A 44,507-nucleotide genomic window follows, 5' to 3' on the forward strand; every position below is an offset into this window, starting at 1 on the left:
AGTTAATTCTGTTTGGTCTATCTGGCAGTGAAATCGTAAAAGCGGGCGAGAAGATTGGTTTGCGAACTGCTAACGAAGTGTTTTCCGATCGTACCTATCAAACAGATGGAACGCTGACGAGTCGAAAAGAAGATAATGCGTTGATTACTGATACTGATGCAGCAATTCAACAAGTCGTCCGAATGGTTAAAGAAAGTGTGGTTACGAGCACGCTTGGAACTGAAGTATCAATTCAGGCAGACACGGTGTGTATTCATGGTGATGGTATTCACGCACTTGATTTTGCGCGACGCATTTCGGAAACGTTGAAAATTTCTGGAATCGATGTAAGAAAAATTTCACAGTTCAAATAAGATTAAAGGAGAATACGATGAAAACTGCTAACAAAATGAAAAATACTAATCGTAGTGTCTTACTCGGCGCAGCATTCTTAATGGCAACTTCTGCTATTGGACCAGGTTTCTTAACACAAACGACCGTCTTTACAGAGCAACTTCTTGCGAGTTTTGGATTTGTAATTCTAATATCAATTATTATCGATATTGGTGCTCAACTGAACATTTGGCGAATTATTGCCGTTTCTGAAAAACGTGCACAAGATATTGCGAATGATTTATTGCCCGGTCTTGGTTATTTTCTCGCATTCTTAGTTGTTATGGGTGGTCTTGCCTTTAACATCGGAAATATCGCAGGGGCTGGACTCGGAACAAATGTATTATTTGGAATTTCGCCAGAATTAGGAGCGATTCTCAGTGGTATTCTCGCGATTGGTATTTTTATGGTACGTGAAGCAGGCAAAGCGATGGACAAATTCGCACAAGTATTAGGTTTCCTTATGATTGGATTAACGGTTTACGTAATGTTTACAGCAGCGCCTCCAGTTGGAGAAGCCGTTGTAAAAACCTTTGTGCCAGATAATATTAATATTTTGGCGATTGTAACGTTGGTAGGCGGAACCGTTGGTGGATATATTACATTTGCAGGTGGCCACCGATTAATTGATGCAGGAATAAAAGGAAAAGAAGCATTACCTGAAGTGACACGTGGTTCAATATTTGCAATAGGGATAGCTTCAATCATGCGTATTTTCCTGTTCCTAGCAGTATTGGGTGTCGTTTCTCAAGGTTTTAAGCTAGATCCTTCAAACCCACCAGCATCTGTTTTCCAATTAGCAGCTGGTAATATTGGTTATAAGATGTTCGGTATTGTCATGTGGGCTGCCGCGGTTACTTCAGTAGTTGGCGCAGCATACACATCTGTTTCCTTTATTCGTACATTCCATCCATGGTTAGAGAAACACCATAAAAAAATAATCATTGGATTTATTGCTATTTCAACAATCGTCTTTGTCATTGTGGGTCGTCCAGTCAGTATTCTTATATTCGTTGGATCGGTAAATGGTATGATTTTACCAATTGCATTAGGTGTTATGTTGATTGCGGCATACAAAACAAAAATTGTTGGAGACTATAAGCATCCATTGTGGATGACCATCTTCGGAGTACTAATTGTCATTGCTATGTCTTGGATGAGTGGTTACACATTAATCAATGAAATCCCTAAACTATTTGTATGAAGAGGAGGTTTGTAAATGACAACACCTTTTGAAATAAGAGGGAAAATGCGTAGTGGCGAGTTCACTTCGCCTACTTCCGGATTATGTGAAGACTTTATTCAAGCAAATTTAGTTATATTGCCTAAAGACTTAGCTTTTGATTTTCTGTTGTTTTGTCAAAGGAACCCCAAATCATGTCCTGTTATTGATGTCACTGATGTCGGTTCCTATGTTCCGAAATTGTCTGCGCCAAATGCTGACTTACGAACGGACTTGCCCAAATACCGTGTATATAAAAATGGCGAAGTCGTAGCTGAGCCGACAGATATTACAGATTACTGGACAGACGAAATGGTGGGTTTTCTCATTGGCTGTAGCTTTACGTTCGAGGATGCGTTAATCAAAAACGGTATCCCGATGAGACATAATGAAGAAGGCGTTAATGTGCCGATGTATAAAACGTCAATTGAAGCCGTTTCTGCAGGCAAGTTCGAGGGTCCAACTGTAGTCAGCATGCGCCCTATGAAAGAAAAGGACGTTATCCGAGCAGTTCAAGTAACGAGTCGTTTTCCATCTGTGCACGGTGCCCCGATTCATATAGGAAACCCAGAATCTATTGGTATTACAAATATCAATCAGCCTGATTTTGGAGATTCAGTAACGATAAAAGACGGAGAAGTACCCGTTTTTTGGGCTTGCGGTGTTACACCACAAGCAATTGCCATGCATATGAAACCTGCTTTGATGATTACCCATGCACCAGGTCATATGTTTATTACAGATTTGAAAAGTGAACATGTAAGTGTGATCTAATTCAGTTCATGTCGTGATAAGTTACAAAAATCTTATCAGACAGGAACAACTTAGTACCCTTCAGTCAAGTAGAATTCGACTGAGGGGTACTTTTCTATGTTAAAATGAGAAATAGAGGTATGGAGTGGAAATTTGCAGTAGTGCCTTTCTGAAAGTATTTTTTTCTTCTTTTAATGAGAGAATTTATACAATAAACCATAAAACTTGAACAGATAAAAATAGTATCTTAAAAAGGAGGTCTCTCATATGAAATTCGTCAAATCGAAAATGATGCAACTTGTAAAAGAAAATGAAGAGTTGAAAGTTCGCTTAAACTCAATCGTTAAAGAACATGATCTTGAAAAAACATTAGCATTAAAAGCGATGTATCACTCTGAAGTAGTTGAAGGAAAGTTCCAAGGGCTATACCAAGAGCTCTTTAAAAGGTAGTTTGCTTTAATTGTAAACAGGAATTATGTTAGACTTTTTGTAGGAATGATTTTGATAGGATTATGTCAATTCAGATTAAAAGGAGCTCGAGCATATGAAAGTATTCGTAGTAGGAGCAACTGGACAAATTGGGAAACACCTTATCGACCTCTTACAAAATAGTGAGCAACATACAGTTCGTGCCATGGTTCGTAAAAAAGAGCAGGCTGAAGAATTGAAGAGCCAAGGAATCGATGTGGCTGTTGCAAGTCTTGAAGGAAGTGTTACAGATATCGCTGAGGCTGCAAATGGTTGTGATGCGATTGTTTTTACTGCAGGATCTGGCGGACACACAGGTTTGGACAAGACGATGCTAATTGATTTAGACGGAGCGGCTAAAACAGTTGAGGCTGCTGAACAAGCAGGTATCAAACGCTTTGTAATTGTCAGTGCACTTCAAGCAAACCATCGTGAAAACTGGAACAAAGAAATGGTTCCATATTATGTAGCAAAACATTATGCAGATCGAATGGTTGAAACTAGCAATTTAGATTACACCATTATTCGACCAGGCGGATTATTAAATGAGGCAAGCACTGGAAAAGTTACAGCATCAACAAACCTTGAAACAGGTTCAATTCCTCGTGAAGACGTGGCTAAAACCATTTATGTTGCTTTAGGTGCACAACAAACATATAAGAAATCCTTTGACCTCATTAGTGGGGAAACGAAGATTGAAGAAGCATTGAAAAATATATAAGCGTTTGAAAAATCCAAGTCATGGTGTAACTCCATGACTTGGATTTTTTCTATTTAAAATACATGGCCAGTAGAGTCATGACAGATCACGACTGAATAACAAGCCATGACATCTTAACGGATTCAAAAGTTTCAGGAACTTTTTATGCCAATTTTATGAACAGTTGATGACAATCCCCTATTTATTCTCCCAAACATGACATCTGTCATACAAGTGTCATGATACATACCCCTAGGCAAAAATATGTATCCTCACCATACTTGTATTTCTGATAGAACTCACAACTTACTTATATAGCTTGATTGAGTAAATTTCATAATTGCCTTTTAATGGATGACATTAATACTTGAAGGAGATTCTTTTGAATTTGTTAAGAATTTCGGTCATTTGATTGGAGTGTAGGGTGGCGACCCAGACGGGGGAAGTGTGTCCAGGTGTGACCCACAGAAAGCGTCCGCCCGTAACGGAAATCGACAGAATCGCTGTTTTTAGAATTCTCGTGTTTTATGAATGATGAAATTGACTCGATAGACTAAATATCAATATAAATATTCAGGCATAAATAAAAGGAGCTACGACAATGATAAAGTCAAATATCGCTTGGGTGACAGACACAACTGCAACCTTGTCACCTGAATTTATTAAACAGCATAATATTTACGTGGTACCATTATTCGTTATATTTGGAGAAATCGCTTACAAAGAAAATATTGAAATTAGTTCCACGGCATTTTATCAAAAGCTAGCTTCAGCAAAAGAGTTGCCAAAAACATCGCAACCTTCTCCAGGAGAAATGCTGGAATTGTTTAAAGAAATTAAAGAAAAATACGATCACGTTATTGCAATCCATGTAACCGGCGCATTAACTGGTGCTTACAATGGTGCCATTTCAGCTGCAGCAGAAACGGGCGTAGATGCGTTTGTCCTCGATTCTCTAATTGGTTCTTTTCCTTTAGGGAAAATGGTGGAACGTGCGGTCGCTCTGGAACAACAAGGTAAAGCATTTGAGGAAATCGTTGCTGAAATTAAGTCACTACCAGCCAAAGGGCGTCTGTTTTTAACCCCAGGTAGCCTGGAACAACTGCATAAAGGTGGAAGAGTAACAGGTACGCAAACGGTGTTGGCTACGTTATTAAACATGAAAGTCATTCTGAAATTTCATGAAGGACGTGCTATTTTATGCGATAAAGTACGTAGCCATAAACGCGCCATCGCTAAAATGGTCGACTATTTAGAGGTAGAAAAGAATTACGTAAAAGAAGTAACGGTGATTCACGCGGACAATTTGAAAGAAGCTACACAGTGGAAAACTATACTTCAATCACAATTCCCACATATTTCGTTCTCCATTACTGAGTTAAGTCCAGTGCCTGGCACACATGCTGGTAGAGGTACAATCGGATTAGCTTGGTTGGGTGAGTAATAGTAATAATAGAAAAAGTCGCTAATCCTAGAAGGATGCGACTTTTTTCTTTGCCTATTTATACTACACTCATCAATTTTCTAAATTTCTATACAAAGTGGACTTACTAATACCAGTGGCTTCTTTAATTTCAGCTAAAGTATAATTTTTGCTATCATACATGACAATCGCTTTTTGCACATTTTCATCTGGTTTTCTTGGACGTCCTGCAATATTCCCCTTCTTTTGTGCTTCGTTTAAACCGCTTTTTGTTTTTTCACTAATAACATCACTTTGGAATTGTACGAGATGTCTTACTATTTCGTTGAAAGAATATCCTTCTTCTTTGCTCGTATCAATATTTTCATGTAGTGAAATAAGTGAAGCTCCTTTTTGTTCTACTTCACCCAATAAATCGATTAAATGTCGGCTAGAATCAGCCAAATGATATAATTTATAAACATAAATTCGATCGCCTATTTGAAGGTTTTCAATCATTTGGTCTAACGCAATTCTCTTCTTAGCAGAGTCATGCTTTTCTTCCACGATGTGGATATCTTCTATAGTAGATAATCTTTGGATTTGAGTGGATACATTTTGATCGTCGTGTGTAGGTCTCACATAGCCGAAGTACATAGTGTTTCTCTCCTTCTTATACAAGGTTCTTGCTTAGTTTACCATATAGTCATTGAAAATTCGCTTTAAAATGGTTCCTTTTTGGGAAAATAAATGCTACACTACATCTCGTGGATTTAAATCGTGATTATAATGAGAGTTTATAGTCGAAAAATAATATATGAGGTGATTTACCGATGATAGAAAAAATAAGAGTAGAGTGGTTTTCAAACATACGAGGAGATATATTGGCAGGGATTGTCGTAGCATTGGCACTTATTCCTGAAGCAATTGCTTTCTCAATTATTGCAGGAGTTAATCCAATGGTTGGGCTCTATGCATCTTTTAGTATCGCAGTCATCATCGCGTTTGTCGGAGGACGACCAGGTATGATTTCAGCTGCCACTGGGGCCATGGCGTTATTGATGGTACCACTTGTAAAAGAGTATGGAATTGAATATTTGCTTGCGGCAACAATTTTAACAGGGGTTATTCAGATTCTGTTTGGAGTTTTTAAAGTAGCTAAAGTCATGAAGTTTATTCCGCGTGCCGTAATGATTGGCTTCGTGAATGCACTCGCCATTTTAATATTCATGGCTCAAGTTCCTCACTTTTTGGGTATATCTACGATGACCTATGTGTTTGTAGCTGTAACGCTATTAATTGTTTATATTCTTCCTAGATTTTTGAAGTCTATTCCAGCACCTTTGATCGCCATCGTTGCCTTAACGGTATTGGCCATTTTTTCAAACTTTGAATTAAGAACTGTAGGTGATTTGGGAACACTTACCCAATCACTACCTTCATTCTTCATTCCAGATGTACCGTTTACCGTAGAAACATTGATGATAATATTCCCGTTCTCTCTGGCGTTAGCCATTGTTGGTTTACTCGAAACCCTTTTAACCGCAACCATTGTTGATGATATGACAGGGACAGATAGTAATAAAAATAAAGAGTCTCGTGGACAAGGAATTGCGAACTTTATTAATGGATTCTTTGGAGGGATGGCAGGTTGTGCGATGATCGGGCAATCCGTTATTAATGTGAAATCAGGTGGTAGAGGTCGCCTTTCTACGCTGATTGCTGGTTTATTCCTCATGTTCCTAATCATTGTTCTGGGAGATTTGGTTATTCAAATCCCAATGCCAGTACTAGTAGGTATTATGATCATGGTTTCTGTTGGCACGTTTGATTGGTCTTCGTTTACCTACTTGAAGAAAGCACCAATCACTGATTCAGTTGTTATGGTAGCTACTGTCGTCATCGTGGTATTTACGCACGATCTATCTAAAGGCGTTATTGCCGGAGTCATACTAAGTGCTATCTTCTTTGTCTCGAAAATTTCAAAAGTGTATGTGACGGAAAAAGTTATGAATGATATTTCTACTTTTACGGTAGAAGGACAATTGTTCTTTGCATCAGTAGAAAGTTTCTTGGAAGCTTTTGATTTTACTGTAGAAAACGAACAAATCGTCATCGATTTCTCTCAAACACATGTTTGGGATGACTCAGGTGTTGGTGCAATAGATAAAGTCGTTTTAAAATATTATGAAAATAATAATCAAGTAACGCTAATTGGATTGAATACAACGAGTCAACAACTTGTAGATAAGTTAGCGATTTTTAATAGTAAAGATGCAAAGCAATCTGTACATTAATCAAATAAAGGGGTGTTCAAAAGATATGTACCAAAAAATCTTATTGGCAGCAGATGGATCCAATCACTCAATTCGTGCAACAATTGAAGTGGTTAAAATCGCTTCATTGAATGGCAATGCGATCGTAACAATCGTATCTGTGGCAGATTATTCGCAAGCCAAAAGTGACGTTCTTCATAGTGGAAGTTCGATTGAGCTTGATATGAAACGCAGAAAAAAACTCTTTCCAGTTGAAGAGGTATTAAAGAAAGAAAATATTAATTATCTTATGGAGATTCTTCATGGTGTACCAGGACCTGCGATTGTTGAATATGCCAATAAGAATAAGTATGAACTCATTGTATTAGGTAGCCGAGGATTAAACACATTACAAGAAATGGTTCTTGGAAGTGTTAGTCATAAGGTAGTTAAACGCGCTAACTGTCCTGTGCTTATTGTGAAATAAAGAAACGAGTAAAAGAGTGATTCGCGCGTTTTGCGGATCACTCTTTTATTCAGCTGAAAGATAAATTATCATATCTAAAATGAGCAATGAGCAGCATTATTTGTTTAGCATATAAGTATATGATAATATGGTTTTACAAAAGTGCAGTCACGAATTTAAATTGTAATGAAGGGGCTAAGAGAAATGACAGTTACAACAGCATTGATTGATCTAGATAAAGCGAGTACTATTTTGAAATTAATGGGCGATAAAACCAGGTTATCGATGTTGAAATTATTACAAAAAAACGAATGTTGTGTATGTGAATTTGTGGCGATATTTAATATTAGCCAATCAGCAATTAGCCAACACTTACGAAAACTGAAAGATGTTGGTCTAGTGAAAGAAACTCGCAAGGGTCAGTGGATATTTTATTCACTAAATACACAACAGGAATCGTATGAATTTATTCGAAATGTGTTAAATTCTATCCCTGATCAAGAACAAAGAATTAAAGAGTTAGAACAACAAGGTCTGCGTATTACTTGTAATTAAATACGTAAGCAGTTGTTGTAAAATGATGGTTTTTCTAAGTAATAGTATGGTTGCCATTCAAAAAAAGCAATTGGGATTTTATTCACTACCTAAATCTAAACCAAAAGGAGTTTTTCATCATGACTAAAAAAACATTATATTTCTTATGTACAGGTAATTCTTGCCGAAGCCAAATGGCTGAAGGCTGGGGAAAAAAATACTTGGGTGATGAGTGGCAAGTTTTAAGTGCAGGAATTGAAGCACATGGATTGAATCCTAATGCAGTAAAAGCGATGAATGAGGTAGCAATTGATATTTCAAATCAAACTTCAGATATCATTGATCCACAAATTCTTAATAACGCTGATTTTGTTGTCACACTTTGTGGTGACGCTGCAGATAAATGTCCAATGACACCACCTCATGTGAAACGCGAGCACTGGGGCTTTAATGATCCAGCTAAAGCTGAAGGTACTGATGAAGAAAAATGGCTTGTATTCCAACAAGTTCGTGATGAAATCGGAGAAAGAATTAAACATTTTGCTGAAACAGGTAAATGAGTAGGAAGTAGTCTAGATGGGACTTACCCGCTAATGAATTTGAAAGGATGAGTACAATGAGTAAAGTTGAAATATTTGACCCTGCATTATGTTGCCCTACTGGTGTATGTGGACCAAGTGTTGATCCAAAATTAACACGATTGGCTGCAGCTGTTTTCACTTTAGAAAAAAAGGGATTTGAAATCAAGCGTTACAACTTAGGGATTGAACCTATCAAGTTTGTAGAAAATCAAAAGGTTAACCAAATTCTTCATGATAAAGGACCAGATGCGTTACCTGTGGTTGTTGTTAATGACGAAATAGTAAAGGTTGGGGACTATCCTTCTAATGAAGAGTTGGCTAATTGGTTTGATATTGAAGAAAGTGAATTAAGTATGAAAAAACCTAAAATTCGTTTAGATGTAAAGTTTGCAAAATAAAGGAGAGTATTCTCATGCAAAATTTTCACCCTCGATTATTAAAAGAAACCCCTTTTTTGTTCTTTACAGGAAAAGGCGGAGTAGGGAAGACATCAACAGCCTGTGCAACAGCTGTTAATCTTACAGATCAAGGGGAAAAAGTGTTGTTAGTCAGTACTGATCCTGCATCTAATTTACAAGATGTGTTTGGCATGGAGTTTAGCAATGAACCAACGGCGGTTGAAAATGTTGATGGACTGTATGCGTGTAATTTAGATCCTGAAAAAGCGGCGAAAGCATACAGAGATAAAGTTATAGATCCATTTCGTGGGAAATTACCGAATGCGGTAGTCGAGCAAATGGAGGAACAATTATCTGGCGCATGTACAATTGAAATTGCCGCATTTGATGAATTTACAAATCTGCTGACGAACGCAGATTTAATAAGTGGCTTTGATCATGTTATTTTTGATACAGCACCGACTGGCCATACATTAAGATTACTTCAACTACCTAACGCATGGAATGGGTTTTTAGAAGAAAGTACACATGGTGCTTCATGTTTAGGTCCATTGTCAGGATTAGGGGCCAAAAAAGAATTGTATGCAAATACAGTTAAGGTGCTTTCTGATCCAACACAAACAAAACTAGTGTTAGTGACAAGACCTGATGCGTCCACTTTCTTTGAAGCTGAGAGAGCATCAAGTGAATTAAAAAAACTAGGTATTCAAAATCAGTTACTCATCATCAATGGATTATTGAAAAAGCCTATGCATGAGGATGAAATCTCCTTTGCTTTTTATAATAGACAACAGAAGTCATTAAAGGAGCTACCGACTTCCTTAAAGCAGTTGGAAACCTACACATTACCTTTTGTATCTTATTCTCTTATTGGCAGTGAAAGTTTACGACATTTATTTAAAACATATCTGCTGCCAGGTCAGATGGAAGAAACAATTGAATTACAAAGTGGAAATTTGATGACGTTAAGCCAAACAATTGAGGATTTATACATCAAAAACTCTCGTGTCATTATGACAATGGGTAAGGGTGGCGTAGGCAAAACAACCATCGCAGCTTTAGTTGCTATCGGATTGGCTGAGAGAGGAAAAAAAGTTCTCTTAACGACTACTGATCCAGCTGCACATTTAGAGTTTATGTTTCGAGATGAACAAATTATGGAAAATCTGACCGTTAGTAGAATTGATCCTGCGGCAGAAGTTGAGAAATACAAAGCTCAAGTTCTTCATACAGCAAGCGTTGATTTGGAAGAAGATGCATTACGTTATTTAGAAGAAGATTTAAATTCACCTTGTACAGAAGAAATAGCTGTATTTAGAGCATTTGCAGATGTCGTAGAGAAGTCAAATGAAGAAATCGTGGTAATTGATACAGCTCCAACAGGTCATACTTTATTGTTGCTAGATGCTGCAAAATCGTATGAAAAAGAACTTTCGAGATCAACAGGTGAAATACCAGAATCGGTTAAAAATTTGTTACCACGTCTTCGAAACCCTGAGGAAACCAGTGTCTTAATTATTACATTGCCAGAAGCTACACCTGTTTTTGAAGCTATGCGACTACAACAAGATTTGATCAGAGCGGGTATTCATCCGAAGTCATGGGTTATAAATCAAAGCCTATTTGGAACAAATACAATTGATCCAGTATTAAATGCTAAAGCGAATAGCGAAAAAATCTGGATTAATAAAGTAAGTGAAGAACTCACAACACATACCGCCATTGTTAAGTGGCAACCTGAAGATAAGCTTGGAAAGATCGAAATGAAAGAATTAATAGCTGAATAATGAAAGGAAGATACAAATTATGATTATTACTGATGTAGCTAAAGAAATGTTAACGAATACAATGAAGGAAAATAATGCAGAGGGAATTCGTTTTTACTTTGTTGGTCAAGGGTGCTGTGGCCCACAACTAGGTTTGTCGTTGGATGTACCTGAAGAACATGATGTGATTAAAGAGGTTAACGGGGTTCAAGTAGCAATTGATCAACGCGTCCTGAGCATGGCAGAAGAAGTGACCATTGATATGCTAAATGGCAGCTTATCTTTAGTCGGACTTCCTGAAAACTGTTAAATATAAAATAAAAGCAAAGCCTTCACTTAGTGAGGGCTTTGCTTTTTAAATGAAGCAGTTATTTAATCGCAAGAAATTCGTTGACCACTCGCTTCAAGATCTATTAACAGTTGATCTTGAGAAGGAACATGACTTAACATGCTTTGAGTAAGAGCATAATACTCACTATCTTTATTAATGGAATAGACAATCCATTGTCCTTTTCGCGCTTCTTTAACTAAACCAGCATCTTTTAATTTCCGAAGATGTTGACTGATAGCGGGTTGCGTAGCTTCAAAAATGTCTACAAACTCACATACACATAAGTCGTGTTTGTCTAATAATTTTATCATGGTTAATCTTTTGGAATCTCCAAGTAACTTTAATACCTTTGCGGCTTGTGAGACCTCCAGCAATTGTTTGACTGGCATATGGTGTAACCTCCTGAGAGTCTAAATCATGAAGTTATCATACCATATTTAATTTGAAAACTTTCTCAGCAAGTCATTTAAATAGTGACTTCCAAAAGATCGGGGTTGCTTATTTCTTAAAATTAACAATAAGATGAGCCCTACTGTGGATGCAAACAGGATGGATAATATCAAGTTAACTCCTCCTCACTCATTGAGTTAATGCCAAGGGAGTCTCACACCATATGAGATTAAACAGTTCTCTTTCTTCTACATGTAATACATTTGATAATTTTTTGATAAGTGAATTAGAAGGATGAAGTAAGTCCATCTCCAATCGTTCGACCATTTGGCACGATACACCAAGTTGATGTGCCAACATTTCTTTAGATTGCCCCTTGAATTCTCTAGATTCTTTAATGAATTTCCCAAAACCGCTGCATGGATTTTCTAACATTTGATCACTCCTCATTAATATATAATTATTTGCTTATATATTAATATAAAGCGATTTAGCTACATAAGTCAATGAGTTAAATGTAAAGAATAAGTAAAGTCTCATTGATTAATAAATGTCTATATTACCTACCTAAAAAGCGATTCGCATCATGATGCGAATCGCTTCTTAGTATTCCATTTTTCACTCATTTACCCACAGTGCCAACTGAAGGACGAGTGCATCTTGAAAAATATACGGATTGTATCCAGTGATGTCGTGAATTTTCTTCAAGCGATAGGTTAGCGTATGACGATGGATAGATAAACCTTGTGCACAGATGGAGAGTTGTTGATCGCACTTGAAGTACTCAAAAAGAGTGTTGCAATACTTTTCATCTAGATCTTGTAACACACGATTTGAAAATTGTTTAGCTTCCGTTGAATTGCTTTTTTTGAGCAAGGAAAGCACTTCTACTTCTTCAAAAAACGTGATTTTATTTGAAGGATGGCCATATTGTAAGGCTAATTTAGCAGTTTGAAAAGATTGCTGAACCTCTTCGATTGTCTCTACTGGTTTTCCTACACCAAGTCGAACGGAAAGGTTTTTTTGCAAGAACGTCGGTAACTTTTCGATCTTTTTATGGACTTCCTCAATTTTAATGTCTGCAGTCAAGATAAAGAGTTCGTTTAATTGATAATGGCCAACCAACACATCTTCATGATCAAAGTAATCTTCAAGTTGCTGAACTGCGCCATGGTAATGAGTTGAGGTTAAGGGTAGTTCCAAAAGAATCGTAACAAATGGGGACTGAAGAGGAAATCCAAGTCTCTCTAATCGTTCATATAAAACTGGCGGATAAGTTTTAGAAGAGATTAGCTCTTCAAATACCATTTCTTTCATTTTTCTCTTCCATTCAGATTTAGAGACTATCAAGGATTGATGAATCAACATTTCTGTTGTTAGCTGTAAGAGTGTGGCTACGTCTTTTAATGCAGAAGGACTTCCCGAAATTCCGATAATGGCAATTAAGTGTTGCTGAAAATATACAGGCATATTAATTCCAGGTTTTGAGCCCGGCCATTTATGAGAGTTTTTTTCTGTGATCCACAATGGTTTATTTGTTTTGGCAACATGTACTGCCCCTTCATGGATACTCTCCACCCTGTCTTGATCACCGGAAGCTAAAATCATGCCATTCGTATCCATCACATTAATATTTCGGTTAAGACGAATCATCGTTTGTTCTACAATTTGATTTGCCAATTGTTTAGTTAACATATGCCCTCCGTCATGTATAAAAATTGAATAATAATAAACAGAAAATTCATACACCAAGTATAATGTATTTTTTTATTATTATCACTATACTATTTTGTAAGCGCTTTTATAAAGGGGGGAATGAAGTGAAAATCGTCATTAGTCCTGACTCATTTAAGGGAAGTTTGTCAGCAGTTGAAGTAGCGCAAGCAATGGCAGCAGGAATAAGGACTTTTGATCCGTCGATTGAAACACTTATCATGCCTGTAGCTGATGGAGGGGAAGGTACTTTAGAAAGCCTCATCAGTGCTACAAAAGGAAGAACCGTTTCCGTAGTTGTACAGGATCCACTTGAAAGAGAAATTATAGCTGATTACGGTATTTTAGGTGATGAAGAGACTTGCGTAATAGAAATGGCGAAAGCATCTGGTTTAACACTATTGCGGAATGAAGAAAGAAACCCTCTATTTACAACTTCATATGGAACTGGAGAATTAATCAAGCATGCTTTAGATGGTGGTTTTCGAAAGTTTATTGTTGGAATAGGTGGCAGCGCGACCAATGATGGAGGAGCAGGAATGTTGAAAGCTCTTGGTATGAAGTTTCAAACGCATGATGGTCAAGACATCGAGACTGGTGGGGGTGCACTTGATAAGTTAGCACATATTGACCAGTCGGAGTTTGATCCTCGTATAGTGGATTCTAAATTCATCATAGCTTGCGATGTGGATAACCCGTTTATTGGGTCGAATGGTGCTTCACATATTTTTGGTCCACAAAAAGGTGCTTCAGAACAGATTGTTTCTATCTTAGATCAGAACTTGAAAACATTAGCTGATGTTATTGAACGTACATATGCAGTATCTATTCATCATCGCCAAGGTGCGGGAGCTGCAGGGGGCTTAGGTGGGGCGTTTCAAGCTTTTTTCCCACTCACAATGAAACCAGGAATTGAAGTAGTGATGGAAGCAATCGGTTTTCTTTCAAACATAAAAAATGCCGATTTAGTCATTACAGGAGAAGGTAGTTCAGATGAACAAACCCTTTCCGGGAAAGCGCCTTATGGAGTTGCGAAAGTAGCAAGGGAATATGGAATCCCTGTGATGTTATTGTCTGGATACCTAGAGCCATCAAGTGAAAAGAGTTTGAGTTCATATTTTGACGTTCTTGGAAGTGTGGTAAATGAAACAGTTTCAAAAAGTGAATCAATGGAAAATGCTGCACATTTTATAGAGATTCGAATGAAACAAATGATTGTAGATTATGAACAAATGAAAGAATAAGGGGGAATTAGGAATGTTATTTTTCATTATTTTACTAGGGGTAGTAATGATTGTAGTGGCAACAGCCGTTTTTAAAGTTCATCCATTTTTAGCGTTATTATTCAGTGCGTTTTTTGTCGGGATTGCATCAGGAATGCCACTATTAACCGTAGTTGAAAATGTTAATACCGGTTTCGGTGGTTTGATGACGAGTATCGGACTTGTCATTGTGGCAGGTACGATTATTGGGGTCATTTTAGAGAAATCTGGTGCTGCATTTAGAATGGCGGAAGTGGTCCTGCGTTTGATTGGTGAGAAGCGTCCACAGTTAGCAATGTCTATTATTGGATATATCGTTTCCATTCCAGTTTTTTGTGATTCGGGTTATATTATTTTATCATCATTGAAAAAAGCACTAGCGAAACGAGCAAAAGTAACAGTCGCTTCAATGGCCATTGCACTTGCAACGGGTCTGTTTGCGACACATACATTAGTTCCCCCAACTCCAGGGCCTATTGCAGCTGCTGGAAACATAGGTGCTGCTGGATTTTTAGGGACTATCATTCTGATTGGTCTTCTTGTTGCCATTCCAGCGACTGTCGTCGGATATTTATGGGCTATTAAAGTTGGTTCGAAAATTGAAGTGGAAGCAGATGAAGAAGCATTAGATTATGACGACATTATTAAGTCGTTCGGTAAAATGCCATCTACGTTCAAAGCATTCTTGCCGATTGGTTTGCCCGTCTTGTTGATTGCTGGCGGCTCCATCGCTTCATTAGTTGGTGGAGAGAGCGGAGTTGTAAACTTCATGAAGTTTTTAGGTTCTCCAACCGTAGCACTGCTATTTGGTGTATTAGCGGCATTCTTACTGCTTCCTGAAATGTCTGAAAAAACATTAACCGGTTGGGTAGGCGAAGGATTGAAAGAAGCTGCACCAATTTTACTTATCACTGGTGCTGGTGGTGCTTTCGGAAATGTGATTAAGAACACAGGTGTTGCTGATGTATTGCAAGAAATGGATTTAAGCGTCTTTGCTGGAGGAGCATTCTTCTTGCTTATTCCTTTCTTAATCGCAGCTGCGTTAAAAACTGCACAAGGTTCTTCAACAGCCGCATTAGTCATTACATCGTCATTAATTGCACCACTTCTTGTAGAAGTGGGAATCGAAGGGGCTGTTCCATTAGCTCTAGTAGTTATGGCAATCGGAGCGGGTGCAATGACAGTGAGTCACGTAAATGATAGCTTTTTCTGGGTCGTCACACAATATAGTGGCATGAAAGTAACGGATGCTTATAAGGCGATGACAATGGCGACATTGTTAATGGGAGTCACGACTATTACAGTGACGATGTTAATATGGTTAGTAATGGTATAAATAGTACAGGTCAGGTAGTTAAGGAGCAGCCAGTTTTTCAACACGGGCTGCTCCTTTTTTTAGTAGAAATAATCATTCCTTTTCTTATCAAAAGTGTGTATGTTCTTTACTAAACTTTTACAATCGCTTAAAACGCCAAACATATTATTAACCGTATAATACAAGTGAGACAGATTATTTTTGACAGCATGTTAAGGGAGATAGAATGAACTATAATCGATTGTCCACAATCATCAATTATCTAGCGTTTTTAAAGGCAAAACGAGGCGTCCTTTTCCAAGAGTTTAATAAAAGTGAAGAATTTAAGGGGCTTATGCAGCCTGGAAAAGTAAAAACCGTGTTTCAACCGATTTTGTCTTTATCAAAAGGAGACACAATTGGGTTTGAAATTCTTAATCGTCCCCAAAGTACACCATCGTTTCCAACGACTGAAAAGTTTTATGATTATGTAGGTCAAAGCGATAATGTGTTTATGCTTGAGGGATTTTTGCGCAATCTTTCTCTGGAGAGGTATGCGGAGCAGTTGAAGAATGCAAAAGGTTACGAGGATCAACTGGTGTTTCTTAATATACAGCCTCAAGTTTTAGCGGATCCAGCATATAGAAGTGGTAAAACGTTGGAGTTATTGGCAAAATATAATCTTTCGCCTAACCAGATTGTCCTAGAGCTAACAGAAAAAGAAGCAGTGATCGACTATAACCAATTTGAAAAGATCATAGATAATTATCGACAACAAGGATTCCGTATTGCTGTGGATGATGCAGGAACGGGCTATAATAGTTTGAAAACGCTTGTTTATTTAAAACCAGAGTTTATTAAAATTGATAAGTCACTGATAAGGAATATTAACGATGATCCGGCCAAACAATATTTGGTAGAGCTTTTATTGGAATTTGCTGTCCAGTCTAAGACGGATGTAATTGCTGAAGGAATAGAGACATTAACAGAACTGAGGTATCTACAAAATCTTGGTGTACAACTTGGACAAGGGTATGCACTTGGAAAGCCAGCACCTACTTTAAATAATGGATATTTACCTCTAACAAAGTCCCCTATAGCAAGTCGTATTTCTCAGTTGTATAAGGCAAAGTAATAGAATTGTACTAATCAAAACCCATCACATGTCCAAATCATTGTTGATTTGAACGAGTGATGGGTTGTTTTGTTATATGTTTTGTTTCTGACGATCAAGTTCTTCTAATCTCGTTTGAAATTGCTCTTCAGTCAATCCGTGCTCCACGATATAGCGATTGCGTGGATTTGTACGACAGTCGTCTGAACAACTACGCAAGTATAGTTGTTCGTTTTCTTCTGAACAAAGAATTTTATCGTTACATTGAGGATTCGCACAGTTTACATAGCGTTCACAGGGCGTCCCGTCAAAGTGGTCTTTACCGACAATGACATGCTCAACTCTATTGATTGGAACAGCGATACGCTGATCAAAAACATACATTTGGCCGTCCCATAGTTGACCTTTTACTTCCGGGTCTGTACCGTATGTGTGGATTCCACCGTGAAGTTGAGATACATCCTCATAGCCTTCTTTAACTAACCAACCTGAGAATTTTTCACAGCGAATTCCGCCTGTACAATACGTTAAAATCTTTTTGCCTTCAAATTGTTCTTTATTTTTACGCATCCAAGCGGGTAGGTCACGAAAGTTTTTAATTTCCGGTCGAACTGCCCCACGGAAATGACCTAAGTCGAACTCATAATCATTTCGTGCATCGATTACAATCGTATCGTCTTGTTGCATTTTTTCGTAGAATTCAGTCGGAGACAAGTATTGGCCCGTGATCTCGTTCGGGTTAATGTCATCTTCTCCGAGTCCTAGATGAACGACTTCATTTTTTGCACGTACATGCATTTTTTTGAATGCATGACCTTCTGAAGCATCAATTTTCCACATCATATCAGCAAAACGGTCATCGCTCTTCATCATGTCCATATACGCTTGCGTCTGATCAAGTGTTCCTGAAACCGTACCGTTAATGCCTTCTGTTGAAACGAGAATACGCCCCAATAAACCTATCTCTTTACATGCAGCTAAGTGAGTTTGTGCGAATAATTCAGGTTCATCAATTAATACATATTTATAATATAACAAGACTTGATAAGTGTTGTTTTCCATTTTATTTAACCACCTTACATTTATGCTAATTCAATCAATAAATATATCATAAAACATGACTTTTGACTAGAAAAATTAGTGATGATATTACTGGTAACTAAGCTATTTAATGGACTTGTAATAAAAGCATTAAAGGAAATTACCAACATTTTCTAGAATACTATCTTAATAAGAATAGAGAATGTAATAAGGTGGAAATTGGATGAAAGCAGATGTCATTATAGTAGGTGCAGGTTTAGCGGGGTTAGTAGCAACAGCCGAGTTAACTGACGCGGGGAAACGAGTACTTTTGTTAGATCAAGAACCACAAGCATCACTTGGAGGTCAAGCATGGTGGTCATTTGGAGGGCTTTTTTTAGTGGACTCTCCAGAACAAAGAAGATTAGGTATACATGATTCACAGGAATTAGCATGGCAAGACTGGCAAGGAGCAGCGGGTTTTGATAGAGAAGATGAAGATTATTGGGGACGCAAATGGGCGCAAACATATGTCGAGTTTGCGGCTGGTGAAAAAAGAGAGTGGCTAAAATCTCTAGGTATGAGTTTCTTTCCAGTAGTTGGATGGGCAGAGCGTGGAGGGTATTTAGCTGAAGGTCATGGCAATTCAGTTCCTCGATTTCATATCGTATGGGGAACGGGTCCTGCCATCTTACGACCATTTGAAGAAAAACTTCATAAAGCGATAGAAGATGGATTGGTTGATTATCGCCCGCGCCATCGTGTGGATGAATTGCTTGTAGAAAATGGTGCAGTGGTTGGTGTAAAGGGTGCCATTCTTGAAGCTAGTAATGTAGGGCGAGGGGAAGCAAGCTCGCGTGAAGTAGTAGGGCAATTTAGCGAAATAGCTGAAGCGGTCGTCGTGACAAGTGGAGGCTTGGGAGCGAACTTTGATTTAATTCGTCAAAATTGGCCAGCAAGATTAGGAAAAGCGCCAACACGAATGATTTCAGGTGTGCCGGCTCATGTTGATGGCAGGATGCTTGGAATAACTGAAGCCGCTGGAGGACGCATCGTTAATCGGGACCGCATGTGGCATTACACAGAAGGGATAACCAATTGGAATCCAGTGTGGGCAAAGCATGGGATTCGCATTTTGCCTGGGCCATCTTCATTATGGTTCGACGCGACCGGAAAACGTTTTGACGCTCCCAATTTTCCTGGATTCGATACGCTAGGTACACTAGAGACTATTCAGAAAACAGGGTACGACTATTCGTGGTTTGTATTGACTCAAAAAGTGATTGAAAAAGAGTTCGCTTTATCCGGCTCAGAGCAAAATCCTGACTTAACTGGTAAAAGCATTCGCCAAGTGTTAGCTCGCATCCGACCTGGTCCCACTGCGCCAGTCAAAGCGTTCATGGAAAAGGGTGAAGATTTTATTGTTGCCGATACACTGGAGGAATTGGTGAAAGGCATGAACAACTTAACAGGTGAAGGGCTCATACAGTTTGATCAGTTGAAGCGTCAGATAGTTGCAAGGGACCGAGAAATGGATCATAAATTCACAAAAGACTTACAAGTAACAGCATTACGTGGTGCGAGAAATTACATAGGCGATAAATTAATTCGCGTAGCCTCTCCTCATAAATTTTTGGATTCAAAAAACGGACCATTAATTGCGGTACGACTAAATATCATAAGCCGAAAAACGCTTGGTGGACTGCAAACTGATTTGTCAGGGAGAGTGTTAAGTTCAACTGGAGAACCTATACAAGGATTATATGCTGCAGGTGAAGTTTCTGGATTCGGTGGTGGAGGCGTTCATGGCTACCGCTCATTAGAGGGTACACTCCTTGGAGGCTGTCTGTTTACAGGAAGACAAGTGGGCAGAGAATTATCGAAATAGTTATAGGGAAGATGGAGGTTTGATATGAAGGAAAGAAACGAAGCTTCGCCTAAATTTATTCTCACTATGTGCATTGTTTATGGTGTGTTTGTAATTATTCAAAGCGTTCAAATCATCATGACACCTCACACATTTATTAGAGTCATAAGTCTTTTCGCTGTCATCATGCTTTCCTCAATTATTGGTGCTTTTGTTAGAGAGTTATTTATGTTAAAAAAGAAAATTACAAATTAACGTGTGAAAATTCAACTAACAAAATTAAGCCTGCTACTTCTGTAAATTCAGATGGAGCAGGCCTTTTTTGCTCGGTAAGTTAGCTAGCCGAACGTTCTATGAAAATCTCATATGCTAATATAAGACATTGAACAAGGGTCTAACGTTATGAATCTAGAGCAAGATTGCATGTAAGAATTAATGAGAGCTAAGAGAACATGTCACTTAGCCGTTTTTTTTATGATTTAGAGGATGTAACAGTGATTTATGGATAATAATGATGTAAAAACCCCTTCAATTTAGAGGATATTTCTCTTGTTTAACATTTAGTTGTAAAATTTGCATGTTTAGTTGTAAAAATGGAGCACTTAGTTGTAATTTTGAACGATTTAGTTGTAAAAATAACGAGTTTAGTTGTAATAGTAAAATTATGGAATAAGGAACGAAGGGTGTCACTAACAGCGATGGCTTTTGGCGCCAGCCAAAAGCACCATTCTGGTTCTTAATCATAATAGTTGGAAGAGAAAGGTTCTTGAATGGCCCCACCCGCTGTGGCTTGGCGGGTATTTTGATGGGAATTTTGGTGAGCGAAGATTTTGTTGTAATAGTAAATAATAAGATTGGCGTCACAATTAGAAAAGAATTTTTCTGCATCCATAGTCACAGAATAAGCAAAGCTTCTTGTAGCTTTGCTTATTCTGTGACTATTCATATCAAATTAATAGAATTATTTAAAATATTTCATGCGATATATTGCATTTCGCTATAAAAGAGAGTAGGATTATTTTCATTGATATATTGCATATTGGAAGATTCTAAATTACATGAAGATGTAACCAGCAAAGCAAGTTATATAAGGAGGAAATATGTATGGAGACTAAATTGTCGTTTTCATCTTATCTAGTTATTGGCGTTATGTTATTTGCGTTATTTTTCGGAGCAGGGAATTTAATCTTCCCAGCTTCCCTTGGTCAGAATGCCGGATCAAATGTTTGGATTGCAATCGCGGGGTTTTTAATTACAGGAGTAGGCTTACCTTTCCTTGGCCTATTAGCGATGGGGTATTCGGGTAGTCGAAGTCTACAAGACTTGGCAAGTCGAATACATCCGCTATATGCGGTTATTTTTACATCCGTTTTGTATTTAACAATCGGACCGTTCTTTGCAATACCACGAACGGGTGCTGTGGCTTACGAAGTGGGAATTGCTCCATTTGTCGGAACTGGCTTAGAACAATTAGCGTTAGGAATATTTACGTTGATCTTCTTTGGGCTTACTCTTTGGTTCGCATTGAATCCAGCTAAACTAGTTGATCGAGTAGGGAAGTTTTTATCACCAGCTATTTTAGTTCTGTTATCAATTTTATTAATTATGGTAATTGTAAAGCCCATGGGTTCTATTGGAGAGCCTCAAGAAGCTTATACAAGTGGTGTGTTTATGAAAGGATTTACCGAAGGATATAATACGATGGATGCTTTGGCCTCTCTTGTATTTGGAATCATTGTAATCAATACCATTCGTAAAATGGGCGTCACTTCAAAGCGTGGTATTCTACTTGCGACGGTTAAGTCCGGGGGAATTGCTATTTTACTCCTTGGAATCGTATATGTAGGAATTGCATATTTAGGGGCAACCAGCACACAATTACTCGGTTTATTTGACTCCGGAGGTCCAGTTCTAAGCGGAACAGCTTCTCATTATTTTGGATCATTCGGTATGATTTTGATGGCAGTTATTATTTTCCTAGCCTGTTTAACAACTAGTATCGGTGTAACCATGGCTTGTGGAGAATATTTCAATTCATTGTTCCCGAAAATTAGTTATAAATTGTATATAGTTATTTTTTCAGTGTTCTCATTAGTTGTATCAAATATCGGCTTATCGAATATTATTACGTATTCTATTCCGGTTTTAATGTTTATTTATCCGCTTGCAATAGTGCTGATGCTACTAACATTTGCATCGCCATTGTTTAAACATGCAAGACTAGTATATGTAGCAGCTACAATTGTGACGTTCCTGATAAGCAGTATCGATGGTCTTAAAACTTTATGTACTTCGTTAGGTATGGACTATTTTGTTTGGATGAAACCAATCGTGTCGTTTTATGAGAATACATTGCCTTTCTATAGTCAAGGTCTTGGATGGCTTGTTCCCGTTTTAATTGTCATGTTAGTTACAGGTATTCTTGGACGTGTTTTCAATCTATCAATTGCTCCTGTTTATAAAAGGGTGACTTCATAAGTTAACTAAACCCCGCCATCTCTGGCACTTTAAAATAGACAGAGATGGCGGGGTTTTTCAATAGAGTTTAGAGATAGTGAACAGAAACCCAAAGATAGAAAAAAGACACTGGATTAAGACCCAGTGTCTTTACTATCTTTTTCTCTTGTATAAAACTCTTCAATGGCACGAAGCCAGTTATCTCGCATTAATTGAGAAACTCGCGCAGAATCTCGTATTTTCAAACACTCGATAATCGTTGCGTGTTGTTCAATTGAATAAGTTGTTAAAACGATAGAGTTATGAAAAAACAGTCTTCGGACATGCGCTTGTAAAGAAGCGACCATCGACGTTATATATGGATTATTTGCCACATCAACGATGATTTGATGAAACTCTTCATCAATTTTAAGAGCTGAAAAATGATCCTCGGACTGGATTGCGTGTGAAAAGCGTTCATTTGTATCTTCTAAATTACGAATGACGACTTCATTTAAATTAGGAACCGCTAGTTCAGCAGATAGTGCTTGAAGTGCTGCAAGTGGGGGGAGAAGATCAATAATATCTTCTTTCTTAACATTTGTTACTTGAGTTGCTTTTCCAGGGAACATTTCCACGAATCCTTGAACTTCAAGGAGTTGTAATGATTCACGTATAGGAGTTCTGCTGACACCCAACGCTTGAGCTAATTCGGTGTCATTCAATTTTTCTTCAGGTCGTAATGTGCCATCGATTATCCATTGTTGTAATTGATTATAAGCATTTTCTTTAGCAGAAATGCGGATAGGCTTGTTATGATTAATTGGTATTGGCATTTAGGAAACAACCTTTCCTGTCAGGCTAATTTAAATAAAGTATCTTCTTCCATTATACAACAAATAGTATATACGTGATATATTGCAATCAATGTGCAATATACACATAAAGGAATAGTCAAGGTTACTTTTAAGATCAAGTACTGATTCAGGTGAACATCAGCTTAAATTTTGTTGAATGTGCTAACAAATGTTTTCTTCTTTATCTAATGGGTAAATAACATAAGTACGAATTTGTAGTGAGTATGGATATGATTAAAATCTTGCTTTATATTCACAAGAATTTAAGGAGGAATTTAAATGACAAAGAAAATACTAATGATATTAACAAGTCAAGACACAATGGGCGAAGATAAACCTACAGGTACTTGGTTATCAGAATTTGCAGATGCTTACTTGGAATTTAAGAAACAAGGATATGATGTAACTATAAGTAGTATTAAAGGTGGGAAAGCACCAATAGATCCAGGTAGTATTGATGAAAACACACCACAAGAAATTTTGGATGCTGAATCATATTTAGCAAATACAGTCTCTATAGATGAAGTCGAAATGGCTGATTACGATGTAATTTTCCTTCCAGGTGGTCATGGTACGATGTTTGATTTCCCGGATAACAAAAAGTTACAATCACTGCTGCGTCAATTTTATGAAGCAGACAAATACGTGGTGTCTGTATGTCACGGTCCCGCAGGTTTAGTTGGTGCGACACTTTCAAATGGTGAACCGTTAGTTAAAGGGAAACAAGTGAGTGCATTTACAGACGCAGAAGAACGAGATACAACGTTTGATTCGTTAATGCCTTTCTTATTAGAAAGTAAACTTACCGAACTTGGTGCAACTGTTGTAACAGGACCTAACTGGTCAGAGCAATCAGTTGTAGATGGTAAATTAATCACAGGTCAAAATCCACAATCAACACCATTGGTTGTTAAAGAATTAGTGAAAAAATTAAGTTAATAACAAAAGGACTGCACTTAATTTTGTGCAGTCCTTTTCTATACCAGGGAAATTAAAGAACGTAAAGATATCCTTGCTTTTTAATTGAAATGTTATTTTTTGTGAATTGAAAAAATAGTAAATTAAGTTTAATTCATGATAAAATGATTCAATCATTCAATTGAGCGGAATATAAAGGAGTTACTATGAAAAAGCGAAGCATTATTGCAGTATTTTATCTAGTTGGATTAACGTTTTTGTCTTTGGGAATTAGTTTAATCATTTTGGCAGATTTAGGTGCAGGAGCATGGGATGCCATGTATGTGGGCTTGAATGAGCATTTTGGACTTAGTGTTGGTACTTGGATTTTTATTGTTGGAATTGTACTGATTTTCGTCAATGCGCTTCTGTTAAAAGAACGTATTGATGCTTCTGCAGTGATACCCGTTGTCACAGTTGGATTTTTAATTGATTTTTGGCTTCTATTTGTTTTTGCTGATTTTCAGGTGCCTATTCTTGCGCTCCAATTAGCTATGTTAGTTGGCGGAGTGGCAATCATTGCTGTGGGCATTGCGTGTTATTTACAGTCTAAAATAGCACGTAATCCCATGGATACCTTAATGATAGCTATTCAAACACTCACAGGAAAAAGCATGGCGGTGTCAAAAACGATGATGGAGCTAGGAGTGCTAATCATTGCATTCTTACTTGGAGGTCCAATTGGATTGGGTACAATTTTTGTTACTCTGATAATTGGTCCCATGATTCAGCTTTTCTATAATCCGATTACGAAGTTGCGTAACCATCTGTGTGAGGATGCAGATAGAGGTCCCTTAAAAGTTAATTCATAAATAAAAGAGTAGGAGAATTCTTCGAATTCCCTACTCTTTTTATTTTGAATACTTGAGGTTTTAATTATTAATGTGAAAACAAGTCTGTCGAGTGCTTCACGTGATTTTTAGTTTCTGGGCTGACGAAGTGTTTCGCTGCATTTATTGCTATTGGTGCTTCACCAAATCCGCAAGCAATGAGTTTGACTTTACCGTCATAGATGTTGCTATCACCGACAGCATAAACGCCTGGAAGTGTCGTTTCCATCTTAGAATTAACCTTGATAGCATGGCGTTCCATATCCATACCCCATTCTTTCATATTGCCTATATGTGAACGGAAACCATAGTTTACAATAACATGATCGGCCTTCAGTAATTCAACGTCACCATTTGTATTTCGAACGGCAACATGCGTGAAATTATCGCCTTCAGGTTCGAAATGATCAACAACGTATGGTGTTTTGACGATAACAGATGACTGATTCAGTAATTCTAGGCTATGTTCATGAGCGCGGAAAGAATCGCGTCGGTGAACAAGTGTAACAGAGTTTGCAATTGGTTCTAGCATAAGTGCCCAATCCACCGCTGAATCTCCACCGCCAAATAACACGATATCTTTGCCTGCGAATTTGCCCATATCATCTACAAAATAATGGAGTTGAGTGCCTTCATATTGGATTGCTGCTTCTAGTTCTAAGCGCTTCGGTTCGAATGCACCATTCCCTGTCGTGAAAATAATGGATTTAGTTAAGTGTGTATTTGAGTCGGTAGTAAGCTGCCAAGTACCATCATCAAGTCTGGTCATATCTTCAACTGACTCACTTGTGACGATGGTCGGTGAGAAGATTGCTAGTTGTTCTGATAAATTATCAACTAAATCTTTTGCGCGAACTTTTGGAAATCCAGCAATATCATATATGTATTTTTCTGGATAGAGAGCAGTTAACTGGCCTCCGACATTTGGTAAACTTTCAATAATTTTAACCGACATTTGACGCATGCCACCGTAAAATGCAGTGAATAATCCTGCAGGGCCAGCGCCTACTATAGTAACGTCATAAATTTTCATGTGTAATTGAGCTCCTTGTCCGTGAAGTGTCTAACATGATTCTACCACTTTCTAAGCAGGAGTAAGTAATTTCAAACATATTTCAGTCGAAAGTCCTAGTGGGGAGATAATGGCTTAACTATAACTGTTTTTTAATCTAAATCCATATTCTTCAAATTCCATGTTTGTTTAACTTCCTGAAGGGAATAATACAGTTAAGTCTAAAAATTCTAAAGGAGGCATTTACATTGACTAACGAAAAAAAGTTTCCTGAATTTGAACCAGAATATACCGAAGTAGAAAAGCGTCAGAAACAGCAAGAAGAGAACGAAAAGGAATTGAAACAAAACCAGAAACTTCATGATAACCGTGGAGAACAAGCCAGCAATAATCAACAAGAAGATTATCAGAGTGAAAAGGATTTAAACAATCAATCGAATGAAAATCAACACGAACAGAATTTAAATGATTTAACTAACGATATTGCGAATAAACAAGGTCGTAATTTTAACTAAAGCACATACTTAACAGCATAATATATTGAAAAACCGGTATTCCATGTAGTTTGTGGAGTACCGGTTTTATTGTTTGGTCAGTGTGTAGTTACTTTTTCGGTAGTTGTAAAAAGATACTCGCTTTACTTACCTAATCGAACTTACTTCTGGAAAATTAATTGTTTCTGCTGGTTTACCAAAAAGATAACCTTGTCCTAAATCATAGCCTAGACTTGCACAAACTTCCGCTTCTTCGATTCTTTCAATACCTTCGGCAAGGGTAATAATCCCAAGAGCTTGTGCCCGTTCGTTTGCTTCTTTTAGGAAGTTCAATTTGTCTTGATCTTGGTCACAATGGCTAATGTATGAGCGGTCAATTTTTACATAATCCGGTCTCAATAACTCCAGCATGTCAAGTGTTGAGAATCCTGATCCAACATCGTCTAAAGCTACTTTCATGCCTTCTTTTTTATAGCGATCTAAAACCTTTTTTAAATGTCCCACGTCTACTATTTTTTCAGTTTCAACTACCTCAAATACTAAGTCTGCAGGATTGACTTGGTATTTTTCAACGATTTTAAACGTATGTTGTAAGCAGAAGTCGGGATTATAAATAGTAGAAGGTAAGAAGTTGATGAAACTTTTTGTGCCGGGAGAAACTTGTCCTGCACGTGCTTTTACAGCTTCTTCACGCGCCCGTTGATCCAGTAAAGAGTGAAGGCCGGTCTTGGCAGCTACGTCAAATAACTTCCAGGGTGATAATGTGAAATTAGAATCTTTTGTTCGAAGTAATGATTCATAGCCATACAGTTCTTTTGAGTTCAAAGAAATGATGGGTTGCAAGTAACTAACAAATTGACCGTGTTGAATAAAGTTGACGGTTTCTTTTTCATTAAAACGCAACTCGAATGTTTTTAAATCAATGAGTCTTGCAGGACGCTTTGTTCGGGACAGTCCCATTCGCAAGTCAGTCGTATATTTAAGTCGATTCAATTCACTCTGAACTATGTCTAAAGAGCTATAAGGAGCAAAAGCGATATAGTCATTCATTTTTTGATAGGAGTCTGTTATATGTTGATCAATCTGGTTAGATTCAATGAATAAAAATCCTTCTTCGTAAAAGTCGAATGAGATTCCACAGTGTATACAACTATTCATAAATTCACCTCAATAAATTAATTATTTATGTATTGTAAGTATTACAATAAACTTCGAATTCCGCAATATATTTTAAAAATTAATTTGGAATATAATGTGATTTTTTGTGGGCTAATTAGTCTTTGAATTCCAACATCAGGACGACATAATTGACGAGTCTTGGGGTCAGAGCCTATACTTATCTTATTAAGTTAATATTTATCTTCCATTAAGGGGAGTAGCTATACAGCAAAGTCGTCAATACAGGATTTAGATCCTCGGCTTTGTTGGCAACTGCAGTTGTTAGCGAGACCTTACCAATTATTTGGTGAGGTCTTTTAATTATTTGAGACGTTGTGACCAATTATTGGTTATAACGTCTCTTTTTATTTATTATAATGTATAGGAGGTTAATGCTTGAACACATATCAAGAACTTGCAAATACAGTGGTGATTTCCCCAAAGAAAAACAGATTGATTCACTATGACGACTCGTTAAAACTTATTGGGACGGGAAGAAGTGCCTTTGTTTTTCGAATTTCTAATTCAAGTAAAGCCATTAAAGTATTTTTTCCTGATTTTACGTATATTGCAAAAGAAGAAGCTGAGATATATAAAGTGTTACAAGATATTCCCTTTTTCCCAACTATCTTTGACTCAGGTCTAAATTATATCGTCATGGACTACATTGAAGGACGGACCTTGTTTGAGTGCGTGAATAAAGGCATTCCCATAACAACTAACCATATTAAAGAAATTGATGAAGCCCTATTGCTAGCATCTAGTAAAGGATTAAATCCTTCAGATATTCACTTGAGAAATATTTTTATTACATCTACTAACGACATTAAATTAATTGATGTCGCACGTTTTAGACAAACGAAGAATTGTACTCAATGGAGTGATTTGAAGTCGGCCTATCTTCTTTATTATAAGAAGCGATTATTTCCGAAGAAAATTCCAGCAACGATCATGAACACTGTTGCATTTATCTATAAAAAACAGCTAATCCCACATCATTTGACATCATCGAAAGGGTAGGCACACGGAGCAGCAGTTATTCAAAAACTGCTGCTTTTTATAATGGAAAGAAGGATTGGTTAGTACCCCGAACTGTTCACGGATTTAGAATGGGCAAAATCGTTGAGTGCTTAATTTCGCGAAGTGCTAGGCTCGTTTGGATTCGAGAGATGCCCAGTTTGTTAAGTTTGCGAATAAATTCCTCTAGACCTTGTCGATTTTTATTCGCGACTTTTAATAAATAATCATATTCACCAGTAAGGCAATGGCATTCCAACACTTCTGGCATGGCTTCTAAGTTGTTTTCAAGGATTTCTAGTTGCCCTGCTTGGTGGATATCCGTACTGATGAAGATGTAGCAAAGCAGGTCAAACCCCAATTTTTGTTGGTCTAAGATCGCGACTTGTTTTTGGATATAGCCCTCGGTTTCTAAACGTTTAATACGTGCGTGAGTGGCAGGTGGTGATAAATTTACGCGTCGTCCCAGCTCGGCGTTGCTGATATTGGCCTGTCTTTGTAATATATCGAGAATCTGGAAGTCGATTGCATCGAGTGCTTTACTAATCATTGATTCCATTTAGATACCCCTTTGTGGTTTATTCCAAAACCCCCATCTTAAAATGGTGTTTACAGAATAAAATAAGTTATTGTTAGTATATTCTTTTGATTGTATTGAAATCAATCAGAAACGCGAAATAATGTATGGTGAATACGTCCTTCATGCTAAAATTATCCTATAGTCATGAAGGAGATGGATGTCATACCATACTTATATTATTTTTTATTGTTATTTACGAGTTTTCTATGGGGTGGAAATTTTGTTGTTGGAAAAACGTTAGTTGATCATGCTTCACCTGTGACATTAACGACATTGAGATGGATCATAGCGGTCATTTGTTTAATTCCAATAGTGTGGTGGAAAGAGAAGAGTCTTTTGCCGTCTCGAAAAGCGATACTTCCTTTGATACTAATGGGGCTAACCGGCGTTGTTTTATTTAATCTTTTTCAATTTCTGGCGTTAGAGTTTACTTCAGCTACGAATGTAGGATTAATTTCTACTTTAAATATGTTTTCCATTGCATTGTTTTCATTTTTATTTTTGAAAGAAAAGATAAATGCTTTCCAAGTTGGTTCGATGTTATTTTCATTTGTGGGAGTCCTTTTAGTCCTGTCAAAAGGACACCTCGAGGTACTGTTTTCAATTGGATTTAATAAAGGAGACTTATTGATGACTGCCGCAGTATGCGTGTGGGGTGTGTATTCGGTACTTAGCAAGTGGGCGATGAAGTATACAACACCATTAATGGCTACGTTATACTCAGGGATATTTGGCGTCATTGTCTTAATACCTTTTAATGTAAACGATTTTACGATAACGAATTTGGATGCATCGTTTGTTCAGTCGATATTGTATACGGGTGGTGTATCAACAGTGGTGTGCATGCTGTTATGGAATATCGGTGTTCAAAAATTAGGCGCAACAACATCAGGTATTTTCTTGAATTTCAATCCAATCTTCACGGCAATCATTGCTTTTATGTTGCTCGGGGAAAGGCTGACATGGATTCAGGGGGTCGGAAGTTTGATTGTTATCGCGGGCAGCTTCTTATTTACTTTTTTCAAACGGAAGCCGGCTACGTTTCCTACTTTACCTCAACTTTACATGGAGGAAGAGCTTCCATCGTCTAGTGCTGGAAAATGATGAAAATATGAGTAAATAAAAACGAACTTTAACCACGTATTTAATCGTGGTTAAGGTTCGTTTTGTTTTTCTTATGTCGTCGAGACTGCTTCAATTTCTTCTGTTAATTTCACCAATTCATCAACTAATTCTCCGATGTAGAAAATAGTGTCACGAAGCGGTTTTTCAGTTGTAATGTCGACTCCTGCCATTTGAGCAAGTTCAACCGGAGACTTTGTGCCACCGGCTTGAAGAACTTCTAACCATTGCTCGACTGCAGGTTCGCCTTCTTCTAATATGCGTTTTGATACTTGTGTTGAAATCGTTAATCCAGCACTGTACGTGTAAGGGTATAGGCCCATATAGTAGTGAGGTTGGCGCATCCATGTTAATTCGGCTCCAGGTGTAATGTCGACTGCATCACCCCAGAATTCTTCTAAAACGCCACGTTTGATGTCATTTAATATCCCAGCATTTACATTGTGACCTGCATTTACACGGTCATATACTTTTCGTTGGAACGCAGCTTCTAGTAAATGTGTTACAAAGTTGTGATAGTAAGTACGTGCAACGATAGATGAAATAACCCAACGCTTGAATTTAGGATCGTCTGAGTTCTCAAGTAAGTGATTCGCCATTAACATTTCATTCATCGTAGACGGTGCTTCGATAAAATACAATGACGGTCGAGAATTAAAGACATTTTGTTTTTTATGGGCATTATAGAAATGTCCTGCATGGCCAAGTTCATGAGCTAGGACAAACACTTCGTTCATGCGGCTAGACCAAGAAATTAAGATATAAGGGTGCACACCGTATGGGCTTGAACAGAAAGCACCTGTAGATTTCCCTTTATTTTGGGCAAAGTCAATCCAACGCTCATCAAACGAACGGTTGACCATGTTTAAATAATCGTCACCCATAATGGCAAGTGCATCATTCATGTATTTCTTTGATTCTTCAATCGTAATTTTAGGTTCATAAGAAGGATCTAATGGAATCTTCAAGTCTGCGAACGTCATTTTTTCTAAGCCGTGAACGTCTTGAAGAAGTTTTGCATACTTACGCATATGTGGCGCAAGTTCGCTCATAATCAAGTCGATTTGACGATTAAATAGGGATTGATCAACTTCTTGACCAAATAATAAATGATCAAAAATATTGTCATAACCACGTAAGTCTGAAGTGGTTTTTTCAATTTGCAACTTCATATCATAGGTTTTTGCAGTGGTATGTTGATAGTTTTTGATTTGATTAGAGAATGATTCGAATGCAGCGCGTCTTACATCTGTATCCGTTTCTGCTTCCCAGTCTCCTTCAAAAAGTACGTAGCTTAACGGATATTTTTTGCCGTTAACTTCGAAGTCTTCAAACGATAAATCGACCATCTTAGTCGTGTTGTATAACTCATAAGGACCACCGAATGATGAAGAATAAGCGGCTAACGTTTTTTCTACTTCAGGATGAAGCTGATGTGGTTTCCTGCGAATCAATTTTTTTAAGTAGTGACCGAATTCACTTGATTGTTTCATCGCGTCTTCTAAAATTTCTACTGGTAACGCTAGTAATTCGCTATCCACAAATGATAGTTTACTGCTTAAATTTGCAGAAACTGATCCGAATTTTGCGGAACGCATCTGTGCATCACTGTCTGTTTGGTCTGTGCTATAAGCCAGGCTTGCATAAGTGCCGATTGGAACGAACTGTTCATAAATTTGTGCGTAGCCTTTTAAAGCCTCTTCAGCAGAATGTGCGTCTTTGATACTTCCTTTAAACTTGGTGCAAAAAGCATCTACTTCTTTTTCAAGTTCTACAAGTGCAGATTGGTAAGATTCTTCTGATGTGAATAAGTCTTGTAAGTTCCACGTTTCATCTATAGTAACTTCTGAACGTGTAGGTAAACTTTTAACCAATTTCATCTCTCCCTTTTATTACGGATATCGAACTAATAATAAGTATAGTTGTATTTGTTTAAACATTCACTCTTTTTGTTGTTATTAGATTTTTTTTTCAATAGATTTGTTAAAGAATGTTGAAAAAACAATTGAGTGTATCATCTGAAACATAAAAAAATGTTATAAAAGGTTATTTGCAAAGTGAGGGGTTCTCAATCTGACTTTTTGGCGTTGACGTCTGAAAAAAGAGCTTTGACGTCTGAAAAAATGGTGTTTACGTCTGAAAAAGATGCAACGGAGAAAAAAAGTAAGTTGATTTTAGAAATTGAGCATCGAAGTAGGAATCCAATATAGGATCCCATTAAACAAGAGGAAATGTTAAAGAAAGAACGATAAACAACAATATTATTTAACAAAGCCTTTTCAATAAATAGGGAGTAAAGATGTTGAATGAAACTGATATAATTCAACATTTTAAAAAGGAGTTAAATAAAACTGATAATTCTTAATAATTCGGGTATTAATAGTTGGAGATATTTATTTTGACGGACTGTTTTCCATGCTATAAGATAATTAATACCAAGTAAGTTTATCTGAATTAGGAGGAAATGAAATGAAAAAAATTAGTGCTTTATTTTTAATGATACTAACTGCTATTTTTGTGTTATCAGCTTGTGGAACGGCAAAAGATGATAATGCAGCAAAAGATGATAATAATACGGGATCTACAGAAGGTGATTTATTAGCGAAAGTTCAAGAAGATGGAGAGTTATTAGTTGGTACAGAAGGAACGTACCCACCATTCACGTACCATGACGAAACTGGTAAATTAACTGGTTTTGACGTTGAAATTGCTGAAGAAATTGCTTCACGTTTAGGTGTCGAGGCTAAATTTATGGAAACGCAATGGGATGCAATGTTTGCAGGTCTTGACTCTAAACGTTTTGATATGATTGCTAACCAAGTAGGTATTAACGAAGAACGCATGGAAAAATATGATTTCTCTGAACCATATATTTCTTCTGTAGCTGTTTTAGTAACACAACAAGGTAATACAGATGTAAAAACCTTTGAAGATATTGATGGATTAAAATCAGCACAGTCTTTAACAAGTAACTATGCAGAAATTGCTAAATCAAATGGTGCAGAATTAGTAGGCGTTGATGGATTTAATCAAGCAATAGAATTGTTAAACTCTAAACGAGTTGATGTAACGATTAATGATAATTTATCTGTTCTAGATTTCTTAAAACAAAAACCAGATGCAAATATCCAAATTGTAGACGAAGCTGGAGATGCAGCACAAAGTGGATTGATGTTTAATAAAGGTAACGAAACGTTAGTTGAAGCAGTAAATGAAGCGTTAAACGAAATGATTGAAGATGGCACATATGAAAAAATTTCAGATAAATGGTTCGGCGAAAATGTTTTGGAATAATTTTTCCATCGACCCTGAAAAATTGGAGCGCTCTTTAGATATTGCACAATCTTCCCTTCAGCCTTTGCTGGAGGGTGCTCTTGTATATACGCTTCCTTTATCGCTTATAGCTTTCGTTTTAGGACTTACTTTAGCTGTATTAACAGCTTTAGCCAGAATCTCTACAGTGAAACCATTCCAATGGATTGCACGTATTTATGTGTCCGCAATCCGTGGGACACCTTTGCTAGTTCAACTATTTATTCTGTTTTATGGGTTGCCGTCAGTTGGAATTGTCATTGATCCATTTCCAGCAGCAGTAATTGGATTTTCATTGAACGTTGGGGCTTATGCTTCGGAAGTCATTCGTGCAGCTATTTTGTCCATACCAAAAGGTCAATGGGAAGCCGCTCATATGATTGGGATGTCTTATACCCAAACACTGAGACGCGTGATTTTACCCCAAGCAACACGTGTATCTATTCCACCGCTATCGAATACATTTATTAGTTTAGTAAAAGATACCTCATTGGCATCTTTAATTCTCGTAACAGAAATGTTTAGACGAGCGCAAGAAATTGCCGCCACCAATTATGAATTTTTACTTTTATATACTGAGGTAGCAATCATCTATTGGATTATTTGTTTCTTCCTTTCGCTCATCCAAGGCCGATTGGAACATCGCTTCGATCGCTACGTGTCGAGATAATATAAATGGATGAAGAAGAAAGGAGCATGAGATGATTTCAATAAACGGATTACACAAACAATTTGGGGATCTTGAAGTATTAAAAGGAATCGATTTACAAGTCAACAAAGGACAAGTGATTGTAGTCATTGGACCTTCTGGCTCAGGGAAAACAACGTTACTGAGATGCTTGAATATACTAGAAGTTCCGACCGCTGGCAGTATCACAATTGATGAACAGACTGCAGATTTCTCTAAAACTGTGAATAAAAGAACAGTAGATTTACTTAGAAGAGAATCAGCAATGGTTTTCCAACACTACAATCTCTTTCCTCATATGACTGCCCTTCAAAATGTGATGGAAGGGCCAGTTATCGTCAAAAAGATGTCAAAAACTGATGCACGTGCTAAAGCTGAACAGTTGTTGAATAAAGTAGGACTCGGAGACAAACTTGATTTCTATCCACATCAATTATCAGGCGGACAGCAACAACGAGTTGGAATCGCAAGAGCATTGGCGTTAGAACCGAAAGTCATGCTGTTTGACGAACCCACGTCAGCATTGGACCCTGAGCTTGTTGGTGAAGTGTTACAAGTAATGAAAGATTTAGCGAGTGAAGGAATTACAATGGTGGTCGTCACGCACGAAATGCGATTTGCCAATGACGTCGCGAACGAAGTGATCTTTATGGACCAAGGTAGAATCATCGAGCGCAGTAAACCAATTGACATGTTTACTCGTCCAAAAGAAGAACGTACTCGACAATTCTTAAACTTAATTCAATAGGATGCTCAACTTAATGTAGAAAAAAGCGATTGTTCATAGAGAACAATCGCTTTTTGTGTATATGTACGAAGCGTAGCGGTTAGATTGTCATTAGCAAAAGTTGTGTCTATTAGTTGCGAAGAATGATATAGACCATATACACAATGTAGGAAAGAGCCAGGAATATGCCTTCACGTTTTCCGATTGTAAAATGAGTTAGTGCAAAAATTAATACAATAATGGTAAATACAATTAGAATGATCATGTCTGTAAACAATGCGGTGTTCACGCCGATTGGAGAAATAGTAGCAGAAGCCCCAAGCACAAAAAGAATATTGAATATGTTACTACCGATTATATTACCGAGCGCAATTTCACTCTCTTTTTTCAATGCGGCAATGATGGATGTGACAAGCTCGGGCAAAGAAGTACCCACTGCCACAATGGTTAAGCCGACAAGGGCCTCACTCATACCAAGAGAAAGGGCAATGTCTGTACTATTTTTAACGACTAAATCTCCTCCAAATACAATCGCTGCAAGACCGGCTAAAGTGAAGGTTCCATTTTTTAACCAACTCTTATCTTTTTCGGCAATTTCAAGTTGTTTTTCTTCCACATCATTTCTACTTTTCCGTGCAAGTTCGTAAACATAATATAGAAATACTGCGAAGATTAATAATAGAATAATGCCATCACTGCGAGTCAAAAGGTTCGAAGTAAAGTTTTGTAAAAAGGTGTCGGCCATTAACACTAGTAAAGTGATGCCGGCCAGGAAAGAGAATGGAATTTCTTTTCGAATCGTTTGGCTTTTTACGACTAGTGGTGCAATGAATGCAGTCATCCCTAACACGAAGAGCGTATTAAACATGTTACTTCCCATCACGTTCCCTAGCGACACATCATCGTTGCCATTCAACGCAGCAATAATGCTGACCGTTGCCTCAGGAGAACTTGTCCCGAAAGAAACGATGGTCAGACCTACAAGAATAGGTGGAACACGAAGGACTGCAGAAATATTGGAAGCGCCTTTCACAAAATAGTCGGCCCCTATGATAAGTAAGGCAAAGCCGACTACTAATAATAGATATGTCATCATAAAACCCTCTTTTTTATTTAATGGTATCAAATTGTGAGTCCATTGCGCCATCGATAAGCTGTTTGGTTTGAATCATGAGGCAATAATTGCTTAAACTACTGAAGAAGGAGGAGTTTCTATTATGAACAATTTTCGAGTAGAGCACGATTCCATAGGAGAGATTCAAGTACCCTTTGATAAAATGTGGGGTGCACAAACACAACGTAGTAAAGAAAATTTTGCTATTGGAACTGAATTAATGCCAATTGAATTAATTCATGCATTTGCAGTGTTAAAGAAAGCTGCAGCAAAAGTAAACCATGATTTAGGCAACTTGTCGAAGGATAAAATGCAGGCAATTTCTCGTGCAGCTACAGAAGTTAGCGAAGGAAAGTGGAATGAACATTTTCCGTTAGTCGTTTGGCAAACGGGAAGCGGAACACAATCCAATATGAATGTGAACGAAGTAATTGCCTATCGAGGGAATCAATTATTGAAGGACGGTGGAAGTGAAGAGCTACTACATCCGAATGATGATGTGAATAAATCCCAAAGTTCCAATGATACATTTCCAACAGCCATGCATATCTCAGCTGTAGAAGTTATTCAGACATTATTATTGCCTGAACTTGAGCGGTTACGTAATACCTTAAGCAATCAAGAGGAAGAATTTAAAGATATCATCAAAATTGGTAGAACGCATTTACAAGATGCAACGCCATTAACATTAGGACAAGAAATAAGTGGTTGGAAGCATATGGTCGCCAAGAGTGTGGAGATGATACGTGAGAGCATGATCCACGTCTCTGAACTTGCCATTGGTGGGACTGCTGTCGGAACTGGTATAAATGCGCATGCGGAGTTTGGTGACCGTGTAGCATCTGAATTAAGTGAAGATACTGGTTATAAGTTTGTGTCTTCTACCAATAAATTTCATGCATTAACGAGTCACGATCAGTTGGTCTATGCACATGGAGCACTGAAAGCATTAGCGGCTGATTTAATGAAGATTGCAAATGACGTCAGGTGGTTAGCAAGTGGACCAAGAAGTGGCATTGGGGAAATTACCATTCCTGCAAATGAGCCAGGGAGTTCAATTATGCCAGGGAAAGTGAACCCTACTCAAAGTGAAGCCTTGACGATGGTAGCTGTTCAAGTTATGGGCAATGATGTATCAATAGGCATTGCAGCAAGCCAAGGGAATTTTGAACTAAACGTCTTTAAACCAGTCATCTTCTATAACTTCATGCAATCGGTACGTTTACTTAGTGACAGTGTGCGGAGCTTCCATGACAACTGCGTGGTGGGTATCCAACCAAACGTGGAGCAACTGTCTCATCACGTCAGCAATTCACTCATGTTAGTAACTGCGTTAAATCCACATATTGGCTACGAAAATGCAGCGAAAATTGCTAAAAAAGCACATGAAAATGGCACCACTTTAAAAGAATCAGCACTACAAAGCGGACTTTTAACAGAAGAAGAATTCGATCGAATTGTTGACCCTTCTAAAATGGTTAAATAAACATTGATTGCAGAAAAAAAAGACTGAGCCTCTAGGGTTCAGTCTTTTTTGTTTAGTCGTTTGGGAATTTATTTGCTTCTTCGGATACGACAAATGCTAGGTCATCGTTGCCGAATAGCTGAAGAACTTCAATGAGTGTGCCTGAATCAATATCAAGGTCCAAGGGTTCATTGTTATCGATGATCGTTTTTATTGCTTCATTGGTGCCTTGGGTGGGGTAAGCTGTTTGATAAAGTTGAAACGGATCAAGCTCATGATTTTGACACCACTGCACAAACAGTTGAATCATCACTTGTTCATCTTCTTGATATTTCTGGATTATATATTCTGTTATGCTTTGTTGATCCATCGACATATACTCCTTTCATTCCTATTGCGAAACGTGCGGCTAGCACAATGTACAACTGTGAAGTTTTACCCTATTTTCGACTATCAGGACGCTAGCGACAATGTACGATAACACCATAAAATATGACTAAGGCAGTTCCCTTTTTATATTTAGCAGAGGTTGATTTCCGTTCCAAACGGACGCTTTCCGCGGGCATGGCCTCAGCCTCCTCGACGAGCAAACAAGTTGTGCAAAAAAATGCACAACTTGTTGTCTGCGGGGTCTTCACCTCATGCTTTTCCCGCTGGAGTCGCCGTCTTCCACTCCAATCAACCAAAAGTTTATCATTTGACAAACAGAAACTTATAACTGTTTACAATGTTCGAATTTAGGAACAGATAATAGACTCATGTTTCTCCGCTTTTTTATATTAGAGACTTTTTAGAAAGCCACATATTCTTTCTTGCGGCATACTAGGCAAGTGAAATCTTTTGTATGTTTTTATTATCACAGTAATTCTCCTAGCAAAAATAAATGAAGCAGCAAGAGGTCGAAATTGTATCTTCGACCGAACATTTACATAAAGCAATCTTCAATTCTTTAGTTAACCAAACCAAATGTACTGTGTGCTTCCAGGTTGCAAGGGAGTGAAGGATGCACACCCGCCGCAGGATGATCTATAAATATAGTTGGGCTTGTGACGCAGTCACAAGCCCAACTATTTGTTCTTTAGATTATTGTGCAGCAGGTTAAGCGTCCGAAGTGCACTGGAAACCCTGTCACCCTCTATACAAGGCATCTAAGTTTTGGTGTGAAATTGGAGAAATATATTGAGAGCTCTTAATTCTTTGCGACGAGTAAGAGCAGAAGGAATTCTTTGGTACATGCGGTTCAAGCGGTCAGCACAATGTACAATAAACAGATGTGAAGTTATAACACCTCACGAAGCTAGCGCAAACCATCGATAGACAACGTTTATTTAAACCAACCTTTTTCTTTAAATCTGGAGATGGCTTCAATTCGGTTCGTAACATCCAATTTATCTAAAATGACGGAAATATAGTTTCTTACAGTACCTGTCGTAATGAACATCTGACTAGCGATTTCTTTCGTATTTTTTCCATTTGCAATGAGTTCGAGAACTTGGTGCTCGCGTTCGGTTAGAGGATTATCTTCGCCGCTGTATGCAAGTTCGACAAGTTCAGGAGCATACACACGACGACCTTCCATAATACTGCGAATAGAGTTGGCTAAATCTTCACTCGGGCTGTCTTTTAATAAATAGCCCATAACGTTTGCCTTTCGTGCGCGTTCAAAGTATCCAGTTCGAGCAAATGTCGTGAGAATAATGACTTTGCAAGAATGTTCTTTTAACTCTTCTGCAGCATCTAAACCTGTTTTGGAAGGCATTTCAATATCCATAATGCACACATCGGGATTTAATTCGTGCACCAAAGTAAGAACTTCCTCACCATTATGAGCTTTCCCCACAACTTCCATGTCGTCCTCTAAATCGAGTAATGAACCAAGTGCACCAAGTAACATACGTTGATCTTCTGCTAGTACAATGCGAATCATGAAAATTCCTCCTTAACCGATTGTAGGATGACGTGAGGGATGTGGATATTAAGGGTTGTGCCATCTACGCCTGAAATTTCTAACTGTCCATTAACGAACTCTAAACGTTCCTTCATGCCGCGTAATCCGTTACCTTCTAAGAATTGTCGATCTGCTTCGTAGCCAATTCCATTATCTTGGATTTGGAGAAATAATTCGGTTTGGGTTTGTTTAATTAAGACATGACAAAAAGTAGCCTCACTGTGTTTTACCACATTGGTGACTGCTTCTTTTAAACACATGCTAAGGACGTTTTCGACGAGTAATGGTGTATCTTTTAATACGGAAATACCATTTACTCGGAAATCAATCTCTGCTGCTTTTAAGATCTGTTGTACACGTAATAGCTCATCTTCTAATTTACCTGCACGCATATTAGAAACGAGTTCGCGCACTTCTTTTAATGCAATACGCGCAGTATGGTTAATATCAATAAGCTCTTGTTTAGCGCGAAGAGGATCTTTATCGATTACTTTGGTGGCTAGATCACTTTTCAAACCAATTAAAGATAGCTTTTGGCCTAATGTATCGTGTAGATCTCGTGCAATTCTCTGGCGTTCTTGCGCAACGAGCAGTTTAGAAATTCGTTTGTTTGCATTTTCTAATTGACCTTCTAGTTTTTCTTGTTTGTTGCGATTATAAGAATTAAAAGGTAGTAAAATAACGCCAATTACACCGATAAGAATATAAGGGAACTGAGATACAAATAAGTCGGATTGAGTAAAAAATCCGATACTGACAGACACCATGGTGGTAACGAGATGAACGACATACATCGTGATAAACCCAGCCTTGTTACGGATGTTACCTATGAAAAATGCTAAGAATAAAGAAAAATATAGATAGCCAAACAAAATGATTAACGTAATACTAATGGCGATTTGAAAAGCAATCCAAACATACATGCGCCATCCTTTTGAAATGAAGGATTGACGATAACTTAAAAAGAAAGCAACTACTAAAAGTAATCCAAGAAAACTTTCAGTTGGAGAATAGGACTTAAATATATAAAATAACGGCAGAATACAAAAAATAATCCAAATGTAAATACTGACATAAGGGTTCTTAGGGAATATTTGATACCAACTTTGCATAAATGCCTCCATGATTTCGTAACGACGTTTGTTGTAACAATAGTATAACAGACAGAAAAACCATTCCATGAGCGGAATGGTTTTTCAATGTATTTTATTTGCCTTCCATGCTTGAACGTTTTGTTTGTAATTGCATAGAATTCTTTGTCTTGTTTAACAAATGTTTAATTTCTTTAAAGCCTACGAACGTTTTTTTTGATTCATCATATAGTCGGAAATTAAATGATTTCAAACTAGTTTTTAATGTAATCGTTGTTGCTTGGTGAAGAGGTGGTGTAGAGTCATGTGCTTGTTCTAAACGATAGTTAGGTACACGTGGGCTTAAATGATGCACATGGTGATAGCCAATGTTCCCAGTTAACCATTGAAGCACTTTTGGCAATTTGTAAAATGAACTGCCATCTACTGCTGCTTTAACATAATCCCATTGTTCTTCATCTTCGAAATATGAATCTTCAAATTGGTGTTGTACATAAAACAACCAAATCCCGAAAGAACCGGCAACAATTAAGATAGTACCTTGAATAATTGCGAATGCTTGAAGACCAACTAACCAAATCATAAACGCATACAAAGCAACTAGTGCTACGTTTATAAAGTATGTGTTGTTACGCTCTTTTGGTCGAGCATCTTTCCGATTGAAACGATTTGACACTAAATATAGGAAAAGTGGTCCGAAACCAAACATTACGATTGGATTACGGTATAAACGGTAAGCGAATCGACGGCCAGGTGTAGCTGCAACATACTCATCAACTGTCATAACCCAAACGTCACCTACACCGCGTTTGTCTAAGTTACTGCTTGTAGCATGATGAATCGAGTGATCACGTTTCCATTTTTCATAAGCGAACAAAGTCAAAACACCAGTAATTGTTCCTAAAATTGAATTAGCTTTTTTACTCTTAAAGAAAGAACCGTGTGTACAATCATGGAATATGATAAACGTTCTAACGATAAATCCTGATGCTGCAATTGATAAAGCAATTGTTAAAAAGATTGAAACGTCTAAACTTAAATACGCTAAGAACCACAAAATGAAGAATGGTGGAATCGTATTAATAATTTGTTTTACACTTGCGGACATATCAGATTTCTCAAACGGCGCTACTAGCTTACGTAGCTGCATAGTTTTTTCTTTACTCATTAGCGTCCTCCTGGAGTGATGTATTTGAATTTTTTTTAGTTAATAACTTGTTACATTAAGAATAGGGTTTAGGAGCAGATAATAAAAGGCATAAACGTCAAGTGATGACTATGACAAGTGTCATATAGGTCGTGTTGTTTAGTAAAAGAAAATTTTCTTATTATATTTCTCAATTTTCCACGCTACATACAAAAAATTTATGATTATTGAACTTTATTGAAAAGTTATTCTTCTATTTTAAGCTCACTTAGGATGAAAAAAAGCGGCATTCGTATGCTACAGTAATACAAAGAGTCTTTGACAGGAGTGACACACCATGACGAAATTATTAGATGAGAAAAATTTCATTAATTTAATAGAAGAAGAAGCTGACATTATTATACCGATTGCGAATGGTGAACCATTACGCTTATTAGATATTCTAGAGGAACATGCAAGTGAATTAAGTCATGTTAGAATCCATCAAATGTTGGCGCTACATCCGCGGAGATATATTTTAGGTGAGATGCCAGGACAACTTACACATGTTTCTTATTTTTTAAGTGGTGCAACACGTAAAACCTATCAGAACGCTAAAATGGACTTAGTGCCAAATAACTTTCATGAAGTTCCACGCATGTTATCGAAAGTTACAAAAATGTCGATGATTTTGTCTGTGGCTTCTCCAGTGGACGAGCATGGCTATTTTTCACTAGGAACACAAGCGGATTATGTAGCTGAGTTTATTGGGAAAGTTCCATTTGTATTAGAGGTGAACCGCAACATGCCACGCACTTTTGGTCATAACCAAATTCATATGAGCCAAATTGCTGGATATGTCGAGCACGATACACCCTTAGCCGAGGAAGTAGTTCCTGAAATAGGAGAAAAAGATATGCTCATTGCTGAAAAAGTAGCTTCAGATATTCAAGATGGCGATACACTTCAAATCGGTATTGGATCAGTTCCTAATGCAGTCATGAGTTTATTGAAAAACCATCGAAATCTCGGTATACATACAGAGATGTTGCCAGATGGAATCGTTGATTTGATAGAAGCAGGTGCTATCGATGGAACGAAGAAGTTTACAAATAGAGGTAAGATTGTTGCGACTTTTGCATATGGAACTCAACGTTTATATGATTTTATCCACAACAACTCGTCGATAGAGTTTTTACCCGTCAGTGTCGTTAACGATCCTCGTGAAATTGCCAAAGAAGAAAATATCGTATCTATCAATGCGACAACGGAAGTGGACTTATTTGGCCAATGTGCATCCGAAACAGTCGGAGGGAAATATTATTCGTCCAGTGGTGGACAAATTGATTTTGCAAGAGGCGTACGTTTTGCGAAAAATGGGAAAGGCTACATCTGTTTACATTCCACTTTAAAGAACGATACCATTTCAAGAATTAAATTGGACTTGACACCAGGTTCTGTTGTAACGACAGGGAAAAATGACGTCGACAACATCGTAACCGAATACGGTATCGCACGCTTACATGGTCGTTCTATCAGTGACCGTGCAAAGCAGTTGATCAGCATTGCTCATCCGAACTTTAGAGATGCGCTAACCGAGCAAGCAATTGAACGGGGCATCATAAAAGGGTAGTGATTTTTTCGGAATAGTAAAGTGCCAGGCACTAAAGGCTAAGTTGGACAGCAAATGTCCAACAAAACCATTGGTGCCAGGCACTTTTTTAAACTATTAAGAGCGAAATTTGACGAAGTAAAACATTTCCAGGTCGTTTGTAGCAGGTTTTCTGACTTTCTTGTCGAAATCTATATGAATATAAACCAGAAGATGCAAATAAGAATTTATTAAAGTGAACTCGTCCTTATCTTTTAACCTCGAAATTATTGATTAGATGGGAGATTTATCGGTATGAAAAATCAACTCACCCTCATCGTAGCTGCGAAGTGGCAACAATGTATGAATAGTCGGCAGATAGAAGAGATGCTTAAGTTAACTGACGACCAAATTGAGTTCGTTGGTCCTATTGAGTCTGGATTTGGTCACAAAGAGTTGACTGAATGGATAGAACGCAGTGGGATTATATTAACGACTTTAAATAGTAATGTGAAAGAAGAGAAGTTATTGCTAAAACACCAAGCGAGATGGAAAGGCAATGATGGATGTTTGATGGAAGAACGTTTTTACTATACGTATATTTTAATGAAAAACGGCAAAGTCGTGTACTTAGGATTTTTTGAAAATCTACATGATGCTGAGGTAGAGAGTGAAATTTCTCTGATGAAATGAAACCTTTTATACAGTAGTTACGTAATTGAAGGTGGAAAGCATGCGGTGATGGATAGGAAAACGACCTATTTACATCATGATTATTCTGAATATTGAAAAAGAGGTGAGTTGATGACGGGAACGATTGCTGTAATTATGATTTTTTCAATACCGATTCTTGGAATAATCTCAAACCATCTAAAAGATAATCAAAAAATAAAAGCGAGTATGTTAAAAGATGAGCTGGAATTAGAAAAGTTAAAACATACTAATTTCATCGTCGAGACAGAAAAGATGAGGCTTGAATTAGAAACGATGAAAGTGGATTACTCTAAAACGACGGATCCGGTGTTCCTAGAGGTATCAGGCGAAAAAACAAATGTTTGAAAGTAATGAAAAAGT

Annotated in this window: 46 protein-coding genes (1 of these 46 only partly in view); 31 read left to right on the top strand and 15 right to left on the bottom strand. The window is 37.6% G+C overall.

All coding sequences use genetic code 11. The features are described 5' to 3' along the window. The 6 genes from ACFPYN_RS15650 to ACFPYN_RS15675 all read left to right on the top strand — a co-directional run. Positions 1-353: the 3' end of a LamB/YcsF family protein gene (locus tag ACFPYN_RS15650; protein ID WP_377735440.1), read on the top strand. The gene continues 418 nt to the left of window position 1, outside the view; the window shows 353 of its 771 coding nt (coding positions 419-771); its start codon lies off the left edge, out of view; it ends in the stop codon at positions 351-353. Between the two features lie 17 nt (positions 354-370). After that, positions 371-1,576 (top strand): NRAMP family divalent metal transporter, encoded by a 1,206-nt coding sequence (locus ACFPYN_RS15655; protein ID WP_377735442.1) that lies wholly within the window; start codon positions 371-373, stop codon positions 1,574-1,576. A 15-nt stretch (positions 1,577-1,591) separates the two neighbouring features. Continuing rightward, positions 1,592-2,368 (top strand): putative hydro-lyase, encoded by a 777-nt coding sequence (locus tag ACFPYN_RS15660; RefSeq protein ID WP_377735444.1) that lies wholly within the window; start codon positions 1,592-1,594, stop codon positions 2,366-2,368. Positions 2,369-2,614: 246 nt separating this feature from the next. Then, entirely contained in the window at positions 2,615-2,797 is a 183-nt protein-coding gene (locus tag ACFPYN_RS15665) for a hypothetical protein (RefSeq protein WP_108584859.1), read from the top strand. 94 nt (positions 2,798-2,891) lie between these two features. Next, positions 2,892-3,536 (top strand): SDR family oxidoreductase, encoded by a 645-nt coding sequence (locus ACFPYN_RS15670; RefSeq protein WP_377735446.1) that lies wholly within the window; start codon positions 2,892-2,894, stop codon positions 3,534-3,536. A 580-nt stretch (positions 3,537-4,116) separates the two neighbouring features. Further along, positions 4,117-4,959 carry a DegV family protein gene (locus ACFPYN_RS15675; protein ID WP_377735448.1) on the top strand — a complete coding sequence of 281 codons (843 nt, stop codon included), beginning with the start codon at positions 4,117-4,119 and terminating at the stop codon, positions 4,957-4,959. Between the two features lie 72 nt (positions 4,960-5,031). Here ACFPYN_RS15675 and ACFPYN_RS15680 read toward each other — a convergent pair whose 3' ends face one another. Next, positions 5,032-5,574, bottom strand: a complete 543-nt coding sequence (locus tag ACFPYN_RS15680) for a recombinase family protein (RefSeq protein ID WP_377735449.1) — start codon at positions 5,572-5,574, stop codon at positions 5,032-5,034. A gap of 176 nt (positions 5,575-5,750) precedes the next feature. On the opposite strand from ACFPYN_RS15680, the gene ACFPYN_RS15685 reads away from it, so the two are divergent. The 7 genes from ACFPYN_RS15685 (at position 5,751) to ACFPYN_RS15715 (ending at position 11,227) form a co-directional block, all read left to right on the top strand. Then, positions 5,751-7,214 carry a SulP family inorganic anion transporter gene (locus ACFPYN_RS15685; protein ID WP_377735451.1) on the top strand — a complete coding sequence of 488 codons (1,464 nt, stop codon included), beginning with the start codon at positions 5,751-5,753 and terminating at the stop codon, positions 7,212-7,214. A 25-nt stretch (positions 7,215-7,239) separates the two neighbouring features. Then, a complete protein-coding gene (locus ACFPYN_RS15690) occupies positions 7,240-7,659 on the top strand; it encodes a universal stress protein (protein WP_377735453.1) in 420 nt (139 codons plus the stop codon). A gap of 183 nt (positions 7,660-7,842) precedes the next feature. Further along, positions 7,843-8,193 (top strand): ArsR/SmtB family transcription factor, encoded by a 351-nt coding sequence (locus ACFPYN_RS15695; protein WP_377735454.1) that lies wholly within the window; start codon positions 7,843-7,845, stop codon positions 8,191-8,193. A 119-nt stretch (positions 8,194-8,312) separates the two neighbouring features. Beyond that, complete coding sequence (arsC, locus tag ACFPYN_RS15700; RefSeq protein WP_377735456.1) at positions 8,313-8,732, top strand: arsenate reductase (thioredoxin); 420 nt, start codon at positions 8,313-8,315, stop codon at positions 8,730-8,732. 56 nt (positions 8,733-8,788) lie between these two features. After that, the gene (gene arsD / locus ACFPYN_RS15705) at positions 8,789-9,151 is read left to right on the top strand and encodes an arsenite efflux transporter metallochaperone ArsD (protein WP_377735458.1); all 363 of its coding nucleotides are present in this window, start codon (positions 8,789-8,791) and stop codon (positions 9,149-9,151) included. Between the two features lie 14 nt (positions 9,152-9,165). Beyond that, the gene (gene arsA, locus ACFPYN_RS15710; protein WP_377735460.1) at positions 9,166-10,938 is read left to right on the top strand and encodes an arsenical pump-driving ATPase; all 1,773 of its coding nucleotides are present in this window, start codon (positions 9,166-9,168) and stop codon (positions 10,936-10,938) included. 19 nt (positions 10,939-10,957) lie between these two features. Further along, a complete protein-coding gene (locus ACFPYN_RS15715; protein ID WP_377735462.1) occupies positions 10,958-11,227 on the top strand; it encodes an adhesin in 270 nt (89 codons plus the stop codon). A 62-nt stretch (positions 11,228-11,289) separates the two neighbouring features. Here ACFPYN_RS15715 and ACFPYN_RS15720 read toward each other — a convergent pair whose 3' ends face one another. The 3 genes from ACFPYN_RS15720 to ACFPYN_RS15730 all read right to left on the bottom strand — a co-directional run bounded on the left by ACFPYN_RS15720 (position 11,290) and on the right by ACFPYN_RS15730 (position 13,333). After that, on the bottom strand, positions 11,290-11,637 hold the full coding sequence (locus ACFPYN_RS15720) for an ArsR/SmtB family transcription factor (protein WP_377735464.1): 348 nt from the start codon (positions 11,635-11,637) through the stop codon (positions 11,290-11,292). 190 nt (positions 11,638-11,827) lie between these two features. Then, positions 11,828-12,073, bottom strand: coding sequence for a helix-turn-helix domain-containing protein (locus ACFPYN_RS15725; protein WP_377735466.1), 246 nt, complete (start codon positions 12,071-12,073; stop codon positions 11,828-11,830). Positions 12,074-12,256: 183 nt separating this feature from the next. Continuing rightward, positions 12,257-13,333 (bottom strand): CdaR family transcriptional regulator, encoded by a 1,077-nt coding sequence (locus ACFPYN_RS15730; RefSeq protein WP_377735467.1) that lies wholly within the window; start codon positions 13,331-13,333, stop codon positions 12,257-12,259. A gap of 125 nt (positions 13,334-13,458) precedes the next feature. Between ACFPYN_RS15730 and ACFPYN_RS15735 the strand changes: the two genes are divergently transcribed. The 3 genes from ACFPYN_RS15735 (at position 13,459) to ACFPYN_RS15745 (ending at position 17,042) form a co-directional block, all read left to right on the top strand. Continuing rightward, positions 13,459-14,595 carry a glycerate kinase gene (locus ACFPYN_RS15735; protein ID WP_377735469.1) on the top strand — a complete coding sequence of 379 codons (1,137 nt, stop codon included), beginning with the start codon at positions 13,459-13,461 and terminating at the stop codon, positions 14,593-14,595. A 13-nt stretch (positions 14,596-14,608) separates the two neighbouring features. Next, positions 14,609-15,949, top strand: a complete 1,341-nt coding sequence (locus tag ACFPYN_RS15740; RefSeq protein WP_377735471.1) for a GntP family permease — start codon at positions 14,609-14,611, stop codon at positions 15,947-15,949. Positions 15,950-16,154: 205 nt separating this feature from the next. After that, complete coding sequence (locus ACFPYN_RS15745) at positions 16,155-17,042, top strand: EAL domain-containing protein (protein WP_377735473.1); 888 nt, start codon at positions 16,155-16,157, stop codon at positions 17,040-17,042. A 72-nt stretch (positions 17,043-17,114) separates the two neighbouring features. Here the strand turns inward: ACFPYN_RS15745 and trhO are convergent, their stop codons facing one another. Continuing rightward, complete coding sequence (gene trhO / locus ACFPYN_RS15750; protein WP_377735475.1) at positions 17,115-18,083, bottom strand: oxygen-dependent tRNA uridine(34) hydroxylase TrhO; 969 nt, start codon at positions 18,081-18,083, stop codon at positions 17,115-17,117. Between the two features lie 202 nt (positions 18,084-18,285). On the opposite strand from trhO, the gene ACFPYN_RS15755 reads away from it, so the two are divergent. From ACFPYN_RS15755 to brnQ, 3 genes are all read left to right on the top strand, one after another. After that, a complete protein-coding gene (locus ACFPYN_RS15755) occupies positions 18,286-19,929 on the top strand; it encodes an FAD-binding dehydrogenase (RefSeq protein WP_377735477.1) in 1,644 nt (547 codons plus the stop codon). A gap of 24 nt (positions 19,930-19,953) precedes the next feature. Then, entirely contained in the window at positions 19,954-20,163 is a 210-nt protein-coding gene (locus ACFPYN_RS15760; protein ID WP_377735479.1) for a hypothetical protein, read from the top strand. A gap of 849 nt (positions 20,164-21,012) precedes the next feature. Continuing rightward, positions 21,013-22,386, top strand: a complete 1,374-nt coding sequence (gene brnQ / locus ACFPYN_RS15765) for a branched-chain amino acid transport system II carrier protein (protein WP_377735481.1) — start codon at positions 21,013-21,015, stop codon at positions 22,384-22,386. Positions 22,387-22,499: 113 nt separating this feature from the next. Here the strand turns inward: brnQ and ACFPYN_RS15770 are convergent, their stop codons facing one another. After that, the gene (locus ACFPYN_RS15770; protein ID WP_377735482.1) at positions 22,500-23,180 is read right to left on the bottom strand and encodes a GntR family transcriptional regulator; all 681 of its coding nucleotides are present in this window, start codon (positions 23,178-23,180) and stop codon (positions 22,500-22,502) included. 300 nt (positions 23,181-23,480) lie between these two features. On the opposite strand from ACFPYN_RS15770, the gene ACFPYN_RS15775 reads away from it, so the two are divergent. Together ACFPYN_RS15775 and ACFPYN_RS15780 are read left to right on the top strand one after the other, a co-directional pair. After that, entirely contained in the window at positions 23,481-24,140 is a 660-nt protein-coding gene (locus tag ACFPYN_RS15775; protein ID WP_377735484.1) for a type 1 glutamine amidotransferase domain-containing protein, read from the top strand. 185 nt (positions 24,141-24,325) lie between these two features. Next, positions 24,326-24,970 (top strand): YczE/YyaS/YitT family protein, encoded by a 645-nt coding sequence (locus tag ACFPYN_RS15780; RefSeq protein ID WP_377735486.1) that lies wholly within the window; start codon positions 24,326-24,328, stop codon positions 24,968-24,970. A gap of 67 nt (positions 24,971-25,037) precedes the next feature. On the opposite strand, the gene ACFPYN_RS15785 is transcribed toward ACFPYN_RS15780, so the two are convergent. Then, positions 25,038-26,021 (bottom strand): NAD(P)/FAD-dependent oxidoreductase, encoded by a 984-nt coding sequence (locus ACFPYN_RS15785; protein WP_377735488.1) that lies wholly within the window; start codon positions 26,019-26,021, stop codon positions 25,038-25,040. Positions 26,022-26,248: 227 nt separating this feature from the next. On the opposite strand from ACFPYN_RS15785, the gene ACFPYN_RS15790 reads away from it, so the two are divergent. Then, positions 26,249-26,515 (top strand): hypothetical protein, encoded by a 267-nt coding sequence (locus tag ACFPYN_RS15790; protein ID WP_377735490.1) that lies wholly within the window; start codon positions 26,249-26,251, stop codon positions 26,513-26,515. A gap of 126 nt (positions 26,516-26,641) precedes the next feature. Here the strand turns inward: ACFPYN_RS15790 and ACFPYN_RS15795 are convergent, their stop codons facing one another. Further along, positions 26,642-27,652 (bottom strand): EAL domain-containing protein, encoded by a 1,011-nt coding sequence (locus tag ACFPYN_RS15795; RefSeq protein WP_377735492.1) that lies wholly within the window; start codon positions 27,650-27,652, stop codon positions 26,642-26,644. A gap of 396 nt (positions 27,653-28,048) precedes the next feature. On the opposite strand from ACFPYN_RS15795, the gene ACFPYN_RS15800 reads away from it, so the two are divergent. Continuing rightward, the gene (locus tag ACFPYN_RS15800) at positions 28,049-28,672 is read left to right on the top strand and encodes a protein kinase family protein (protein ID WP_377735494.1); all 624 of its coding nucleotides are present in this window, start codon (positions 28,049-28,051) and stop codon (positions 28,670-28,672) included. Between the two features lie 76 nt (positions 28,673-28,748). Here the strand turns inward: ACFPYN_RS15800 and ACFPYN_RS15805 are convergent, their stop codons facing one another. Continuing rightward, positions 28,749-29,228 (bottom strand): Lrp/AsnC family transcriptional regulator, encoded by a 480-nt coding sequence (locus ACFPYN_RS15805; protein WP_377735495.1) that lies wholly within the window; start codon positions 29,226-29,228, stop codon positions 28,749-28,751. Between the two features lie 183 nt (positions 29,229-29,411). Here ACFPYN_RS15805 and ACFPYN_RS15810 point away from each other — a divergent pair, with 183 nt between their 5' ends. Then, a complete protein-coding gene (locus ACFPYN_RS15810; RefSeq protein WP_377735869.1) occupies positions 29,412-30,353 on the top strand; it encodes a DMT family transporter in 942 nt (313 codons plus the stop codon). 71 nt (positions 30,354-30,424) lie between these two features. On the opposite strand, the gene pepF is transcribed toward ACFPYN_RS15810, so the two are convergent. After that, positions 30,425-32,245 carry an oligoendopeptidase F gene (gene pepF / locus ACFPYN_RS15815; protein WP_377735497.1) on the bottom strand — a complete coding sequence of 607 codons (1,821 nt, stop codon included), beginning with the start codon at positions 32,243-32,245 and terminating at the stop codon, positions 30,425-30,427. A gap of 595 nt (positions 32,246-32,840) precedes the next feature. On the opposite strand from pepF, the gene ACFPYN_RS15820 reads away from it, so the two are divergent. From ACFPYN_RS15820 to ACFPYN_RS15830, 3 genes are read left to right on the top strand one after another with little or no spacing between them, the layout of a single operon-like run. Continuing rightward, complete coding sequence (locus ACFPYN_RS15820; protein WP_377735499.1) at positions 32,841-33,665, top strand: amino acid ABC transporter substrate-binding protein; 825 nt, start codon at positions 32,841-32,843, stop codon at positions 33,663-33,665. After that, positions 33,652-34,353, top strand: a complete 702-nt coding sequence (locus ACFPYN_RS15825) for an amino acid ABC transporter permease (protein ID WP_377735871.1) — start codon at positions 33,652-33,654, stop codon at positions 34,351-34,353. Before ACFPYN_RS15820 ends, ACFPYN_RS15825 begins: the two co-directional genes overlap by 14 nt. Positions 34,354-34,384: 31 nt before the next feature. Continuing rightward, on the top strand, positions 34,385-35,119 hold the full coding sequence (locus tag ACFPYN_RS15830) for an amino acid ABC transporter ATP-binding protein (RefSeq protein WP_377735501.1): 735 nt from the start codon (positions 34,385-34,387) through the stop codon (positions 35,117-35,119). Between the two features lie 109 nt (positions 35,120-35,228). Here the strand turns inward: ACFPYN_RS15830 and ACFPYN_RS15835 are convergent, their stop codons facing one another. Continuing rightward, entirely contained in the window at positions 35,229-36,191 is a 963-nt protein-coding gene (locus ACFPYN_RS15835; RefSeq protein WP_377735503.1) for a calcium/sodium antiporter, read from the bottom strand. A 124-nt stretch (positions 36,192-36,315) separates the two neighbouring features. Between ACFPYN_RS15835 and fumC the strand changes: the two genes are divergently transcribed. Beyond that, positions 36,316-37,698: a class II fumarate hydratase gene (gene fumC, locus ACFPYN_RS15840; RefSeq protein WP_377735505.1), complete on the top strand. Its 1,383-nt coding sequence runs from the start codon at positions 36,316-36,318 to the stop codon at positions 37,696-37,698. Positions 37,699-37,750: 52 nt separating this feature from the next. Here the strand turns inward: fumC and ACFPYN_RS15845 are convergent, their stop codons facing one another. From ACFPYN_RS15845 to ACFPYN_RS15860, 4 genes are all read right to left on the bottom strand, one after another. Beyond that, complete coding sequence (locus tag ACFPYN_RS15845) at positions 37,751-38,047, bottom strand: hypothetical protein (RefSeq protein WP_377735507.1); 297 nt, start codon at positions 38,045-38,047, stop codon at positions 37,751-37,753. Positions 38,048-39,001: 954 nt separating this feature from the next. Continuing rightward, a complete protein-coding gene (locus ACFPYN_RS15850; RefSeq protein WP_377735509.1) occupies positions 39,002-39,604 on the bottom strand; it encodes a response regulator in 603 nt (200 codons plus the stop codon). Further along, a complete protein-coding gene (locus ACFPYN_RS15855) occupies positions 39,601-40,737 on the bottom strand; it encodes a sensor histidine kinase (protein ID WP_377735511.1) in 1,137 nt (378 codons plus the stop codon). The genes ACFPYN_RS15850 and ACFPYN_RS15855 overlap by 4 nt, the downstream gene beginning before the upstream one ends. Positions 40,738-40,831: 94 nt before the next feature. Next, positions 40,832-41,884 (bottom strand): fatty acid desaturase, encoded by a 1,053-nt coding sequence (locus ACFPYN_RS15860; RefSeq protein WP_377735513.1) that lies wholly within the window; start codon positions 41,882-41,884, stop codon positions 40,832-40,834. Between the two features lie 316 nt (positions 41,885-42,200). On the opposite strand from ACFPYN_RS15860, the gene ACFPYN_RS15865 reads away from it, so the two are divergent. The 3 genes from ACFPYN_RS15865 to ACFPYN_RS15875 all read left to right on the top strand — a co-directional run bounded on the left by ACFPYN_RS15865 (position 42,201) and on the right by ACFPYN_RS15875 (position 44,492). Beyond that, positions 42,201-43,475 (top strand): acetyl-CoA hydrolase/transferase family protein, encoded by a 1,275-nt coding sequence (locus ACFPYN_RS15865; protein ID WP_377735514.1) that lies wholly within the window; start codon positions 42,201-42,203, stop codon positions 43,473-43,475. Positions 43,476-43,748: 273 nt separating this feature from the next. Further along, positions 43,749-44,126 (top strand): hypothetical protein, encoded by a 378-nt coding sequence (locus tag ACFPYN_RS15870; RefSeq protein ID WP_377735515.1) that lies wholly within the window; start codon positions 43,749-43,751, stop codon positions 44,124-44,126. Between the two features lie 111 nt (positions 44,127-44,237). Continuing rightward, the gene (locus tag ACFPYN_RS15875) at positions 44,238-44,492 is read left to right on the top strand and encodes a hypothetical protein (protein ID WP_377735517.1); all 255 of its coding nucleotides are present in this window, start codon (positions 44,238-44,240) and stop codon (positions 44,490-44,492) included. Positions 44,493-44,507: the final 15 nt, after the last annotated feature.

Origin of the sequence: Paenisporosarcina macmurdoensis (genome assembly GCF_042658845.1) — a bacterium.
GTDB classification, from domain to species: Bacteria; Bacillota; Bacilli; order Bacillales_A; family Planococcaceae; genus Paenisporosarcina; species Paenisporosarcina macmurdoensis.

What these genes read in the sequence shown, in the direction of transcription:
- ACFPYN_RS15655 (WP_377735442.1), top strand. Translation starts at nt 371, where the DNA reads ATGAAAACTGCTAACAAAATGAAAAATACTAATCGTAGTGTCTTACTC.
- ACFPYN_RS15660 (WP_377735444.1), top strand. Translation starts at nt 1,592, where the DNA reads ATGACAACACCTTTTGAAATAAGAGGGAAAATGCGTAGTGGCGAGTTC.
- ACFPYN_RS15665 (WP_108584859.1), top strand. Translation starts at nt 2,615, where the DNA reads ATGAAATTCGTCAAATCGAAAATGATGCAACTTGTAAAAGAAAATGAA.
- ACFPYN_RS15670 (WP_377735446.1), top strand. Translation starts at nt 2,892, where the DNA reads ATGAAAGTATTCGTAGTAGGAGCAACTGGACAAATTGGGAAACACCTT.
- ACFPYN_RS15675 (WP_377735448.1), top strand. Translation starts at nt 4,117, where the DNA reads ATGATAAAGTCAAATATCGCTTGGGTGACAGACACAACTGCAACCTTG.
- ACFPYN_RS15680 (WP_377735449.1), bottom strand. Translation starts at nt 5,574, where the DNA reads ATGTACTTCGGCTATGTGAGACCTACACACGACGATCAAAATGTATCC.
- ACFPYN_RS15685 (WP_377735451.1), top strand. Translation starts at nt 5,751, where the DNA reads ATGATAGAAAAAATAAGAGTAGAGTGGTTTTCAAACATACGAGGAGAT.
- ACFPYN_RS15690 (WP_377735453.1), top strand. Translation starts at nt 7,240, where the DNA reads ATGTACCAAAAAATCTTATTGGCAGCAGATGGATCCAATCACTCAATT.
- ACFPYN_RS15695 (WP_377735454.1), top strand. Translation starts at nt 7,843, where the DNA reads ATGACAGTTACAACAGCATTGATTGATCTAGATAAAGCGAGTACTATT.
- arsC (WP_377735456.1), top strand. Translation starts at nt 8,313, where the DNA reads ATGACTAAAAAAACATTATATTTCTTATGTACAGGTAATTCTTGCCGA.
- arsD (WP_377735458.1), top strand. Translation starts at nt 8,789, where the DNA reads ATGAGTAAAGTTGAAATATTTGACCCTGCATTATGTTGCCCTACTGGT.
- arsA (WP_377735460.1), top strand. Translation starts at nt 9,166, where the DNA reads ATGCAAAATTTTCACCCTCGATTATTAAAAGAAACCCCTTTTTTGTTC.
- ACFPYN_RS15715 (WP_377735462.1), top strand. Translation starts at nt 10,958, where the DNA reads ATGATTATTACTGATGTAGCTAAAGAAATGTTAACGAATACAATGAAG.
- ACFPYN_RS15720 (WP_377735464.1), bottom strand. Translation starts at nt 11,637, where the DNA reads ATGCCAGTCAAACAATTGCTGGAGGTCTCACAAGCCGCAAAGGTATTA.
- ACFPYN_RS15725 (WP_377735466.1), bottom strand. Translation starts at nt 12,073, where the DNA reads ATGTTAGAAAATCCATGCAGCGGTTTTGGGAAATTCATTAAAGAATCT.
- ACFPYN_RS15730 (WP_377735467.1), bottom strand. Translation starts at nt 13,333, where the DNA reads ATGTTAACTAAACAATTGGCAAATCAAATTGTAGAACAAACGATGATT.
- ACFPYN_RS15740 (WP_377735471.1), top strand. Translation starts at nt 14,609, where the DNA reads ATGTTATTTTTCATTATTTTACTAGGGGTAGTAATGATTGTAGTGGCA.
- ACFPYN_RS15745 (WP_377735473.1), top strand. Translation starts at nt 16,155, where the DNA reads ATGAACTATAATCGATTGTCCACAATCATCAATTATCTAGCGTTTTTA.
- trhO (WP_377735475.1), bottom strand. Translation starts at nt 18,083, where the DNA reads ATGGAAAACAACACTTATCAAGTCTTGTTATATTATAAATATGTATTA.
- ACFPYN_RS15755 (WP_377735477.1), top strand. Translation starts at nt 18,286, where the DNA reads ATGAAAGCAGATGTCATTATAGTAGGTGCAGGTTTAGCGGGGTTAGTA.
- ACFPYN_RS15760 (WP_377735479.1), top strand. Translation starts at nt 19,954, where the DNA reads ATGAAGGAAAGAAACGAAGCTTCGCCTAAATTTATTCTCACTATGTGC.
- brnQ (WP_377735481.1), top strand. Translation starts at nt 21,013, where the DNA reads ATGGAGACTAAATTGTCGTTTTCATCTTATCTAGTTATTGGCGTTATG.
- ACFPYN_RS15770 (WP_377735482.1), bottom strand. Translation starts at nt 23,180, where the DNA reads ATGCCAATACCAATTAATCATAACAAGCCTATCCGCATTTCTGCTAAA.
- ACFPYN_RS15775 (WP_377735484.1), top strand. Translation starts at nt 23,481, where the DNA reads ATGACAAAGAAAATACTAATGATATTAACAAGTCAAGACACAATGGGC.
- ACFPYN_RS15780 (WP_377735486.1), top strand. Translation starts at nt 24,326, where the DNA reads ATGAAAAAGCGAAGCATTATTGCAGTATTTTATCTAGTTGGATTAACG.
- ACFPYN_RS15785 (WP_377735488.1), bottom strand. Translation starts at nt 26,021, where the DNA reads ATGAAAATTTATGACGTTACTATAGTAGGCGCTGGCCCTGCAGGATTA.
- ACFPYN_RS15795 (WP_377735492.1), bottom strand. Translation starts at nt 27,652, where the DNA reads ATGAATAGTTGTATACACTGTGGAATCTCATTCGACTTTTACGAAGAA.
- ACFPYN_RS15805 (WP_377735495.1), bottom strand. Translation starts at nt 29,228, where the DNA reads ATGGAATCAATGATTAGTAAAGCACTCGATGCAATCGACTTCCAGATT.
- ACFPYN_RS15820 (WP_377735499.1), top strand. Translation starts at nt 32,841, where the DNA reads ATGAAAAAAATTAGTGCTTTATTTTTAATGATACTAACTGCTATTTTT.
- ACFPYN_RS15825 (WP_377735871.1), top strand. Translation starts at nt 33,652, where the DNA reads ATGTTTTGGAATAATTTTTCCATCGACCCTGAAAAATTGGAGCGCTCT.
- ACFPYN_RS15830 (WP_377735501.1), top strand. Translation starts at nt 34,385, where the DNA reads ATGATTTCAATAAACGGATTACACAAACAATTTGGGGATCTTGAAGTA.
- ACFPYN_RS15835 (WP_377735503.1), bottom strand. Translation starts at nt 36,191, where the DNA reads ATGACATATCTATTATTAGTAGTCGGCTTTGCCTTACTTATCATAGGG.
- fumC (WP_377735505.1), top strand. Translation starts at nt 36,316, where the DNA reads ATGAACAATTTTCGAGTAGAGCACGATTCCATAGGAGAGATTCAAGTA.
- ACFPYN_RS15845 (WP_377735507.1), bottom strand. Translation starts at nt 38,047, where the DNA reads ATGGATCAACAAAGCATAACAGAATATATAATCCAGAAATATCAAGAA.
- ACFPYN_RS15850 (WP_377735509.1), bottom strand. Translation starts at nt 39,604, where the DNA reads ATGATTCGCATTGTACTAGCAGAAGATCAACGTATGTTACTTGGTGCA.
- ACFPYN_RS15855 (WP_377735511.1), bottom strand. Translation starts at nt 40,737, where the DNA reads ATGCAAAGTTGGTATCAAATATTCCCTAAGAACCCTTATGTCAGTATT.
- ACFPYN_RS15860 (WP_377735513.1), bottom strand. Translation starts at nt 41,884, where the DNA reads ATGAGTAAAGAAAAAACTATGCAGCTACGTAAGCTAGTAGCGCCGTTT.
- ACFPYN_RS15865 (WP_377735514.1), top strand. Translation starts at nt 42,201, where the DNA reads ATGACGAAATTATTAGATGAGAAAAATTTCATTAATTTAATAGAAGAA.
- ACFPYN_RS15870 (WP_377735515.1), top strand. Translation starts at nt 43,749, where the DNA reads ATGAAAAATCAACTCACCCTCATCGTAGCTGCGAAGTGGCAACAATGT.
- ACFPYN_RS15875 (WP_377735517.1), top strand. Translation starts at nt 44,238, where the DNA reads ATGACGGGAACGATTGCTGTAATTATGATTTTTTCAATACCGATTCTT.